The organism is Corallococcus sp. CA054B (assembly GCF_003611625.1).
Classification (GTDB): Bacteria; Myxococcota; Myxococcia; order Myxococcales; family Myxococcaceae; genus Corallococcus; species Corallococcus coralloides.
Genome location: NZ_RAVY01000002.1, coordinates 57672 through 115342 on the forward strand (window position 1 = coordinate 57672; position 57671 = coordinate 115342).

At 69.3% G+C, this 57671-nt stretch carries 31 protein-coding genes (2 of these 31 cut by a window edge); 10 read left to right on the forward strand and 21 right to left on the reverse strand.

Translation table 11 applies throughout. The annotated features are described in order from the left end of the window. Positions 1-722: the 3' portion of a glycosyltransferase family 2 protein gene (locus tag D7V80_RS00805; protein WP_158616525.1), read on the forward strand. It extends 217 nt beyond the left edge of the window; 722 of the gene's 939 nt are visible here — the last part of the coding sequence; its start codon lies off the left edge, out of view; its stop codon occupies positions 720-722. Positions 723-760: 38 nt separating this feature from the next. Continuing rightward, positions 761-2245: a GMC oxidoreductase gene (locus D7V80_RS00810; RefSeq protein WP_120586348.1), complete on the forward strand. Its 1485-nt coding sequence runs from the start codon at positions 761-763 to the stop codon at positions 2243-2245. A gap of 9 nt (positions 2246-2254) precedes the next feature. On the opposite strand, the gene D7V80_RS00815 is transcribed toward D7V80_RS00810, so the two are convergent. Beyond that, positions 2255-3553 (reverse strand): glycosyltransferase, encoded by a 1299-nt coding sequence (locus tag D7V80_RS00815; protein ID WP_120586349.1) that lies wholly within the window; start codon positions 3551-3553, stop codon positions 2255-2257. A gap of 274 nt (positions 3554-3827) precedes the next feature. Between D7V80_RS00815 and D7V80_RS00820 the strand changes: the two genes are divergently transcribed. The 3 genes from D7V80_RS00820 to D7V80_RS00830 all read left to right on the forward strand — a co-directional run bounded on the left by D7V80_RS00820 (position 3828) and on the right by D7V80_RS00830 (position 8805). Then, positions 3828-5384, forward strand: coding sequence for a patatin-like phospholipase family protein (locus D7V80_RS00820; RefSeq protein WP_199738324.1), 1557 nt, complete (start codon positions 3828-3830; stop codon positions 5382-5384). A gap of 30 nt (positions 5385-5414) precedes the next feature. Continuing rightward, on the forward strand, positions 5415-7343 hold the full coding sequence (locus D7V80_RS00825; RefSeq protein ID WP_120586350.1) for a hypothetical protein: 1929 nt from the start codon (positions 5415-5417) through the stop codon (positions 7341-7343). A 160-nt stretch (positions 7344-7503) separates the two neighbouring features. Next, the gene (locus D7V80_RS00830; protein WP_120586351.1) at positions 7504-8805 is read left to right on the forward strand and encodes a serine protease; all 1302 of its coding nucleotides are present in this window, start codon (positions 7504-7506) and stop codon (positions 8803-8805) included. Between the two features lie 126 nt (positions 8806-8931). Here the strand turns inward: D7V80_RS00830 and D7V80_RS00835 are convergent, their stop codons facing one another. From D7V80_RS00835 to D7V80_RS00860, 7 genes are all read right to left on the reverse strand, one after another. Then, positions 8932-9261, reverse strand: coding sequence for a hypothetical protein (locus D7V80_RS00835; RefSeq protein ID WP_120586352.1), 330 nt, complete (start codon positions 9259-9261; stop codon positions 8932-8934). A 103-nt stretch (positions 9262-9364) separates the two neighbouring features. Further along, a complete protein-coding gene (locus D7V80_RS00840) occupies positions 9365-10093 on the reverse strand; it encodes a hypothetical protein (RefSeq protein ID WP_120586353.1) in 729 nt (242 codons plus the stop codon). A gap of 8 nt (positions 10094-10101) precedes the next feature. Then, entirely contained in the window at positions 10102-17460 is a 7359-nt protein-coding gene (locus D7V80_RS00845; protein WP_120586354.1) for a SpvB/TcaC N-terminal domain-containing protein, read from the reverse strand. 27 nt (positions 17461-17487) lie between these two features. Continuing rightward, complete coding sequence (locus D7V80_RS00850) at positions 17488-18465, reverse strand: methyltransferase domain-containing protein (protein WP_158616526.1); 978 nt, start codon at positions 18463-18465, stop codon at positions 17488-17490. Continuing rightward, positions 18462-19478 carry a hypothetical protein gene (locus tag D7V80_RS41625; protein ID WP_158616527.1) on the reverse strand — a complete coding sequence of 339 codons (1017 nt, stop codon included), beginning with the start codon at positions 19476-19478 and terminating at the stop codon, positions 18462-18464. The genes D7V80_RS00850 and D7V80_RS41625 overlap by 4 nt, the downstream gene beginning before the upstream one ends. Continuing rightward, positions 19460-29551 (reverse strand): neuraminidase-like domain-containing protein, encoded by a 10092-nt coding sequence (locus tag D7V80_RS00855; RefSeq protein WP_147446953.1) that lies wholly within the window; start codon positions 29549-29551, stop codon positions 19460-19462. Before D7V80_RS00855 ends, D7V80_RS41625 begins: the two co-directional genes overlap by 19 nt. A 348-nt stretch (positions 29552-29899) precedes the next feature. After that, the gene (locus D7V80_RS00860) at positions 29900-31036 is read right to left on the reverse strand and encodes a CapA family protein (protein WP_120586357.1); all 1137 of its coding nucleotides are present in this window, start codon (positions 31034-31036) and stop codon (positions 29900-29902) included. A gap of 289 nt (positions 31037-31325) precedes the next feature. On the opposite strand from D7V80_RS00860, the gene D7V80_RS00865 reads away from it, so the two are divergent. Then, positions 31326-32423: a hypothetical protein gene (locus D7V80_RS00865; RefSeq protein WP_120586358.1), complete on the forward strand. Its 1098-nt coding sequence runs from the start codon at positions 31326-31328 to the stop codon at positions 32421-32423. A gap of 4 nt (positions 32424-32427) precedes the next feature. Here the strand turns inward: D7V80_RS00865 and D7V80_RS00870 are convergent, their stop codons facing one another. Beyond that, positions 32428-33681, reverse strand: coding sequence for a polysaccharide deacetylase family protein (locus D7V80_RS00870; RefSeq protein ID WP_120586359.1), 1254 nt, complete (start codon positions 33679-33681; stop codon positions 32428-32430). A 55-nt stretch (positions 33682-33736) separates the two neighbouring features. Beyond that, a complete protein-coding gene (locus D7V80_RS00875) occupies positions 33737-36178 on the reverse strand; it encodes a penicillin acylase family protein (RefSeq protein ID WP_120586360.1) in 2442 nt (813 codons plus the stop codon). Between the two features lie 124 nt (positions 36179-36302). On the opposite strand from D7V80_RS00875, the gene D7V80_RS00880 reads away from it, so the two are divergent. Further along, positions 36303-36665: a YciI family protein gene (locus D7V80_RS00880; RefSeq protein ID WP_120586361.1), complete on the forward strand. Its 363-nt coding sequence runs from the start codon at positions 36303-36305 to the stop codon at positions 36663-36665. On the opposite strand, the gene D7V80_RS42100 is transcribed toward D7V80_RS00880, so the two are convergent. The 6 genes from D7V80_RS42100 to D7V80_RS00905 form a co-directional block, all read right to left on the reverse strand. After that, complete coding sequence (locus tag D7V80_RS42100; protein WP_199738325.1) at positions 36653-36838, reverse strand: hypothetical protein; 186 nt, start codon at positions 36836-36838, stop codon at positions 36653-36655. The two genes, D7V80_RS00880 and D7V80_RS42100, sit on opposite strands and share 13 nt — an antisense overlap. After that, positions 36839-37084 (reverse strand): hypothetical protein, encoded by a 246-nt coding sequence (locus tag D7V80_RS00885; protein ID WP_199738326.1) that lies wholly within the window; start codon positions 37082-37084, stop codon positions 36839-36841. An 80-nt stretch (positions 37085-37164) separates the two neighbouring features. Beyond that, positions 37165-38322 (reverse strand): FtsX-like permease family protein, encoded by a 1158-nt coding sequence (locus D7V80_RS00890; protein WP_120586362.1) that lies wholly within the window; start codon positions 38320-38322, stop codon positions 37165-37167. A gap of 3 nt (positions 38323-38325) precedes the next feature. Next, positions 38326-39492, reverse strand: a complete 1167-nt coding sequence (locus D7V80_RS00895) for an FtsX-like permease family protein (protein WP_120586363.1) — start codon at positions 39490-39492, stop codon at positions 38326-38328. Next, positions 39489-40187, reverse strand: a complete 699-nt coding sequence (locus D7V80_RS00900) for an ABC transporter ATP-binding protein (protein ID WP_120586364.1) — start codon at positions 40185-40187, stop codon at positions 39489-39491. Before D7V80_RS00900 ends, D7V80_RS00895 begins: the two co-directional genes overlap by 4 nt. Then, a complete protein-coding gene (locus tag D7V80_RS00905) occupies positions 40184-41422 on the reverse strand; it encodes an efflux RND transporter periplasmic adaptor subunit (protein WP_120586365.1) in 1239 nt (412 codons plus the stop codon). The genes D7V80_RS00900 and D7V80_RS00905 overlap by 4 nt, the downstream gene beginning before the upstream one ends. A 179-nt stretch (positions 41423-41601) precedes the next feature. Here D7V80_RS00905 and D7V80_RS00910 point away from each other — a divergent pair, with 179 nt between their 5' ends. After that, positions 41602-44241: an ATP-binding protein gene (locus D7V80_RS00910; RefSeq protein ID WP_120586366.1), complete on the forward strand. Its 2640-nt coding sequence runs from the start codon at positions 41602-41604 to the stop codon at positions 44239-44241. Further along, positions 44238-47030 carry a hypothetical protein gene (locus D7V80_RS00915; RefSeq protein WP_120586367.1) on the forward strand — a complete coding sequence of 931 codons (2793 nt, stop codon included), beginning with the start codon at positions 44238-44240 and terminating at the stop codon, positions 47028-47030. Before D7V80_RS00910 ends, D7V80_RS00915 begins: the two co-directional genes overlap by 4 nt. Positions 47031-47033: 3 nt before the next feature. On the opposite strand, the gene D7V80_RS00920 is transcribed toward D7V80_RS00915, so the two are convergent. Next, a complete protein-coding gene (locus tag D7V80_RS00920; protein ID WP_147446954.1) occupies positions 47034-48182 on the reverse strand; it encodes a hypothetical protein in 1149 nt (382 codons plus the stop codon). A 153-nt stretch (positions 48183-48335) separates the two neighbouring features. Between D7V80_RS00920 and D7V80_RS00925 the strand changes: the two genes are divergently transcribed. Further along, entirely contained in the window at positions 48336-50369 is a 2034-nt protein-coding gene (locus D7V80_RS00925) for a membrane dipeptidase (RefSeq protein ID WP_120586369.1), read from the forward strand. 70 nt (positions 50370-50439) lie between these two features. On the opposite strand, the gene D7V80_RS00930 is transcribed toward D7V80_RS00925, so the two are convergent. The 4 genes from D7V80_RS00930 to mxcG form a co-directional block, all read right to left on the reverse strand. Continuing rightward, a complete protein-coding gene (locus D7V80_RS00930; RefSeq protein ID WP_120586370.1) occupies positions 50440-51690 on the reverse strand; it encodes a hypothetical protein in 1251 nt (416 codons plus the stop codon). 53 nt (positions 51691-51743) lie between these two features. Then, positions 51744-54254 carry a TonB-dependent siderophore myxochelin receptor MxcH gene (gene mxcH / locus D7V80_RS00935; RefSeq protein ID WP_233585054.1) on the reverse strand — a complete coding sequence of 837 codons (2511 nt, stop codon included), beginning with the start codon at positions 54252-54254 and terminating at the stop codon, positions 51744-51746. 112 nt (positions 54255-54366) lie between these two features. Next, positions 54367-55647, reverse strand: coding sequence for a 3-deoxy-7-phosphoheptulonate synthase class II (locus D7V80_RS00940; protein WP_120586372.1), 1281 nt, complete (start codon positions 55645-55647; stop codon positions 54367-54369). Continuing rightward, on the reverse strand, positions 55644-57671 hold the end of the coding sequence (gene mxcG, locus D7V80_RS00945; protein ID WP_120586373.1) for a myxochelin non-ribosomal peptide synthetase MxcG. Its footprint extends 2355 nt past the window's final position; 2028 of the gene's 4383 nt are visible here — the last part of the coding sequence; the start codon falls outside the window, past its right edge; the stop codon is at positions 55644-55646. The genes D7V80_RS00940 and mxcG overlap by 4 nt, the downstream gene beginning before the upstream one ends.

The following is a 57671-nucleotide window of genomic DNA, read 5'->3' on the forward strand; positions in this document are numbered from 1 at the left end:
GCAACGTCGCCATTAACCACGCCGAAGGGGAATGGGTCGCCATCCTGGATGGCGATGACTGGTGGAAGCCCCCGCGCCTGGAGCGCCTCCTGGCGCTGGCGGAAGGGCACCGCGCGGACATCGTCTGTGATGACCTGCTGCTGGTCCCGGAAGGGGAGCGGAATCCCTCGGTGACGTTCTTCCAGACGCAGGCCCGGCGGCTGGGGCGGATTGAACAGCCGTTCGAGGTGAACGCCCTGAAGATGGCCGTGGACGACTACGGGTTCCTGAAGCCTGTGTTCCGCAGGGCCTTCTTGAACGCGCATGCGCTCCGCTACAACCCGGCCCTGTGGGCCGGTGAGGACTTCGACTTCCTGCTCCGGTGTCTCCTCGCGTCGGGCCGGATGGTCGTGTCGCAAGAGGCGATGTATTGCTACCGGAGCCGGCCGGGTTCGTTGACCTCGGATCCCGTGCGGTGCCTGACGCGTATCATCGACATGGCCGAGGCGCTGACCGCTTCCCTGGACCCCCGGACGCAGGGCGAGGTCATCGAGGCGCTGGGCCGCTATCGCGAGTGGAAGCTCCGGGAGCGGGAGGATGCGCGGTTCCGCGCGCCGCTCCAGAAGGGAGCCTGGGGTGAGTGCATGTCATTGGCGTTGAAGAACCCCGCGAAGCTCCCGCGATACATGCCGATGGTGGGGCGGCAGCTCGTTTCACTGGCCGTTTCCAGGGCCCGTCGCTGAGTAGCTGACAAACCTTTCACAGTGCGTGGGTAGAGAACGTGAGCTGGGTCAAGCCTGGGTACGACGTGATCATCATTGGCAGTGGGCCGGGAGGGAGCACCCTGGCCCAGGGGCTGGCGCGCCGTGACTGCAACGTGCTGGTCGTCGAACAGGGCGAGTACCTGAAGCCGGACCCTGCCCGGAGCGAGCAGCAGACGACGTTCATCGCGGACTACCAGCGGCGCGGGATCCGCTACAACGTGGGAGGCGAGTCGAAGTTCTACGGCGCGGCGCTCTACCGCCTGCGCGAGAACGACTTCCGCGCCAGCCCGACGGAGCATGGTGAGTCCACGGCCTGGCCCCTCTCCTACGCCGACCTGGAGCCCTACTACGACGAGGGCGAACGGCTCTATTCGGTCCACGGCTCGCCCGAAGGGGACCCCTCCGAGCCTCCTCGCTCCAGGCCCTTTCCCCACGGGCCCATCGAGCACGAGCCCTTCATCGCGGACGTGGTGAAGCGGCTCCAGGGTTGCGGCGTTCCCGTGGGCTACATCCCCAAGGGCGTGGACCGGGGACCCAACGGCCGGTGCGTCCTGTGCTCGACCTGCGACGGCTACTTCTGCCACCGCGACGCGAAGATGGACGCGGAGGTCGCCGCGCTCCGGCCCGCGCTCAAGACGGGCAGGGTGGACCTGTGCACGGGAACGGACTGCCTCAAGGTCCTCACCACGCCGGACGGCCGCCGCGCCACCGGTGTCCTCCTGCGCCGCGGAAGCGAGGAGGTCACCGTGCACGCGGATGTCGTCGTCGTGAGCGCGGGCATCCGGGAGTCGCCGTTGCTGCTCTGGCGCTCGAGGAACGACGCCCACCCGAAGGGCATTGGAAACGCCAGGGGCGCCCTGGGGCGGTATCTGGCGGGCCACACGTGCGGCTTCATCTTTCCCTTCATGGGACTGCGCCCCATTCCGGAGCTCCACCAGAAGACCTTCGCCATCAACGCCTTCTACGGCGCGGCGGAGGGTTGGCCCTATCCCCTGGGCGTCATCCAGGCGACGGGCCAGATTCCCATCTGGCAGCATGTGTTTCCGCTCGCCGCTCCGTTCGTGAAGTTCGTCGCGCGCCGCAGCCTGGTGTGTCTGTTGATGACAGAGGCGGTGGGCACCGCGGAGTCGGGGTTCGACTTCCACGAAGAGCGGATCGCCCGCGTCCACAATCCCAGACCCAGCCGTGAGACGTACCGGAAGCTGCGGGACACCGCTGTCTCGCTCTTCCACAAGGCAGGGTTTAGCTGGGTCCATACCTCCGTGCACTTCGATGCGCCCTGGCACACGGTGGGGACCGCGCGGATGGGGGTGGATCCCGCGAGCTCGGTGCTGGATGCGGATTGCCGCGTCCATGGCATGGACAACCTGTACGTGCTGGACGCGTCCAGCCTGCCCACCGCCGGGGCGGTCAACACCACGCTCACCATCATCGCGCTGTCGCTCCGGGCCGCGGAGACCATCGCGCGGGTCCAGCGCAAGCCTCGGGTGGAAGTGGCGTGACCTTCGGGGTCAGCTCGCCCGTTTGATGGCGGGCTGGGGGCCGGGGAGCAGTTGCTCGATGGCGGCCATGTCCGCCTCCGCCTCGCGGAAGCGACCGCTCATCCTCGCGAGCGCCTGGGCATGGGAGGCGCTCCCCACCACGGAGTCCAGCAGCGAGAGCAGGGCGCGGGGCTTCAGCTGCTTCACGGCCCCCTGGACCCCGAGCCCGTGGTGCACGACGAGCCGGGTCACGTCCGGCTGGTCGTCCTTCATGGGCAGCGCCACCATGGGGACGCTGAAGTAGATGCACTCCTTCACGCTGTTGAACCCGCCATGGGTGATCATGGCCGCCGCGGTGCGCAGCAACTGGAGCTGGGGCGCCTTCTGCACGGCCACGATCCGCGCCGGCCCCCCGTCGAACTCCGCCGGGTCGAGCACGGATCCCACGGCGAGGACGAATCGCCACTGTGGCCGCAGCGCCGCCGCCTCGCGCACCGTCTTTATCACCTGACGGGCCAGGCCGGATGAGGCCAGCGTGCCCAGCGAGCAGAAGATGAGGGGCTGGCCCTCCTTCAGCCGCTCCCAGGGAAACGCCGGCTCCTGGCGTTCCAGGTCGATGGAGGGGCCCAGATGGAGCACCGGCTCGCGCCCGGCCGGCATGTCCGGCGTCGCGAACTCCCTGGGGAAGAGCACCACGTCTCGCAACAGGGGGAGCTGGAAGGGAGGGAAGTCCACGGGCTCCATCGGGCAGCCATGCTTGAGCGCAAGCCGCCGGTGGAATTCCTGGAAGCGGGGCACCAGGCCCGCGCGCGCGAGTACGACCTCGAGCCGGCGCAGCACGGGCCTGAGCGCGCTGATGAGAGGCTTGCCGTTGCTTGTCGGCAGCAGGTGCAGCAGGTGCTGGGGGAGGGTGGTGTTCAGCCTCGCCACGGGAACACCATGGCCATGGCACACGATAGGCAGATCCACCACCCGGTCATCGCAGAGGACGAGGTCCGGGCGGAGGGCGTCCAGCAGCCTGTCGTATTCACCGTCCAGGGTGGCCTGGAGCACGGCATTGCGGCGCTGGATGTGGTCGCGCGCGAGGTTGCGCAGCTCCCGGCCGCGCGCATGGGCCGCCCTCGCCGTCATCTCCGCCACCAGGCCCTTGGGGAAGAGGGACCTGAAGACGGGGAGGAGCTCGAAGCCCTCGGTCTGGAGCGAGGACTCGACATCCGGCAGGGAGCAGTAGACCACCCGGTGTCCGCGGGCCCGGAGCGTCTTCGCCAGCTTCAGCGTGGGATTGACATGCCCTGCGAGCGGAAGCGGAGCGACGAGGATTGTGGCCATACGGCCTCCAAAGTGTCCCGGCTTGAGTCCCCCGGAAAAGCGGCGTGATGCTACTGCGTGTGATGGCGTGCCGACAGTCCCCAGGGCGTCCGCTCCAGCCGCGTCCGGGCCCCAGACTGCTCAAGCGGGCGGGGGACACGCTGTTCGTTGATTACGCAGGGCAGGTCCAAGAGCAAGTCATGGCTGGAGGGGAACCGCCATGGGGACGCGTGATCAACGGGAGGAGACGGCTGGCCTGGGCATCGAAGAGCTCATGGCATTGGAAATGGAAGCCATGAAGCTGCGGTCCGACGGAAGCGCCGCGCGGAAGCCGACCGTGCGTCCGGCCGTGCCCCCGGCGCCAACGTGGATCAAGCATCCCCGGGAAGACCTCTTCGGGCTCGCGCTCTCCGGAGGTGGCATCCGCAGCGCCACCTTCAACCTGGGACTGCTACAGGCGCTGGCAAGGCTGAAGCTGCTCGACGTCTTCCATTACCTCTCGACCGTGTCGGGCGGTGGGTATGTCGGGAGCTTCTGGACGGCGTGGCGCGCGAGGGCCGGCCTTCGCGCCGACCCGTGCGCGGATCTCCGTCCGCGGAAGAAGGCCCCTTGCTTCCCGGACACGCCGTCCACGCTGGGCCTGGCGGAGCCGGATCCCGTCCACCACCTGCGCCAGTTCAGCAACTTCCTGCGCCCCCGGCCCGGGCTGCTCAACCCGGACTCGGGGAGGATGGTCTCGTCGGTGGTGAATGCCACCATCCCCTCGCTCCTGGCGGCGCTCGCGCTCCTGACGCTGGGCGTCCTGTTCTGGGAGTTGCTCGCACATTGGAGCATCGCCGGCGAGAGGGGCCTTCTGCTCCTGGCCCTGCTGACGTCCGTGAAGTTGGTGGCGGGCGAAGTGGCCTGGCGAAAGATGGAGGTGCGTGGCGACCGCGGCTCACGAACGCGCGGAGATCACGACTCGCGCTCGTTGAAGGAGGTCAACGACTTGCGCTCATTGGAGGGCTCCAGGGCCTATGTCCTGGCGGCCCTCTGCGCCGTGGGCATCACGCTCGGACTCGGATGGTACTTCGCGCGCGGCAACGCCGAAGCCCAGACGGCCATGTCCGGCCTGTTGAGCTGGCGGCGCCTGCAGACCTGGCTCCCACCTTCCGGCCCCATGCTCCAGGCCCTGTTCAGCCCCGCGGCGGTATGGGTGGCCACCGCGGGCGCGCTCGTCGTGGGGCGCTTCCTCTTCTCGCGCCTGGGGCGGAGCGCCTTGCAACCCGCTTGGACATACGCGGTCGGCCGGGCCATCAGCCGGCTGTTCCTGCTCGCGGCGCTGTGGGTGGGCATGGCGTTGTGCTGGCTGGGCGGTGCCTGGATTGGCGAGGGCTGGTTCCATGTGCAGGTCCAGTCCCTGTTCGCCTTGGGGGTGCCCACGCTCGCCGCTGCCCTCATGGCGGTGCTCACGCGCTTGCAGCAGCGCTTCACCCGCCAGCCCAGCCGACCCAGCGTGCCCGGCAAGCGGGAGCGCGTAAGGCCGGTGGCGATCCCACTGCTCTCCTCGGTCGTCGTGGTGCTGTTCCTCATTGGCGTCGTGGCCCTGGTCACCCATGCACGGACGCAAGGGCAACTCCTGCCGCTGTTCCTGCTGGCCGCCGGAATCACCGCCGCGACGCTCTTCTGCTTCGACACCACCCGGGTGGGGCTGCACCACTTCTACCGGTCGCGGCTCGCGCGCGCCTACCTGGGCGCGTCCCTTCCGGAGTCGGGAGGCGCAGAGCCCGCGAGCGAGCGCCGGGCCGATGACCTCCCGCTGACGGCGCTATCCCATGCGGATCCGGCCCGGCCCCTGCATCTCATCTGCTGAGCGGCCAATGACCTGCGGCCGGAGGACCCGATGCGCAACCTGGGGCGAGGCGCCCAGAGCGCCGTTCTCTCGGCCGTGGGCATGAGCGTGGCGCATGAAGCGGCGGCCTGGACGTGCGAGGGCACGAGCCGGCGGGAGGGTGGGGCGCCGTCGCTTGGCGCGGCCATGACCGCGTCGGGCGCGGCCTTCAACTCGAACATGGGCGGCTATTCCAAGCGGCTCGGGTCGGCCTTCACCTTCCTCATGGCCGCCTTCAACTTCCGCCTGGGGCTGTGGTGGCCCCACCCCACACGGGGCCGGGGGCGTCGCGCCGAGTGGGCCGTCGGGCTGCCCTTCTACAAGGAGATGTTCGGGATGTCGCGAGCCCAGGATCGCGACGTGCACCTCTCGGACGGAGGACACTTCGAGAACCTGGCGCTCTACGAGTTGGTGCGCCGGCACTGCCGCTACATCCTCGTCTCCGACTGCGGGAGGGATCCGGACCTGGCGTTCGACGACTTCGGCAACGCCGTGCGGCGGGTGCGCGAGGACTTCGGGGTGGACATCCGCATCGACCTGTCGCCGCTGCGCCCCGGCCCGGACGGGTGGGCGCGGCAACCGATGGTGGCCGGAGACATCCACTACCCGACGGGGGACACCGGGGTGCTGCTGATGATCCGGCCCACGCTGATGGGCAACGAGCCGGCGGACGTCGCGCAGTACAAGGCGCGCAACGCGGCCTTTCCTCATGAGTCGACCGGGGACCAGTTCTACGACGAGGCGCAGTGGGAGTCGTACCGGCGGCTGGGCGAGCACGAGGCCGAGTTGGCGTTCCAGCCCATCCTGCGGCAGCTCCATGTGAAGGCCGAGAACCCGGAGCAGGGCGCCAGTCTCTTCGCCCAGGCCCGCCGGGAGTGGCTCCCGGTTCCCGCCGGATACTCGGAGCGCTTCGCGCACTACGCGTCGCGCGCGGCGGAGATCGACACGTTGCTGCATGCGTCGGGGGCGCATCGGCTCCTGCGAGAGGTGTTCGAGGAGGAGCCATACATCGAGGACTCGGTGCCCTTCGCGCGCTCGCGGCAGGGCGGCCCGGTGAGACCCGCGCTCTCGCCCCGAACGCGCGACATCAGCCGGTCGCTCCAGGCCTGCCGGCAGGCCCTGCTCTTCATGGAGGAGGTGTTCCTCTGTGAGAAGCTCAACGAGACATACAATCATCCGGCCTACCTCGGGCTGATGAACTACTTCGCGCGCTGGACGCACGCGCCGCTCTTCCGGCTGTGGTGGCCGCTCCTGAAGACGCTGTATCCCCAGCGATTCACCCGCTTCCTCGAAACGCAGTTCGACCTGAAGTCCGGCCGGGGCGAGGGCCAGGTGAAGGAGGTGGAGGCGAACCAGCGCTCGGGGCTGGCGATGTCCGGGTGGATTCAGAAGAAGGGCTCTCCGCGCATGACGGACGGCGCGATGCTGCTCTCCTACCTGCACCCGGTCCGTTACGAGGGCCATCCGTCGCACGACATCCAGCTCGCCCTCGTCCGCGCGTGGCGCCATGGGGATGGCGCGGATGGGGTCCTGGCCTGGGACGAAGGGGACTTCTTCGTCCCGCCCGGCTTCTGGGGCAATGGGATTGGAGAGGCCTTCCTGAACGGCCTGAACCAGTGGGCCCTGGACCCGAGCGAAGGGGTGTCCCGGCTGGCGGTCCACATCCAGGAAGAGCGGCCGGCCTCCGCCGAAGAGAAGAAGCGGGAGGCGGATGCGGCCGTGCTCTATCGCTCCATGGGCTTCAGGGCGCCGGACGAGGCCGAGCAGGAGCAGCTCCGCGAATGGTGGGACTCCTCGCGGTCCGCGTCCCACGACCGTGGAGACGGGGACTGCGCCTGCCTCTGGCTGGTGCGGGACGTGAAGCCCGCCGGCTTCACGGGCTGGGGCCGAACGCTTCACGCGCAGGCGTTGCACGCCGAAGTGTCGAGCCACGCCTCCTGAGGGCGCTCCGGCACCAGGGAGTGGGCGAGGGCTGAGACTTCCGAGAGCACAGCAATTCCTTGTTAAGGGCATGTTGCGGAGAGCACCCGGTTGGCGCGAGCATGCGGTCCGCTGCTCGCCCCCTGGCGGGCGGCCCGCACCCTCAAGGAGTGTTCAGCACATGCGAATCCCCCGGACTTCCGGCCGTAGGACGCTGCTCGGAACGCTGCTGTGTACCCTTTCCCTCGTGGCCTGCGGTCCGGCGCCCGAGGCCGAGCCGACTGACAACGCTCCCCTGGGCACCGAGCAGCAGCCCGTTGTCTATGGGACCGACAACCGCACGGACGTGTACGCGCACACGAACGCCACGCTGCGCGCCCGCGCTCAGCAGTCCACCGTCGCGCTGATGAACCCTTCGGACTTCAACGCGACCAACCCCAACGACGTCACCTTCAATGCGTCCACGCTGCGCTCCGCGTACAACCTCTGCACCTCCCAGCGCTTCCTGGACGACCTGACCCCTGCCTTCTGCTCCGGCACGCTCATCGACGATGACCTGGTGCTCACGGCGGGCCACTGCATCACCAGCGCGTCGGCCTGCGCCAGCACGCGCTTCGTCTTCAACTTCTACCGCACCGCCGCCGGCTCCATGCAGACGGTGACGACCGCGGACATCTTCTCCTGCCAGGCGATTGTCGCGCGCCAGCAGGGCACGGTGGGCGGTCGCAACCTGGACTTCGCCGTCATCCGGCTGGACCGTCCGGCCACCCCGCGCTTCACGCCCGCCCCCATTCGCGCGGGCAACGCCGCGCTGCCCGTGGGCACCAACGTGACGGTCATCGGCTCGGGCAGCGGCATTCCCTTCAAGATCGACTCGGGCGGCTCGGTGCGTGACGCGCGCGCGGGCACGCTGGACTACTTCGTGGGCACCACGGACACGTTCGGCGGCAACTCGGGCTCGGGCGTGTACGAGAACAACGGCTACACGGTGGCCGGCATCCTGGTGCGCGGCGAGACCGACTACAAAGCCAACGGGAGCTGCAACGTCGTCAACACCTGCACGGAGACGGGCTGCCGCGGCGAGGACATCACCTACGTCCGGCCGGCCATCGACGAGTACTGCGGCGTGGCGACCAGCACTCGCCTGTGCGCGGGCTACCCGCCGCCCGCGACGCCGGTGACGTTCACCTTCACCGCCTCCAACACCAACAGCGCCAACCAGAACACCGTCAACCACAACGTCACCCTGGCCGCCGGGCAGACCCTCAAGTTCGGCACCTGCACGGTACCGGGCGCCTCCGGCACGGGTGACACGTACCTGCGCCTGTACAACGGAACCACCCAGGTGGCCTCGAACGACGACGCCTGCGGCACGCTGTCCTACGCGAGCTTCAAGGCCACGACGGCGGGCACCTATCAGATCCGCGTCGGCTGCTACTCCAGCGGGAGCTGCAGCGGCACGGTGGCGTACACCATCCAGTAGTCCCTGAAGGACCGAAGCGGGCGGTGGCGCTCCGTCACCGCCCGCGCCGGGCTCGTTCACTTTCACAGTGAACATCCGCGCCGGCCTCCCTCACATGCCCTGCTGCCGCGCGCCGTCGCGGACCGATTAGAGCCTGTCGAGGTACTCACGTAGCACCCGCACCACGCCGTCCTCGTTCGCGTGCGTGGGCTCCGAGAACCGCAGCTTTGAATCGACGAAGGCCACCCTGTATTCGTGTTGCTCGGTCCAGGCTACGTCCACGCGCCGCTCCGCCTGTCCCCGTGCGAGCACGAGCGACGCCATCGATACGACCGGATGCACTTCGGCGAACGCTGCGTTCTCCTTGACCAGGTGGGCCAGCTTCCTCATCGCGGCCAGCGTTGGATGGAGCACGCGATAGCGCTCCAGTCGATCGAAAGCCTTGTCGACCTTGTTCCATTCGTCAGCCATCGCCATGGCTTCGATGCCTCCTCAATCAAAATGAAGGCCCTGGAGTTTCCGGTGCAAGCCGGTTACTCCAGGGCCTTCGTCTTGGGGCTGCCAGACTCAGGACCCGCCGTCACGCCGACTTGATGGGCGTGAAGACCGGGGCACTGGGAGCGCCCGCCACACTGCCGAGTGCGGGCGTGCCACCAGGCTGGCAGAACGCGACGATGTCCGGGCCGAGCGCTCCCGTCGCGGCGGGGACATCGCAGGACGTTGGGGTGCCGGTCGCATGGGTGACCCCCGCCGCGATGCTCAGCGCGACGCGCGCGTCCGCCCCCGCGGGCATTTCGAAGATCCAGACGAGGGGCTCGTATTCGGCCCAGTGCTCCAGGAGCCTCGCGCCAGGTTCAGCGCGCTGGACGGCCGAGACCACCTTCGACGGATCGGCGGTGCCATACACCGTCACTGCCCATTGTTCGTGTGCCCCCGCGCCGCCGTCCTCCGAATCGACTGGGAGGGTGGGCGGAGGGCCGGACTCGCGGAACTGGGTGCGCAGCATCTTGAGACTCCTCGCGTCCAGTTCACGGCTCGCCGTGCTCCAGAAGTGCGTGCGGATGGGCTCGGGGGCGCCCACGAGCACCCCCGCCGCCAGATAGCCAGGCGGTGCACCGAAGAGCATCTCGCGATCGCTTGAGGCCGCGACCACTCGGCGGATCACCTCCTCAAGCGGCGTTTCACCCCGGACCGCACGACGAGCCAGCTCCGCGAGTTGATGGATTTCGTAGAGCGTCCGCGGAGGCTGTTCCGTCGCATGCAGCAAATCGGCGGTCTTCGACTTGGCAATCTGCTCGAATTTCCACATTGGCGGGCTCATCGTCCCAGGTGAGGCATGAAGATCCTACGCCATTCCCCCGTGCGCAGCTGTTGGAGCGAGCCGATCAGTTGTTGGATCTGTTCGCGCGTGGCAGCAGTACCGGCGGCCGTGGTTTCGCCCAGCATTCGACGCGCCAGTGCGATCTCGGTCGCATAGGCGGAGCGTTCAAAAGCCCATCGGACGGACGGATTGCCCAAGAGCGCCGCCTGGCCGGGGAATCCGTGAGCGGCATCGTCGAGGAGGTGCTGCAGTTCGTGTTTGAGCGCGGAAAGTGATGCGTCCGGGTCCAGATACATGGTTCCCGCTCGGCCGGGGGTGGAACTGGGCATGTATGCGAGGGCGCCGGGACGCTCTTCGATGACGGCGCCCATCTTCCGCACGGTGCTGGTGTGTTCAGCCCAGGCCTCCGGATGGGATTGGGAGCCCGGGCCAAAGAGCTCTGCCGCCGGATCCGCGCTCGCTCGGAGCGGCTCGGAGGGGCGCGCCGCGCCGAACGCGGACGTGACGCTGCGAGTGGCCTGGAAGGTGTCCAGGAATCCCGTTGCTCGACTGTTGGCGAAGACGCCTCGCGCCGCGCGAATGCCCGCGCTTCCGGCCGCCCTTTCGATCGTTCCGAGGCCACGTCCCGTGGCGCGGGCGACCGCGGCCGTGGCGCGGACGGCGTGTGAGACGCCCGGTGTCCGCGCGACCGCTGACGCAGCCTTGCCGGCCGTGCTCGCGACTCGGGCCGCGGTCGCGGCGCCGGGGACCCGAGACACCGCTCGCGCGGCCGTGCTCGCTGCCTGAACTCCGCGCGCCGTGGACGCGAACGCACCGGCGCCACCGGTGACCACGCCGAGCGCCGCCCCGATCGTCGCCGCGCGACCCAGCTCACGCCCGGTCGGGAGGCGACCCTCGCCCACGCCCGTGCGCGTCACCTCGCTGGCCACACCCCCTGCCGCGCCCGCGACCGCACCCACCACCACCCCGGTGGCGACGGTGGCGGCGGTACCGGTCAAACCGATGCTGGCGACAGCCGCTCCCACCAGCGGAGCGGCGGCCCCGGCGGTGGCGACCGTGACCACCGCGCCCACCACCACCACCGCCGCCACCACCGCGACGGTCCGGGCGCTCGGCCATTCCCACAGGCCGGTTGGATCGCTCAGCTTGATGGGATTGTTCTCGACGTAGGAATAGACGTCGGTGCCGTCGATCAGACCGGCCGGGTCGGGGCTCGTCCACCGGCCGAGCCAGGGCGCGTAGTAGCGCGCCCCGTGGTAGTAGAAGCCCGTCTCGTCATCGCGCTCTTTGCCTGTGTAGCGATAGCGCTTGTCTGGATCGCCCGAGTGGAACGAGCTGCCGCCGAACGGATAGTACTCCTCGTATGAGATGGGGACGCCGTCGAATGTGCTCTCCACCGTCGCCGTCCCGAGGTGATTGGCGAACTGCAACCGGATGCGCGTTGCGCCCGGCGACGGCGCGCTCGTCACGTCGGTCTCGACCAACGCCAGCCGCCTGTGGCCGTCGTAGACGTGGACCGTCTGGCGCTCAAGGGTCACGGTCGTCCCCGTGCGCTCGCGGTAGCGCTCGAAGTTGCCGACGTACACGCGCTCTCGCGACGTGCCGCCTGTTTCGATGACCTTGCGGACGCGCTGGCCCTGGCTGTCGTAGACGTAATACGCCCGTGCTCCACCTCCCAGGTCGACGGACGCCAGCCTGTCGTCATGGTCCCACTTCAGCGACGACAGGTGCGGCATGGCGACCAGGTTTCCGCGCTCGTCGTAGTGGTAGCGCGTTGCGTGTGTGCCCGTCGTGCCGTCTCCAGGCTGGCTGGTCCATTTCAAGCGGTTGCTGTCGGGCGCGTATTCATAGGCCCGTGTCCAGCCGCCTCCGGGTGACAGAGGCACCGAGTGCTTCACCTCATGGATGTTCCCAACCTTGTCGTAGCTGTACTTCTGGACGTAGCGCAGCAGCGTCTGCAGGTCGTTTTGGTGCGGGAGTTGCGCCAGGGGCGCCTCGGGGTAGCCATTCGACCCCAGCGCGTAGCCCACCTGTCCGGGATGCTCTCGGCCCTCCGCGCGCATGAGCCGGTAGAGAGCGTCGTACTCGAATCGCTGGGTGCCGTCGGTCGAGCCTCCGTTGAAGAACACTTGCTGCCGCGCGCTGTCGCGGACCTCGACGATGTTGTGCGCCGGATCCAGTGTGTACCGGAGGTCCTGCAGCGCCGCTCCGTCCGAGGCTCGCGAGGCGAGCACTCGCACCAGCATGGTCGAACGCTCGTCGTACTCGTACGTCGCCGTGACGCCCCCGCCACCATAAGTGACCTGGGTCCGCTGTCCTCGGGCGTTGTAATCGATGTTGTCGACGAACCGGGACGGCGAGGCGCCGCGTACGGCCACGTCGACGCGGTCCAGCAACGCGGCTTCGTTGTACGCGAACGACGCCGCCGTGCCATCTGGTGTGACGACACGCTCGACCCGGCTCATCGCGTCGTAGTCGGTGAGTGTGGTGAGGACATCCGTTTCGAGGAGCGGAGAGGCCGCGGTCAGCGCCGCCCCTGGATCCGTGAGCGCGTCCAGTGGCGCCCAGCGGGGAACCGCATGGTAGCTGACCGCGAGGCGGCGCGACGAGCGGGTGATGCGGCCCTCGAAGTCGTAAATCTCGTGGGTGGTGACCCCGGCACCATCGAAGTGATGGATCAGCCTTCCCCGGAGATTGGGCCCAGGCAGACCCTCTCCATAGAACAGCCGTTCCGCCAGGAACTCCGGCTCGGAGGGGGGCGCCACGTAGACGTGCGTGAGCCGGCGGAGGCGATCATAGCGCTTGCGGTGCGCGTAGCCCCGCCCCTCCCACGAACGGTATGGGCGGTCGATACCGTCGAACAGGTTGATGGTGACGCCGGCATCGCTGCTCTCCACGCGGATGGCGTGCCCCGACATGTCGAAGGTCTGCCGGAGCACTGTGACGCCGCGCGCGTCCACCACCTCGAGGTGGTCGCCCTGGATGTCCAGCTTGATGCGCGTGAGATACTTCCCGTCCGAACCGTTGTCCGCGATGGAGAGGAATGTCCGGCCCAGCGGATCGACCGCGTGAACGGCAGGGGTGTGAGAGTGTGCGGCGGCCAGCTCGGCGGCGCGGCGCTCCGGATCGCCTGGCGGGCGCGCGATCCGATCCGCATACCACGCGCTCTCCAGCACATTGTCGCTGGCGTCGGCGCGCGTTTCGCTCCAGGCGTCGAAGGTGACGGTGGCGAAGGTGCCGTCCGGGAAGTCGGTGCGGACCAGCCGTGACAGCGAATCGTAGTGGTAGAGGGACGTGTGGCCGGTCATGACCAGCGCCGGGTCGTCCTCGTACTCGAAGGTGGTCGAGAAGTACGGCTCGTACTGCTTGACCGGATTGCCCTTGTTGTCGAAGACGGTTCGCCCCGTTCCCACCCAGCGCGGTTCCCCGCCAGGCCCAGGCTCCGCCTGCGCTTTCTTGAGCAGCTCCCGGCCGGAGCCGTCCGAGTAGCTGTAGGACTCGAGCCAGCGCTGGTTGGCGGAGCCGTGCCGTTCGCGCGCGAAGGTGTGGACGAACGCTGGCCGTCCTTCCCGATGCCAGCGAGAGACGTCGTACTCGATGCGCGTCGTCGGGTCCGCGAGGGTGTCGCCTTCTCCCGCACCGTCGCGGCCCATCGACGCGGTGGCCACCACCATGCCCAGCGCGTCGAATGCGACGGCATTGCGGTTGCCATGGGCGTCGGTGAGGCGCCATGGGGCCCGGGTGCGGTAGTCGATCTCGGCCCGGGTGACGCTGTCGAACGCTGGATCGTCCGAGGAGTGTTGCTCCACCGCGTGGAGCCCGTACCGGTCGTAGCGGACGGAGGTGGTGTTGCCGAAGAGGTCCGTGAGCTGGACCGGCTGGTAGAACAGCGCCGGGTCGTAGACCGTCACGCTGGAGCCGGTCCAGAGGTCGCCAGCGATGCTCCGATAGCCGGCCGCGCCGGTGTACTCGCCGGCTGGAACGAGCGCGCCGAAGACGGATGCCTGGAGCGTGGCCGGCAGCGCCAGCGCATGCTGATCATAGGGCAGGGCGCGTGTCCCGGAGGCGTCCGCGCCCAGGGGACCGGACAGGTCATCCCGGTAGTAACGGTGGCGGCGGCGCTCCAAGACGCGCATCTGACCGGCGGTCGGCGTCACGTCGAAGCCCACCTCCACCGCCCCGAGCATCGCCGCGTCGACCCCCTCGAACGAGTGCAACCCGCTCCCCGCCGCCAGCGGGAGCTCGTGGCGCGAGTGCTCGGTCGGAACGCCGTGCCGGAAGTCGGTGGCGGTGCCAAGCGGTGACGCCAGCTCAATGCGCGTACAGGTGGCCAGCAGCCGACGCTGCTCGGGCTCACCCGCGCCGGCACGCGGGTACGCGAGATGCGCCGAGCGCCGCACGTGCCCAAGCAGGTCGACCTCCAGCGTGAACTCGTGCTCCACGCGCGCATCACCCAGCCTCCGCTCGGTGTGGAGGGTGAGTGTCTCGCGCGGATGGACGTCGAACACCCCGTACCGGTTCCCTCCCCTGGATTGGAGGCATCGAACCTGGAAGTTGCTCTGCGTGATGAGGTATGGGCGCGCCTCGTTCGCCGTCCCGTCCAGCCCGTACACCTCCTGGCGCAGGGGCTGGCCACGCATGGCGCGCGCCGCCTCTCGCTGCTCGTCCGGGGGCAGGCCGAGCGGCAAACGGCTGCCAGGGAGCAGCGGTGCACCTGGATCCTCGGCGTACCATTCCTTCGCGAGAGCCCACTCCAAGCGCTCACGCTCCAGCCATGCTCCCGTGTGGTACCAGGTGATGGTCCGGACAGGTGGCAGGTCGAGCGCTCCAACAGGACCGCCGTCGGAGGACAGGTGCTCCGCGTCCCACTGCTCGACGCAGGCGAACCCCCGAAACTCACGCTCGTACCCGTCGAAGTATCCATGGTGATAGGCGAAGCGGGTCACCAGCTTCGTCTTCGCGACCTGGTCGAGTTGCTCGATGCGTTCGACGACCTGGACCGGGAAGGCGAGCCGGGTGAGCCAGGGCCTGTGGGTGGCCTTGTCCGCCAGATAGAACTTCGTCGACGGCGCGTAGGAGATGTGCGTCTCGGACCCGAGGTTGTTGACGACGCGGAGCAGCAGGTGCGGCTTCTGGCCTCCCATCAGGTCGACATAGGCCAACGGGCGAGCCTGGCTCCCTGGCAGCGGCGACGACCAGACGAGACACGCGGTCCCCGTTCCCAGCAGGTCCACCACCGACAGACTGCCGAGTGGGTCCACTGCTGGCAGCGACTCCAGCCGGGTCGGTTCGGAGAGCGTGTTGCCTGCCTGGTTGAAATACAGGCGGACGCCGTCCCGGCCGGCATAGACGAAGTCGCTCGTCCCGGAGCCGTCGATGTCCGCGAAGCGGATGCGCCGGGGGTCGAACTGATCGGGCGCATCAAGCCTGGGGCAGCCGCCGAGCGTGACCTTCCGCCCGAACCGGCCGTGACCGAGGTTCGGCCAATAGCAGACCTCGCTGTTCCGGACGCGGACGAGGTCCACCATTCCATCCCCGCTCATGTCCGCGAGATGGATGCTCTCCGTCCCGTCCGCGAAGACGACGGTCGGACCCCGCCGTTCTGCCGTGGCCTTTCGGATGCGCGCCTCGGGCTCGAAGCCGTCCTTCGCCAGGGAGCGGTACCAGACGAACGCATCCTGCTCGGTGATGAGGACATCCGCGTGTCCATCGCCATCCAGGTCGATGAAGCGCAGGTTCGGATCGTTCCAGTCGATACGGGGCAGAGCGCGCAGCGCCATGAACGGCGCCCAGCCATCCTCGGGGGTCCGCGAGAAATAGCCAGGCAGCGGCAGCGTGTACTGGACCAGCTCCAGCCGGCCGTCTCCATCCAGGTCGGTAAGCTGCTGCGTACCGGTGGCCAGCTCCGCGGGTGACGGCAGCGAGCGCAACAGCCTGGGCGGGGCGAGCCGGCCGTCTCCCAGGTTCGCCTTGTACAGCCAGGCCTTTGGGGTAGGGATCAGCGCGCCCGGAAGTCCTTCGCCATCCAGGTCCACCCACTGGGCGCCCGCGCCCGGGATGCCTCCGGGGAGGCCCTCCAGGCTGGCGGGGTCCACCGTCCGGAGTTCCTCATGAACGGCCGGCCTGGCGTAACCCAGTTCGAGCGGCGGCAGGGTTGCCCGTTCGTATTGCGCCCCATCCGCGGACAGGCGGTAGCCCGCCTGGGTCGCGCGCTCCAGATAGGTGACAGAGGGGCCTTCCCCATAGTCGAAGTCGGTGGAGCGCACGAGGCAGGGCGTGGTCCCCAGCTCCTCGAAGCGGTGGAACACGAGGACGCGACGGCACAGCCGATACGTCCTCACCTCGAACGTGGCACGGAAGCTGGAGAAGGCGTCTTGTCGGGCCGGCCACGGTCTCGCCTCGGCGGGGGTCGGCGACGCGGCGTCATGCTCGCCGTAGTCGAGGACGACCTCGAAGAGCCAGTCCTCATCGCGGGTGGGCGCGGGAGCATTCCGGTCCATCACCGGGGCGCGGTTTCCGTACTGGATGCGCTTCAGGTAGCGCTGGGCCGTGGCGAGGAACCGGCGCGACCCGTCCGCCGAGATCTCGAAGCGGCTCGCTTCGCTGAGCAGGCCCGTGTCGACTCCGGAAGCATCCTCCGCCTTGTAGAGATACCGGGCGATGTTGCCGCGGTCGTCCCGCGTCTCCTCCAGCAGCCAGGCGAAGACCCGCGCCGGGTGCTCCGGATCCGCCACGCGGGCGTTCGGGCTCCTGCCGTAGATGTTGAGGACGTTGTCGTGCGTCGTCACGCGCCAGTGCGCGTCGCCCGTGTGCCTGTGGGTCCACCGCTCGATGCGCGCGTACAAGCCCTCGCTCCGGGGCCGGTAGCGCCGCACTGTGTGCTCGCCGGATTCGAGGGTGTCGGGGGCCGTGCCTCCGCCGGACGTGAAGGCGGGGACCAACTCCTCCGCGCCCGAGAGCAGGAAGTCATCAGAGACTTCTCCGTCGAAGTAGCGTGGGAGCCCCTTGTCCGTCTTCCGGACGATCGACGGTGCCGAGAGCTGCCAACCCAGCCCGAAGGGCCCGTTGCCAGCGCCTGAGTCGTAGCGAAGGGAGAGGGCCAGCTCGAAGCCGGCCCGGCCCGCGGAGGTGGCGAGCGGGATGCTCAGCGAGCCGGTGCCCGTGACCGGGTTGGTGGAGAACTTCTCGCCGATGCCGCGGACCGCGCCACCGCCTTTGGGGAGGGTAAGCGCGGGCAGGAGGGAGGCGGCCGTCGACTCGCCGGACGCTTCGGGAACACCTGGGCCGGGCGTGGGGCGCTGACTGGCCGACGGTTTCCCATGCACCGCTTCGGTAGGCTTTTCGTCGTTTGTCATCGCACAGTCCGAACGACGGCTATGGGTTCAAGAACGGGAGAACACGGCCATCTGTGTGGGGGGACCGAGCTTTGAATCGTCGGGGCCGATTCCCGCCCATTGGGCCTCGTAGTTGGCGCGGTGCGCGACGTCGCCCATCCACGCGTGGAACTCGGCGCGCGTCCATTCGAACCGGTGATCCGGGTGGCGGAAGTACCGGCCGGGCCCGGAGTGCCACTTCACGTTGTATTCGGCGTTGGGCGTGGTGATGACGAGCGTGGCCGGCCGCACGTAGTTGAAGAGCACGTGCTCGAACGCGGCGCGCTGCGGCGGATCCATGTGCTCGATCACCTCCACGGCCGCCGCGGCGTCATGGCCGAGCAGTCGCGGATCCCGGTGCGTCACGATGCCGAGGAAAACCTGCACGCGTCCTTGCTGCTCCAAAGTGAGGTGCTGTGACAGCCGGCGGCGTGCCGCGACCAGTGACTCATCCGACAGGTCGACGCCCGTGAGCTGTTCGTAGCGCGACTCCCGTGCGAGGAGTGACAGCAGGGCACCGCTGCCGCAGCCGAGATCCAGCACCCACCGCGCGCCCGACTCCCGGAGCACCCGGCTCACCGCGTCCAGTCGCTGCTGCTGCAGGCCGGCCCGGGGATCGGCCGGGAGAGAAACGGGATCCCGTCGCGAGGCCCCAGCCAGGCGGGGCGGTCCTCCTTCCGCCGCGGAACCGCGCGCCATCAACTGGCGCGAGGCCATGAACCCGGCGCGGACATGGGGGTCGAGGAACTGGCTGTCGACGACGTCGGAGTGGAAGCCGGCCAGGCGCTCGACGTCCCGAGCCGCCTCATGAAGCCGGGCTGAGGGAAGCCCTTCCACGGCGAGATCCAGGTCGGACCGGCGATCTTGCTGCTCCCCACGACCGAGCGACCCGAAGACCCACACGCGCGAAGCCCCTCTCTGATACAGCAGCGCAGCGGCCCTCCGGGCGATCTCCATCCGCTGCTCATCGAATGCGGAATGCGTCATCGGGTCACTCCCGCGGGACACAGGTAGACGTTGAGGAGGGGTGGGGTGCAGGGCGCCACGCGCACGCTGACGACGGCGATCTCCCCAGGCGAGGACGCACCTTCGGGACGGACGGCCTCCATCCAGCGACGGAAGGCACGCCATGCGTCGGGACGTCCGGCGAGGACCTGCTCGACCGCTGCGTGACGCGTGGCGGGAGAAGGGGCCAGTGCGCCGGGCAACAGCTCCAGCTTGAGCTCCCACCCGGCGGGCTTCCGGCGCACACCGACGATGGCGGAGTCCGGTGGCAGCACCAGCCTTCCCTCCGTCAGCAGGGTCACGGTCTGGAGGAAGGCGGGCAGCGACCCGGTGATGCCCGCTTCCGCCGCAAGTCCTTCCAGGCCACGCAGGCGCAATCCCTGGCGGCACAGCAGATAGAGGCGCTCGACGACGCCCCCCCTCCCCAGGGTGGTCGAGTGCAGGTGCGGCTCGACTCCTGGTAGCAGCGCGGAGACCCTGATCGCTTCCTCTCGCACGCGTGAGGGAAGTGACTCGAAGGGACCCGTCTCGCGATACAGCTTGAGTTCCGCGAGCCCGGTGGCATCGAGCGCGGCACCGAAGAACGCGCCAAAGCGAGCGGCCTCTCCCGGGACATGGCCTCGCCACTGCTCGGACGCGGCGTCGAACGCCATGGCCAGCGCATGCGGAAAGGCTCGCTGGGCCTGGGCTCGCAGTGCCTGTTTCACGTGGGCAAGCCGCTCGCGTGGCGCGAGCAGGGGGCCGAAGGGCTCTACGTCGAGCCGGAGTTGATGCGGCGCGCTCTCCGAGAACGACACCTCCAGGGGCAGCGCGCCCGGCACGAGCGCGTTCCCGCCGTAGCGGGGGTCTCCCGCCGGCAGCGCGAACGTCCGCTCGAACAGTTCGCCCAGGTACGCCGAGGGCGCCCGCGCGCCGAGTCGATGGGCCGCCCCGTCCGTCCAGGCCTGGAGCGCGGGCCACGCGGCTCCCTCAGGGGCTAGAACGTGTAGTGGCATAGCAGCCCGAAATCGCGAACCAGCTCCGGGTTGATGCGCTTCACGGTGCCTCCCGGCGTCACCACGTCCATGAGCAGGGGCTCTGGGACGGTGGTGGCGTCCAGCGTCCACGCCTGCGGGGCGCCGTCCGGGATGAGCACCCCCGTGCCGAAGCTGATGGAGTCGAAAGGCACGCTCCCCATGCGGGCCTTGCCGCGTCCGGGCTCCACCTGCTGCGGAGGCGCGGAGCCGGGCGGCTTCAGCGCGAGGATCAGGTGATTGACGTCGTCATACGTGGACCCTGGCTTCAGGCTCAGGAAGAGCTTCAGTCCGTCGATCTTGAGCGCCCGATCCTGCAACGCGCTGGGGAAGAGGTCTCGCGAGAGCGGGAGCGACAAACGTTGGGCCGCGGTCTGTCTGTCCGGCGGATACAGGAACGCGTGCCACTCATCGGGGAACTCATGGCGCGCGCTGAAGAGCCGGTAGAGCCCCTTGCGGCCTTCCTCGAGCTCCATCTGCCGGAGTGCGTTGTCCAGTTGGGCCAGGGCCACCTGCTTGAGCGGCTCGCCGCCGTCGCGGGCCGTGTAGCGCACGTGCAGGACCACGTCCGTCATGGTGCGGTAGTCGAACTGCCGGAACTGGGTGGGCAGCTCCAGTCGCCACGAGCTGATGGCCCCGGCGCCTTCGAACGGCAGGTAGCGCTCATCGCGGTGATTCAGCTCGAAGAGACCGCTGTCCTCCCGGCCGGAGCTGGTGACGACCGACTGGATGCCTCCGCTGTTGTAGACGAACCGCGTGTCGTCGGGGCCTGACCACGCGTGGGCCGGAGTGGTGCGCGTCTCCTTGCGGATCCGGTTTCCCAGCAGCGTGAGCTTGCAGGAGATGCTGGCGTAGGGGCCGACCACTGCGGGGATGGTGAGGCTCACCGACTTGATCCGGCGCATGTAGTGCCCGGGATGATCGACGTCGAAGATTGCCTCGGGGAGCTGGACGAAGCAGCTGCCCGTCTCCTGGAGCGAGACGAGCGCCTCCGGGTGGAGCGCCGCGAGCGAAATGTGCTTGGTGATCTCGTATTCGCGCCGATTCTGGTCGAGATAGGCGTTCTCCATCCGCTTCAGGTCCTGGAAGAGGCGCTCGCCCGCCAGCAATCCCTTCCGCAGGCTGTCCCAGTAGCCGAATTTGATGAAGCTCGACTCCTGGAGCCCCAGCTCGAAGCGGAAGGCCCGCTCGGTGCGCTTCGCCACCTCGTAGGCGAGCTGGTACGCCTGGAAGTAGATCGAGGACACCTGCCCCACGGTCCAGTCGAACAGCTCGTGGTTCGTGTACTTCGTGCGCATGAAGTCCACGATGCTCCGTGACTGCTCCATCTGCTTGCGGTGGCTGTCCAGCTCCGACTGCGTGACCTGCTCGCGCAGGAGCGCCGAGGCGATCTGCTGATCGATATGCAGGATCTCCTTCGCCGCGAGGTTGCTCTGCAGGGACCAGTCGCTCTCGCGCATCATGAACTGGGCCAGCCGGGCCGCGCGGCTGCCGCCGTAGGCGGAAGCCGAGGAGTCGCTGCGGTGACGGTTCGCGACAGCCCCCATGGCCGCGACCAGGTTCGAGCCTCCGAACGAGACGCCCGGACCCACGCCCCAGGGCTTCACGTCGAGGGCAAGGTTTGGAATCGCCGCGAGGATGCTGCCCACGAACTCCCAGTCCGCCGCGGTGCCCTGCTGATCGTGGGACACCTTGAGCTGATCCAGCTCTTGCTTCTCGTGCAGGGTGAGCTTGGTGCCTTCCAGGCTGATGGTGGCCAGGTCGGGCGGCGCCTGCTCCGGGATGGCCGCTCCCTCGGCGGGTGCCACGGGGCTCGTGACGCCCAGCATCCGCTGGTAGTACTTCCAGCGCTCGACGGCGGTCTCTCGCGAGGCGCGCAGCGCGACAACTGCCTGCGTAGCCTCTGCGTGCTGCTGTTGCCGGGTCGACTCCACCAGCGCCAGGAGCGCTGCCTCCTGGGTCGCACGTTGGAGCGCCAGCTCTTCCGCGTCCCGCTTCTCCAGTGCCGTCAGTAGCGCCGAGCCCAGCGACTTGAGCTCCACCGCGAGCTCGGTGGCCTTCTGGCTGAGCAAGGTGAAGCGGTAGTGCGGCATGGCCGTGTCCAGGTCGCTCAGCGCGCTCGACAGGTCGACGCCAGCGGCGGCGGCCCGCACCAGCAGCCCGGGATCGATGCGAGGCTCGAAGAGCGGCAGTTCCCGGACCACGCCTTCGATGTTCATGCAGTGCCGGATCTTGAAGAGCCGGTCGGAGACGGTGTCCCAGTAGCCGAGCAGCTTGTCGTTCGGAGGCACGCAGAAATACAGCAGCTTGGGCAGCGGAGGCGGCGTCCCCGCCGGGACGACGACGGTGTCGGGGCGTGGCGCCGGGACGATCTGCTCCAGCTCCACCAGCTTGTTGGAGAGGCTCGTGAGCGCCGGGTCCAGCGAGTTGTACGTCTGCACCTGGGGCAGCGCGCGCGGCGGGATGCTCGTCGGCCTGCGCCCGAGGATTTCCGCGGCGAGCACGTAGAGCTGGGTGGCCTCGTTGATCGACTCGATGGTGTCCTGTCTGAAGAGCTGATCACCCCAGGCGATGAGGTTGTCCAGATACTTCATCACCACCGACTTCTGGTACGCGGCCTGCCGGAGCCGTGCGATCGCATGCGGGTCGAACGGGTGGCTGCGCCACTCGGAGACCTGTTGATCGAGCTCGGGATCCGAAAGCCCCTTGGCCAGCAGCGTGAGCAGGTTGTCGATGCGCTGCTTCGCGTAGTCCGCCTGGGTCTGCTCGTAGAAGGGCTTGGGACGCCAGTACTTCTGGGGGACCACGGTGTCGGCCGTGTTGGTCGGATCGAAAATGAAGTGGAACCAGCGTTGTGCTTCTTCGAACCGCTGGTTCTGCGACAACCGCGAGGCGATGAGCAGCGGCGCGTGGAAGAACAGCTCCCAGTTGTATTGGGAGTACGCACCGAGCCGCGTGAAGTCGACGTCCTCGACCGGGTACTGGTCCTCCGTGACGGGATCTCCCCGGCTGACCAGCACGGTTGGCGAGTAGCGTGCCTTGAAGGTCTTCGCGGACTGGAGCTGGAGCTTGCGCCGCAGCAGTCCGTCCATGCCCCGCCAGTTGAGCTGCGAGATGAAGTTGCAGACGTACGGGTGATAGAAGGTCCAGAACCTGTAGCGGACCTCCACGGGCGCCAGCGGAGCCACGAGCGTCTTCTCGAACAGGCGCGAGTCCTTGATGTAGTTGGCGAGCGTGAAGCGCTTGCGGTCGCCCCGGTCGAGCACCAGGGTGACCTCCTGTCGGCGAAGGGACGTCTTCACCGGGGGCGCCGGGGTGGCCTGGGCCTCGCGAGCCTCCAGGGACTTGCCGGTCTGGATCCGCCGGGCGCCGGTGCGTGGACCCACACCCGCGGCCAGGAGCTTGCGCTGCTCCGCGCGGGCGCGCGCCTTCTCGACGAGCTTCAGCCGCCGGACGGGGACGGGGTCGATCCGCTGCCTGACATCCAGCGGGCGCGCGAGGCGCCGGGGCTCGTAGTAGAGCGCGCGCACGGTGTCGATGGCCGTGGGGGCCACCCGGGACGCGTCCGCCGCCCACGCGGTCGAATTGACCTGCTGGGGCGTGACGAAGAACGTCTTGACGTCATCCTGGAAGAAGAAGGATCCGTGGCCATTGATCGAGTTGTCATCGTAGGCGTACGCGAGGCTGTAGAGGCCGAGCATCCTGCTCAGCGCGGCTTCCTCGTTCTTCCCGTCCGGGGTGCGCGGCAGGTAGAGCGGTGAGCTGTTCGCCGAGGAGAACTGCATGCCGTCGACCTTCGTTCCCCGGGGAGGGAATACGCCGTAGACCTCCTTGGAGAAGATATCAATGCGTCCATTGCAGCCGGTGAAGCGGAAGCCCTTGATGACGGCGTAGTGGATCGTCGTCGTCCCGGTGGGCCCTCCGTAATAGGTGGGGGAGGTGGGAATCGTCCTCGTCAGCTCGGGATTCTCGTACTCGTACCAGATGCGCAGCGCGGCGCCGTCGAGCTCGGCGCGGAAGGTGTGCTTGCTCCTTCCGCCATCCGTCAGCCGTGCGTCCGGGACGATGTTGGAGCGGATCTTCTCCGCGGTGAGCTTCTTCGCCGTCCAGCGATCATGTCTGCGTTCGGTCCAGGCAAGCTGGATCTCGAAGTACTTCGTCGGCGCCGAGGGATGGGTGGTGTTGGTGTCGGGGGACTCGGTGAGCTCCGAGATGATCGGCCAGAACAGATGGATGCGGGAGTTCCAGACCACGGGGATGACCTGCGCTCCGCCGATGTCGCCCTCGATGCGCTCCCAGTGGGTCCATCGTCCGGCGCCAATGCGCTTCCGGTAGAAGTAGGCGGGGGTGCCGCCCCGTGTGCGCCCGAAGACGTGCAGGATCTCCGGCTGGAGCCCCTCCAGCGCGGGCTCTGGATACAGGCCCACGATCTCCAGCCGTGCGACCTCGTCGAGCTTCTCCAGGTAGCCGAGGAACGCGTCATCCGCGGTCTCTGAATTGATGTCCCCCTGGAGGAGCGAGCTCTCCAGTTGCTCGAAGAGCGGCGTCTTGTCGTCCCGAAGCTCGGGCTCCAGCCAGTTCTCTGGATAGAGGAAGACCCTCCGGTTGGCCTCCCACACGCGGTAGCTCTTCATCCACTGCCACTGGAGCCAGCCTGCGTCGGAGAGCTGATCCGCGACGACACCCCGGCCCGTCTCCAGCCCCATCAGGCAGCGCTGCACGAAGAGCTGTACGGAGCTGTTGGCCTGCTTGATTCGCGATGTGAGGAAGCAGGGCGACATCTCCACGTCGATGAGGAAGTGGGTGTAGAGGCTGTTGGCGCTGTCCCACGTATGTCCCAGCGCGGCGTTGGGGCGGGGGACCAGGTAGGCCACCAGCGCGGAGCGCTGGCGCTCGCGCAGGACGTCCCGCAGCTTCCGGGCCACCTCCGGCCATTCCGTCTCCGAGTACCGTGCCTTCACCACGTTGAGGACGGCGCGCGCGTTGTCGGGCGTGAGCTCGGGCATGCTCCATTCCCGGCTGCGGTCGGCGGGGACCTCCAGTTGCTGAAGGATCTTCATGAAGTCCTCCAGCCGCGACAGGCCGACCTCGTCCTTGTAGTCGTTGGGGAACGACGGGGCGACCAAGGGGGAGGCGACGAGCAGCTCGCTCCTGGGCCAGCCGGTCCGTGTGCTTACCTCCTGGAGGAACTCGTCCAGCGTGGGGGCGGGCGTGGTCCGCCGCGCGAGGGTGAAGAGAGCGGACAACGCGGCTTCGCCTCGCGGGAGCCGGTCGCGGAGCTGGCACAGCGCGATGAGCCGGAGCCAGCTCGCGAAGAGCACCGGCGTGGGCGTGGTGACGAGCGTGATGGGCAGTGCGTCAGGCTGGAGCCAGCCCGCCGTGACCTGCGCGTCATGGGCCCACGCCACCGGCCGTCGCACGACCGTGGGGCCGAAGTCGGAGAACCACGTGAGCTGCGAGGTCGTCATCTTCAGTCGGGTGACGAGCAGCGCCGCCTTTTGCAACCGGGTGAAGGTCTTGAAGAGGTTGGGAAAGGATGCGGGCTTCAGCGGGACGTTGGGATTGCTTTCCGCGTACGCGGGCGCGAGGAAGTCGGCGATGGCCTTCTGTCCGGCGACGGTCAGCGAGGGGAGTTGCCGGATGAGCAGCTCGGTGGTGGCGCGGGGCTCCAGGGACAGCGCGCCCGACAGCCGCTGGACGACCGCCCCGGTGCTCAGGGTCGTGCGCAGGTAGGTGTGCAGCTTCCCCAGGATGAGGGCGAAGCGCTGCTCGGGCGTCTGCGCCGTGTCGAAGAGCTGCGCGATGTCCGCGTTGGTGACGAAGACGCTGTCCGCCGGGGGCACGTAGCCGTTCGGCGCGGCATGGAGCGCGTCGATGGCGGTCTGGTACGTGGCGTTCGCCGAGAGCCCGCGAAGGAGCGCGCGCTCGGTGTTGGTCATCATGCCGGCGAAGCGAAGCTGGCCGGCTGGGGCGTCATGGTAGATGCGGCTGCCCAGCTCCCGGGGGAACGCCATGCCGGTCGGCAGGTTCGCCAGCGCGGTCGAGAAGGTGGGCAGCGTGAAAGCCTTCATCTTCGCCGCGATCAACGCGCGGGGCTGGTTGAAGAGGAGGCCCACCGCGCTCCGGTAGGCGGCGTCGTTGGACGCGTTCTGGAGGTCCGTTTGCTCGGCCAGGGTGAGGGGCCCCAGGACGCGCAGCTTCGCTCCAGTGACGTCATAGGACGCCCGTCCCTGGAGGGACGCCGGGAAGGTGAGGCCCGCCGGCAGCGTCGCCAGGGGCACTTCGTGGAGCACCTGGCCGTTGAGGGTGTTGATCACCTCGTCGATGGTCTCCGCGGGCCACTGGAGCTGGGCCAGCCTGCCTCGCGTGAGGACGCCCGTCGGGTCCGCGCGGAGCGAGGTCTCGTCCTGGATCTTGAGGAGGTCTTCCCGGAGGGTGCCCAGCGTCGCGGCACTCTCCTCGTCCGCAGGGGCCAGTCCAGAGGCCTGGGTGAATCGGTGTCGCAGCAGGTAGTCGAGCTCCTCGACGCTGAACCCGGACGCGCGCACGTTCGCGACGAGGTCCGCGAACAGGAGCATGTCCACCGTCTGCGCGGGATTGAAGGGATTGATGACCGCCAGTGCCATCAGCGCCAGCATGTCGGGGATCGCCACGCCCAGGCCCTTCGCGAGCTGGGTGTAGCGGTACAGCTTGGAGAGGTTGGAGAGGTTGAGCTTGTCGTCCGTGACGACGTCGGTGGTGAGCGCGAGCAGGTCGGCGGCGCTGAGGCCCAGCGCGGCGAGGATGACAGGGGCCTGATTGGAGAGGCGGGCGCTGGCGGGATCCTCGGTGACGATGGCCAGCTCCGTGCCGAGGAGGCGGAAGGCCGGCTCCGCAGGCTTGCTCAGCGCCGGGTTCAGGAACACGCGCCTGTACAGCGACGCATCTCCCTCGATGTCGAGGGTGGACCAGAACGTCAGCACCGCTTCGACGGGCAGCTCCAGTTGCTGGGTCAGCCGCTGGACGTGCGAGAGCTTGATGAACAGCGCGTCGTCGATGCGGGCGTTCACGTCGGCGATGCCGCCGCTGAAGATGCCGATGGCGCGATCCAGGTCCCGCATGCTCCAGCCGAGCCGGCGCCACAGCCGCACGAAGCGATGCAGGCGGTCGGGCACCTCGGAGGTCAGTCCCTTCAGGACCAGCTTCGCGGTGTCACACGTCGTCAGGTCGGAGGCATCCGCGGACTCGATACTGAGTGTGAGGCCCGCCTGGATGAACTTGAGCTGGAGCAGGCTGATGAGCTCCTCATACTCCAGCGCCGCCCGGTCGAGCACCACCCGCACCTGGGCCAGTGCCTCCAGCCAGCCCAGGGACTTCACGACGGGGGCTGCCGGGGCGGCCGGGTCGAAGACGCTCACTGCGTTGCCCGTCTCCTTCAGCCCCCATGCGTCCCAGGTGTCCACCGCGCTCGCCTGGGTGCCAGCGCTCCCCACCGGACTCATCAGCCACCGGGCGCGGACGCCCGCCACGGGAGCCTGGAGCTGCACGAAGGCGGTACGCGCGGGGTCGCGGGTCCACGCTCCGGCGGTCACGGTGTACAGGCCGTTCTGCGCGGGCTGAGCCTGGGCCGTCAGCAGGACGACGTCGCCCGCCACGAGCGCCACGGTGCCCACCGTCTGCGTTCCCGACAGCGACGCGAGCGGGCTGGTGACGACGAGCCGCACCGGCCGTCCTCGCGAGAGGAGCTGACGTTCGACGGGGAGCAGCCCCTGGGACTCGGACGCGATGTCCAGGTGGGTGAGGGCGGTCAGCGGATCCGGGATGCGGACGGTCCGCATCAGGTCATGGCGCTTCACGCCCAGGTGGGCCAGGTAGTGCCGGGTCTCCTCCCACGCGAGGTCCAGCGGGAGCGTCCAGGGAAACACCGCCGAGCGGAGCTTGTCGTACGCGGCCTCGTTGCGGTGCTGGGGCGTGGCGCGCAGCTCCGCCGACGTCCCACTGCTCTGGTAGGCCACCGGGCCCACCTGGAGCAGCCCCGTGGCCGTGTCCTTGCGGATGGGCCAGAGCTGCGCATGGTCGGTGATGAACCAGCGGGACGCGGCCTGCACCACCACGACGAGGTGGTTGGCGCCAAGCTGCACGCCATTCTGTGAGAAGGCCGCGCGGACCGCCGCCGACAGCGTGCGGCTGTCGAGGTCCGCTTGAAGGGACGCCGCCAGCGTGAACGTGGGGGGCGGCGAGACGGCGTTCTCCAGCAACTCGTTGACGAGGTCGACGTAGGGAAGCGTGAGCTGCGTGTTGTCACACGTCAGCTCGATCTCCCCGAGGTCGGGCCGCCGCTCGAGCAGAATGTCGCGCGCGTTCGTCGCGACCGTCGTGCCTCCAGGAAGCGTGCGGGTCTGCTTGCGCTCCTTCAGGAAGGCGAGCGCCTCGGTGTAGTAGGCGGCGGCGCCGTAGACGGAGCGGCAGTGTTCGCACTGGCACAGGTCCAGCGTGCCGAACAGCGACTCCAGGTTGGGAAGGCCCACGGGCGTCGCAGGGGCCAGCGCCGCCAGCTCCACGCGGTTGAACTCCTGGCCGTGGTTGGCCAGCAGGTGGAGTGCGGAAGCGGAGACCTGGGAGGCCACGTCGTGGGTGTGCCGCGCCAGGGCTTGGGTCCCGAAGGCGCCCTTGAAGCGCGCGGAGAAGTCATTGCGGTCGACCTGGGAGATGGCGAGCGCCGAGTCCAGTCCGGCATCGAGGAGCGACTTCATCCCGTCATAGCGGGGCGTCAGCTTGAACACCCGCTGCATGCCCTGGACGTGCGCCTTCACGCGCTCCGGGTTCTTGACGCTCTTCATCAGCGTGGGCGCTCCGGTGAGAGCCTGGGACACGTCTCCTCCACGCAGGTCGAACCCGGTACCTCGCTCCGTGACATGGGTGAAGAACGCGCGGACGTCCTCGTCCAGGGTCTTGTCCTCCCGAGCGCGCCAGGCCACGGTCTCCGTCGGCAGCGTGTCATCGAGGATGCGGCGGATGGTGTCAGCGTAGACCAGCGTCCTTACGCGCAGGTCGCTCCCCGGGATCGAGGCGGGGATCCGATGCTCTTCGGGCACCTCGAGCCCGCCGATGATCTTCAGCCACTGCTTCTGCCCGAAACGGGCCAGCTCCTGGAAGGACTTGAATGCCCCGTCCGCGTGCAGTCGCAGCAGCTCCCGTACGAGCGGAGGGTGGTTGTTGGTCAGCGCGCCGAGCTGGAGTGTCAGCTGCAACTCCGGCACGCGGGACTTGAGCTTCGAGTTCGCTTCCAGGTCCTTCCAGAACTCCGTCACCGGGCCCTTGTGGTCCAGGTACCTGGAGACGAAGTCCTCCCGTTGCTGCTGCTCGGGAAGCGTGGTGGCAAGGAGATCTCCGAACCCCGGCGTCTCGTCCTTGGGACTCAGGCTGGCGGCATTTTGCACGGCGGCCTGGTGGAGCTGCGCCTGGACCGCGTCCGTCTCGAGCTTGAGCTTGCCTGGGATGAGCCGCCGGGACGCGGCCTGCTGCACCATACGGCGAAGTGTGTCCGGCCCCTGGGCAAGCAGCGCCGAGAGGTTCGTCCCCATGCCCTTGCGCACCAGGCCGTAGAAGAGCTCCGGGGACGCAAGTTTTGTCCTAGCCGCCAGCTTGTGCGCCACCACCAGCGCCGCCACCTTCTTGGGCGGCATTCCCGTGTGTCCCGCCAGGTACGAGAGGTCCTTGCGGTCGGTGTCCTCGGCGAGCTCCGCGAGCGAGGCCCCCTGAAGCAGTGGTTTCAGCTCGGACATGAGCTGCTCGTACTCGGACCACATCGTTTCCGGCCCGCCCCTGACCAGGAGGCGGACCTTCTCCACCGTCTGCGCCTTGAAGATGATCCTCGACTCGGCCACGGGCTCCGCGACCCGGATGGGCTCGCCGGGAGTCAGGGGGGCGTAGGCACGGACGACGAGATCCGCCTGCATCTTGTTCCGGCGGCGGAGTTGATCAATGGAGTACCAGAGCTCGAAGTTTCCGTGCTCGTTGGTCAGGCTCTCCGCGAGCAGCCCCTCGTCGCGAAGGCCCTTGTCGAAGGCGCGCACGGTTGCGCCCGAAATGGCGAGGCCTTGGCGAAATGTGAGATTGCCACGCACCAGGAATTGGAACTCCGGGAGGCCTTCTCCACTTGGAGGCGTCTGGTCCATGGCATTCTCCACGCACTTTCATGCATAGACTTGTGATGTGGCAAAAGCTTGCCGCCAATTGCCTGGCATCTGCAATGCTGTGTTTGGTGGGACTGTGAGGTTGGAATCAAAGTGCAGGCACCATCGGGAGACGCGGCAGGTCAGAGCTGGGGCGCCATGCATCTGACGCGTGAAGTGCTTGAACTTCGCGCGGCGGGGGAACAGCAATCCTTTGCAGGCTGTCGTTGCGTCAGTCGCAACAGAGACTCAATCCCACTGGAGAACGAGAGCGCTTTCCCCATCCAAACCCAGTCGCGTCCGGGACGACAGCCGGCGTGTCTCGCGGTCCATGACGCCGCACAGCCACTCGGCGTCCCTCCGGTAGGCGTAGTGGGGCCGCAGTTGGCGCAGCTGCATCGGGTGCATGCGCAGGCTGACGAGCTGGCCGTTCGTTGGATCCACTGACGCCAGGTACATCAGGGCCAGGTCCGGCCGGTAGTCCGCGTGGCCGTGGATGCCCTCGTAGTCGTTCAGGAAGTCGCCGCAGCCGTAGAGGATGAGCTTCTCCTGGTGGACCTCGACGCCGCGAGGATGGTGCGAGGAGTGGCCATGGACGACGTCCACGCCAGCCTCGTCGATGAGGGCATGGGCGAAGTCCCGCTGCGCCCGGGGCACCGTGTAGCCCCAGTTTTCGCCCCAGTGGATGGAGGCGATGACGACGTCGCCTTCACGCTTGAGGGCCGCCACCCGTTTGCCCAGGTGCCTCGCCGTGGTGGGGGACAGGTCGGGCAGCAGGTCCACGCCCGGCCTGTCTCTTCCCGCTGCCCACGATGGCGGAATGCCGCTGCTGACATCTCCGCACGAAAACACCACGACTCGCCGCCCGGCCCCCAAGGACAGGAGCGCGGGCTGCTGGGCCTCCTCCAGGTCCTCACCCATCCCTGAGGTGGCGATTCCCAGACGGTGGAGGGTGGTCAGCGTTTGCGACAGCCCCGGGTAGCCCCAGTCCAGCACGTGGTTGTTCGCCATCGCGCAGCAACTGATTCGGGCCGCCGTGAGACCGGCGGCGTTCTCCGGGTGCATGCGGTAGTGGATGCCCTTGTCGGGCCACCACTGCTCGCTCGTGGTGATGCTCGTCTCCAGGTTGATGATCCGGACGTCGGGCGCGGCCTGCTCCAGCGCGGCGAGCGCGTCTCCCCAGATGTCTCCGAAGCCGACGGGCTTGCGGATGGGGCCATTGCGCTCTTCGGCGAGCGCGACGTAGTCCCGGGCATCGCGCACGTAGGCTTCGTGGATGCCGGGTGGAGCAGGGTGGGGCAGGACCTGATCAATGCCCCTGCCTGTCATCACGTCGCCGCAGAGGAAGAGGGAAACCAGCCTCTTGGACTGGTGGTCAGGAGTCATCGTTGACGAAGTACGCGGTGAAGGGCTCCTGGTACTCCTCGTAGCTGGGCATGGCGTGCTCCCCCTTGAAGGAAGATGCGGTCCACCACCGGCAGCTGGCAGGCCTCGAGGCGCCATCCAGCCGCTGACGCGCCAGGTCGAGCTTGCTGCCTGGAACATTTGAATGAATAGGGAAGTGGAAACTCTGGGTCGCCGAATGCCGACAATGCCTCGGGGCAGGCGGGTGAGATGGCACCATCCCGCCGTGTAGGATTCATGCCCTGAAGCACCTTCAACCGGAGGCAGGCCCTTGATCAGCTCCCTCATCCGCCAGGTCGTCAGCACGGTCCAGGCCGCGGTCACGAAGCCTCCGGTGGTCCCGGCTCCCCCCACGCCTCCGCCCTCCGCCGCGCCGTACTTCCAGGACGGTCTGGACGCGGCGAAGGCCAGCCCCGTGAACCTCAGCGGCTACGGGAACACGCCTGCGGCCACGGCTCCCGCGAGCGTGGATTCTCCCCAGACGAAGGCGAGCAAGGGGGAGAAGGTCGGCCCGGAGTTCATCCACCTGGACGCCGGGTGGACTCCCCAGGGACAGGGCTACGACGCCGGGCGCGGTGAAGTGCTCACGACCTATTACAACGACGACCACCGGGTGCTCCTGTCCGTGCAGGACAAGGACTCGGGGAAGGAGACGCATCAGGCCGTGCTCGGTGGACCGCCGCCCGCGGGCCCTCCCAGCCATGGTGGCGGAGTCTCCACGGATGGCGACCACGTCTACGTCTCCGACACGGATCACATCTACGTCTACACGCGCGAGGAGATTGAAGCCGCGCAGAACGAGTGCCGTGAGGCCATGCCCTCGCAGGTCATGGATGTCCCGAAGCCTGAAGGCTTGACGGATCCGGCCACGGGCATCGGCCTTGTCTCCGCCGGCAGCTTCATGACCGTGAAGGACGGCTACGCGTACATCGGCGGCTACAGCAAGGACGGCGATGGCAAGGCAGGCGCTGTCTGGCGGTACAAGCTCGACGAGAAGACCGGCGAGCTCATCGAGGACTCTCGTGAGGGCCCCATCCGTGCTCCGGACCGCGCGCAGGGGATGACCGTGGTGGACGGAGGCATCATCTTCACCACGGGCGACAAGAAGCTCGTCTACCAGCCCTTCACGTCCACCGAGGACACCTTCTCGGCGGACATCGACCAGCGGGTGGACATCGGCAACGGGCTCATCGACCCCTACGCCCAGGGCGTGAACATCATCGATGGCGAGATCTGGGTCACCTACGAGAGCGGCTCGCACAAGTACCGCGACAACGTGGACGAGCCCCGTGAGCACATCCAGCGCATCCCGCTGGAGGATCTGGACCTCGCGGCCGGATGCCTCACGGCGGAACAGCTCGAAGGCTGAGGTCCTACGCGGACACGCTCGCCTCCATGTCGGCGAGCGTGAAGTCGTCCATCGTCAGCGTGCCGACCTGGTCGATGGACAGGCCCACGCTGAGGGCCTTCGCCGCGGAGGGCGTCGCGGGGGTGGTCCATTCCGCGAAGGTGTAGCTGCTGCGCGGGGGCAGCAGCGGCCCCTGGGACCAGTAGGTCCAGGCGCCCGCGCTGTTGCGGTAGTACGCCTTGAACCGCACCTGCGTGGTGGCCTTGTACCAGGCGGTGATCCGGTAGTGATGCCCTGTCACCGGCGTGGGCGTGCAGTTGCTGTCGTCCTGCCGGGTGATGAGCTTCCGGTCTCCGTCGGTGATTTGCGTGATGCGCACCTGCTGCGCCCAGCTGCCGCCGTGCGCGTCCGACGTCCGTGTCCATGTGAAGGTGTTGCTCCCGAAGCCGCCGCGTTGCCAGCAGTCCGGCGTCCCGTCGCCGTTGCTGTCCGCTTCGAGCGAGGGGTTCTTCAAGAGCTGCGCGGGGGGCCAGCTCACCGGGGGCTTGAGCACGCCGCCGATGATGGCGTCCATCGTGGCCACGGTGGTACCTCGCGAGGCGCGGGTGGCCAGCCAGTCGATGAACGCCGTCAGGTTGGCGGGCGAGATGGAATAGGTCTGCGGTGGGTCGCACGGCCCGCAGATGTGGTGGAAGACGATGGGCACCCAGCCGCCGCCTGAGTCCTCGGCGCGCAGCACGTAGTTCTTCAGGTCCGTGAGTGTGGTGGTGGCCTGCACGGAGCCGTGGGTCCGGATGGCGTACGGGTCCGTGGGAGGCACGGGCTCGGCGGCCGGGCTGCTTCCGGTGGAGGTGGTTCGCAGGCCGCCGCTTTCCCTCGCGGAGTTGTAGTTGCAGTCGATGACGATCTGCCGCGTGGTCGCGTCCTTGTCTCCGAAGGGATAGGCGAAGGACGTCACGCGGAAGCCCGCGTTCAGCAGGGCGACCCGGTCGTTGCAGATCTCCCTGCGCTGCGCGTCCGCCGACAGCTCCGTGAGGTGCGGATGCGTCAGCGTGTGGCCACCAATCTCATGGCCCTTGTCCCGGAGCGCGCGCACCTGGGCGAGCGTGAGGCGGCCGGACTGTCCCAGCCGGCTGCTGTTGATGAAGAACGTCCCCCGCATGCCTCGGGCCTCCATGGCCGAAGCCCCGATGAGCTGGGAGGCCAGGCAGTCGTCGAAGTTCAGCGAGACGACCACCTGGCCGGGCAGGAGGGCGGTGGCTCGGGTCGTGTGTTCCATGGTGGGTGCTCCCCCTTGTGCACGAAGGCTTCACCCACAACCTGTGCACGCGCCGCTACTCGAGCTTCGACGTGGCGCCGATGCGCAGCTCCAGCGTCGTGAGCGCCGGATCCGCGAGGATGTCCGCCTTGTTGAACAGCACGGGCCGGAATTGTTTGCCGGAGAAGAGGTCCGCCTGGTCCGCGAAGTGCGGGGAGGCCGGGTCGGTGGACTCCGCGTAGGACAGGATGGCGTTCGCCCTGGGCCCTTCCGGCGTGAACTCCATCACCATGAGGAAGCTGGTCCCGAAGTCGACCAGGTAGCCTTCCGGCGTGAGCCCCGTGCCAGGGGAGAGCAGCGGGCCCTTCGGCTGGGACTGCGGCAGCAGCGTCGCGTTCGCGCCAGAATAGCCGACGACGTTGGTGACGCCCTCGAAGGCCGCGCCGCCGTGCAGCGGCACCTTGCGGTCGCCCTTCCACGCGAACTGCACGTCCCCCAGCTTCGCTCCCACCGCGATGCCCGCCTTGCCCAGGAGCGCCACGGCCTCCGCCAGCTTCTGGTTCACCGGATCCACGCCGGACTCAGGCGCCGGGACCAGGCCCGCCGGCGTCACCGCCGCCCGGGCCGGATCGAAGGGCTGCGCGAAGAGGGCGCCCCGGTCCACGAGGTCGGAGCGGCTGAATCCGTTGAGGAACTCGCGCCAGACGATGGCGCCCGCGCGGTCCAGCTCCAGCCGGCCATCCCACGCGGAGATCAGCTGGCACGCCTCCGCGATGTCCACCGGCGCGCCGTCGACGACCACGGGCTCCGCGCCCTGGCAGCGCTGCACCACGGCCGCGCGCAGCTGCTCCGCCACCCAGGTGCGGTTGCTCAGGATGGCCTGCTCGGCCTCCTCACGCGTGAAGCGCCCGTCGCTCCCGGCCGCCGCGGTGTCGCCCTGCTCGGTGATGAGGGTGAGGTTCATGTGCGAGCGCGTGCTCATGCGCCCGCGCGTCCCGAAGATTTCGTAGAGGAAGGGCAGGTCGAGCAGCGGCTGGGCGGGGTTGGTGAACGTCGCCGGATCATTCGCGTTCATCACGAAGTCCGTGCGGCGCAGCTGCGGCATGACCGTCGTCGGCACCAGGCCGTGCGACTCGCTGTCCAGTCCCACCCATTCATCACGGGACGTGCTGCCGTCCAGGAGGACGAGCCCCAGTGACGCGAACACCGGCGCGTCCGGAGTGGACTCGAGCGAGTCGCGATACGCCGCGACAGTGGCGGGGCTCAGGTAGGGGACCCGGGACGCGTCCACGTAGCGCGTATCTCCATCCGCGCTCGCGAGCAGCGTGTTCACCCAGGGCGCTCCGCGCACGGTGCGCTCCACGTCCGCGGCTTCGTCGAGGTCGCGGGCCGTGTTCAAGCGCACCCAGTGCTCCGCGAAGCGCGGGTTGTCCTCCGTCGCATCGCGCGTCGTGTACGCGGTCTCGCCCGTCCAGTCCGCGCCGGGGCCGGCCAGGATGGGGCCGTAGTGGCTGCGCCAGAACGTGCGCGTCTCCTGGGTCATGCCGCCGTCATCGCCCCGCACGGTGACGGTGACGGTCCGCGACGTCATGCGGCGGGTCGTTCCGTCATAGACGTACGCCGTGGGGTCGCCCGGCACGAGCTTGAGCCGGTACAACGTCAGGTGGCTCGACGCCGTCACGGTGTGCGTCCACGCGAGGTCCCGGTTGAAGCCGATGTTGATCGCCGGCACGCCCAGCAGCGACACGCCGTACACGTCGAGCTTGCCGGGGATCGTCTGGTGGCTCTCGTGGAAGCGGAGGCTGCCCTCCCAGGGGAAGTGTGGATTGGCCACAAGCATGCCCCGGCCACTGGCGGTCTTCTCGCGGCCCAGCGCCCAGCCGTTGCTGCCCAGCTCGTCCTTGCGCGGCGACAGCGCGAGCGGCCTCGACTGGAGCCGCTCGCCTCCCGTCTCCGCGCCCGGTGGTTGCGCGTTGCCCACGTAGCCCAGCAGCGGGATCAGCGTGTCGAACAGCGACAGGTCCAGGTGGTACGCCAGCAGGTCGTACGCGCTGATGGGCTTCACCCACGCGGCGTCCCGGCACGGCTCGGGACGTTCATCCGCTGGCACGTCCGCGAGGTACTGGTTGTAGCCAGCGGCATAGCCCTGCACGAGGTCGCGCAGCTCCTGCGACTGCTCCGCGAAGCGGGCCTCGGCGCGGGCGCGCAGCGCGAGCCCCAGGTAGGTGAAGTCGCTCTCGAGGAAGGCGTCCTGCGGGCCCCGGCCCAGGTAGCGAGCACGCTCGCCACGGACCTTGAGGAACTGATCCGCGAGGATGCAGACCGCGTCCTGCGCCTGCGCATAGCCAATGCCCGCGCCCAGGCTGCGATAGCCATCCGCCTGGATGTGCGGGACGCCGTAGGACGTGCGGTGGAGGGTGGCCTTGAGCGCGGAGGGCGCGGGTGGATCGTCGTTCCGGCAGCCGCTGAACGCCGTCAGGGTCAGGCACAGGGAGAGGGCGATTCGGGATGTGCGCATGGGTCGTCAGCCTCGCAGACAGGGCTGACAAGGATATCCGTTCTAAGCCCGGTATCCCCGACCACAAGGGTGGTGGCGACCGCGTGGGACCGGTGGCATAGGCTGCGCCCAAAAGGAGCGGGCCATGTCGTACATGCTGGTGGTGAAGCAGGTGGGGAACAGCAAGGCGTTCACGGAGGAGGAGAAGCGGGTGTCGGCGAACCGGATGGAGCGGATGCTGCGCTTCGGGGCGTCGCTCCAGGAGCGAGGCATCCTCGTGGCGGCGGACTCCCTGCGTTCGGACGAGGAGGGTGTCCGGGTAGTGCGGCGCGACGGGAAGCTGAGCTTCATCGACGGGCCGTTCACGGAGTCCAAGGAGATCATCGGCGGCTTCTTCCTCATCAACGTGGAGACGCGCGAGGAGGCGGTGGAGTGGGCCACGCAGTGCCCCGCGGCGGAGTGGTCCACCGTCGAGGTGCGCCAGTGCGGTCCCTGCTACGACCCGTGAGCGGCGCGGCCGCGCACGCCGTGTCCTACGGCGGCGCGGCCGCGGCACAGCCTCACGTAGCGCCGGGAGATGCGCTCCTCGTAACGGGCGAGCAGGTTCTCGGAGGTGAGCTGGCGGATGACGGGCCTGCCCCATGCGCGGGCGATGCCGTAGGCGCACGCGCCGCCCAGCATTCAGCCCAGCCAGAGCTGGAGCGCGCAGACCGCCTTCCCCCAGGCCTGGAGCGCCACCGGCAGCAGCAGCGCGCTGGAGAAGAAGGCCCGCATCGCCGACAGGGCGGAGAGGACGACGAACAGCCCCGCGCCCCAGACGGGATGCGTGGAGATGATGGGCGCCGCCGCGTCGACGGCCCGGCCCAGCAGGGACTGGAACGCCTCCGAGGACGCGAGCAGCGCGAGGCCGGCGAGCAGCATCACCATCAGCAGCGCCCGGCCCCACGCGGCGGGGAGCCCGTGATGCGCGTCCCGCGGCTGGGGGAGGTGTTCATGGGCCCAGGCCTTCAGGCGCGCAGCGCGTCCAGGATGGACAGGCGCGCGGCGCGCAGCGCGGGCAAGAGCCCACCCAGGAGCCCCATCGCCGTGCCGAACAGCAGCGCGCCCAGCAGGATGGCGGGGGTGGGGGAGAAGCCGAAGCTCACCGCCGCGAACGTCTGGAAGTTGAGCGTGCGGATGTGGATCCACCGCGTGCCCAGCGCCCCCAGCGCGCCCAGCACGCCCCCGGCCGCGCCCAGCATGGCGGACTCCACCACCACGCTGGCCAGCACGCTGCGCCGCCGGAAGCCCACCGCGCGCAGCATTCCCAGCTCCGCGACGCGCGTCGCCACCTGGGCGTACATGGTGATCATCGCCCCCAACACCGCGCCCACGCTGAAGACGAAGGACACGAAGAGGCCCAGCACGCGGATGAAGGCGGCCAGCCCGCTGGCCTGGTCCGCCCAGTACTCGGGCTCCGGCCGGGCCTCCAGCGTGAAGCGCGGGTTGGCCTCCACGCGCTTCACGAAGGCCTCCACCTCCGCGGGCGAGCGCAGCCGCACCACCGCGGAGTTGTAGTCCTCGCGCCCGAAGGCCGTGCCCAGGCGCATGGCGTCCGCCCACACCTCGGACTCGAAGGCGCCACCCCGGGCGGCGAAGACGCCCACCACCGGCCAGCGCTGCCGGGCGAACCGCAGCTCCCCCCCCAGCGTGGCGTCTGGCGAGGTCCCGACGAGCGAGCGGCCCAGCACCACCTCGTTGGTGCCCGGCCGGGGCCTGCGCCCGGAGACGAGCTGGACCTCCGGCCGCGCCTCGAAGCTCTCCGCGCTGATGCCGCGCGCCGACGTGTTCATCGCCTGCGTGCGTCCGCTGGGCAGCGTCAGCAGCACCACCCGCTCTCCGGCCACCAGCGGCTGGCCGTCCGGCCCGGACGCCACCTGGGGATCCGTGGAGAGGATGCGCACCGCGTCCCGCTCCACGCCGCTGACCAGCTCGCTGGTGGCCCCCTTGCGCAGCACGACGACGTTGGACGCGTCTCCACCCGAGGCCAGCGCGGACTCGATGCCGTTGGCCAGCATCAGCACCGCGGAGAAGACGAAGACGACGAGCCCCAGCCCCACCACCGTGAGGCCGGTGGACAGCCGGCGCGCCCACAGGCTGCGGACGTTGTAGAAGAGCGGCACCATCGCTCAGGCCACCTTCCTCAGGCCTTCCGCCACGGGCAGCCGCACCGCGCGCAGCGCCGGCCCCACGCCCGCCAGCAGGGACACCGCTACCGCCGCGAGCGCGGAGACCCAGAGCGTGTGCCCGCGCGTGAGGTGGTCCGGCATGGGACCGAACCGCGAGGCGATGAGCTTCGCGAAGATTCCCACCAGCACCGGCGCGGCCGCCACGCCCAGCGCCGCCGAGCACAGGCCGATGAAGGAGGACTCGGCCAGCACCAGCGCCACCACGGCGCGCGGGCGGAAGCCCAGAGCGCGCAGGGTGGCGATGTCCCGGGTGCGCTCGCGCACGCCCATGGCCAGCGTGTTGCCGATGACGAGCAGGATGATGAGCAGGATGACGCTGGACACCACCCGCACCGCGGTGACGATGGCCGAGGACATGGCCACGAAGCCCTGCTGGAAGGCCTTCTCGCTCTCCGTCTTCGTCGGGTAGGGGCTGTTGTCGAACAGGCGGTCGATGGCCGCCGCCACCTCGGCCGAGCGCGACGGGTCGTCTACGCGCACCGCGTAGATGCCGGCCTTGTCCTTCATGTTCGCGGTCAGCCGGTCGCTCTCGTTGAGGCAGCGGTAGCCGAACACCAGCGTGCTGGTGTCCACGCCGGGCCGCGCGCCGCGGTAGATGCCGTGCACGTTGAACGTCCAGTCGCCAGGGTAGAGCTGCCCCTTGAGCGTCACCCGGTCCCCCGCCTTCCAGCCGAAGCGCCGGGCCAGCTGCTCCCCCACGAGCGCGCCGCACGGGTCGCCGCGGAAGGCGGCGAGCTGCGAGGGGGGAACGACGAACTCCGGGAAGACGTCCAGGAAGGTGTGTGCGTCGACGGCGAAGTTGGCGAAGAAGTCCTTCTGCGTGTCGCCCAGCTTGCCGCCGAACCACTCCTGGTGCGTGACGGCGGTGACCCCCGGCAGCGCGGCGATGCGCGCGTAATAGGACAGCGGCAGCGGCTGGGTGAAGGACACCTTGTTGCGGACGATGAGCCGGTCCACCTGCGCCGCCCGCGCGTTGTAATAGAAGAGGTCGACGACGGTGCTCAGGAAGATGAAGGCCGTCACGCCCACCGCGCCCGCGAGGACGGTGAGCGTCAGCCTCAGCGGGTTTCGCATCAGGTCGCGGCTCGCGAATCCCACGTAGTTCACTGGAGCACCCCCTTGTCCAGGTGGTGCACGCGGCCCGCGCGCTCGGCGGCCTGCGGGTCGTGCGTCACCATGACGAGCGTCTTGTGCAGCTCCCGGTGGAGCACGCCGAAGAGATCCAGCACGGCCTCCGCCGCCTTGCGGTCCAGGTCCCCCGTGGGCTCGTCCGCGATGATGAGGTCCGGGTCGGTGACGATGGCGCGGGCAATGGCCACGCGCTGCTGCTCGCCGCCGGACATCTGTGGCGGGCGGTGGCTCTCGCGGTGGCCCAGCCGCACGAGCTCCAGCGCCGCGGCCACGTGCCGGCGCCGCTCCCCGCGCGTCAGCGGCGTGAGCAACAGGGGCAGCTCCACGTTCTCCGCCGCCGTGAGCACGGGGATGAGGTTGTAGAGCTGGAACACGAACCCCACGTGGGCGGCGCGCCAGTCGCTGAGCTCCCGGTCATCCAACTCCGACAGGTCCCGGCCGGCCACCTCGACGACACCGGTGGTGGGCCGGTCCAACCCGGAGACGAGGTTGAGCAGCGTGGACTTGCCGGAGCCGGACGGGCCCATGAACGCCTCGAAGGCGCCAGTGCCGATGGTCAGGTCCACCGAGGCCAGCACGGGCACCTCCACCGTGCCGCGCCGGTAGGTCTTGGACACGCCCCTCAGGCGCACCATGGGGGGCGGGGCCTCGGGTCGCGCGTCCTGGATCATCCGCTGCCCGCCTCCACCTTCACGCGCCGGCCGTCGCGAAGGCGCTTCGGGTCCGGGGCCACCACCACCTGCGTGCCCGCCCCTGGGCCCTGTGTCAGGGACACCTCGTCTCCCACGCGCTCGCCCACGCGCACCGGCTGGCGCGTGAGCCGCCCGTCCTTCACCACCCACACGGCCGCGCCCTTCGCGTCGCGCACCACCGCGCTGGCGGGCACGCGCGGGGGCTGTCCGTGCGCGGCCAGCTCCCCGGGAGGCAGCGGCTGGCGGAGGAAGGACACCTTGGCGCCCATGTCCGGCAGTGCACCCTGGGGGACGGACTGGAAGTGCACCAGCACGGTGGCGGTGGCCTTGGAGCGGTCGATGGCGGGGCGCACCGTGGTCGCCGTTCCAGGGAAGGCGCGCTCCGGCATGGCGTCCAGGAAGATGAGCGCGGGCTGGCCGATGTGGATGCGCGAGAGCTGCTCCTCGCTGACCTCGGCCTCGACCTCGAGGGCGTGCAGGTCCACCAGCTCCACGATGCCGCCCAGGTTGGTGCCGGTGAGGGCGGCCGGCGCGAGCACCGCGCCCTCGTTCGCGAGCTTCTTCGACACGGTGCCGTCGAACGGCGCGCGCACCACGGTGTGCATGAGCTGGAGGCGGGCCGCCTCGCTCGCCCGGCGGGCGGCGGCGAGCTGCGCCCGGGCCAGGTTGAGGGACTCCTGCGTGGCGCGGCCCGCGGTCTCCACGTCCAGGAGCTGAGCCCGGGGGATGACGCCCTGCCGGGCGAGGTTGCGCGTGCGCTGCGTGGTGCGCTGCGCGTTGACGGCCTGGGCTTCGGAGGAGGCGAGCTGGGCCTCGGAGGCCCGCACCGAAGCCTTGGCGCGATCCAGCACCACGCGGGCATCCCGGTCATCCAGCCGGGCAAGCACCTGGCCCTGCCGCACGGGCTCTCCTTCCTCCACGGCGACCTCCACGAGTTGGCCCGCGACGAGCGGCGCGATGACCGAGCGGCGCCGCGAGTCGACGTAGCCGGAGGCGGACAGCTCCGTCTGCTGCTCGCCGGGGAGCGGCTCACGCACCTCGGCCACGCGCACGGTGGGCGCTCGGCGTGCCACCGCGGCAGCCACCAGGACGAGCACCGCCACCAGGAGCCCCGCGGCGATGAGCCAGCGCGGTCTGCGCCGGCGCTTCACGGGGGCGGCGGAGCGGTCGATGCGCAGGGCGCTCAACGCGGTCTGGGACTGTGAGTCGGCCATGGCACCTCCGGGCCAGGACCCCGGGCCCTCGAGGATGAGGGTAGGGAGGCGGAGGGCGGTGTGCCACGAGCGGGGCGCCGCTCGCCGGACTTCGCGCCCGCGCTGCTTCCACCTCGCGACATCCCGCCTGACTTCAGGGTGATTCGCATGGCGGGGTCGCCCGCCCATCCTCCGAGGCCATGGCCACGACACCGCAAGATGCCCCGGAGGCGGGTCAGCCGTACCTGCCCACGCCCCAGGCGGAGGCGCAGGCCTTCGCGTGGGACGACCTGCTGACTCCCACCCGTCAGGGACTCCGGGAGCTCTTCGCCTGGCTGGAGGCGGCCTGCGCGGGTGGCGCGGACGAGTCCAACACCGAGCATCTCTCCACCAGCCTCCTCGTCTCCGGCGCCCGGGGCTCCGGCAAGACGACCCTCCTGCTCAGCGCCGTGGAGGCGCTGCGGGACTGGAAGAAGTTCGTCGGCAATGCGAGCGGCCCGGAGGTGGCCGCGTTGTCGCGCACCCTGGGCCGGCTGGAACGGCGCATCCTGTGGCTGGAGCCGCTCGACCTGGAGCCCGTCTCCTCCCAGGCCAACCTGTTGGCCACGCTGCTGGTCCGCATACGGGCCGCGCTGGACAAGCCCCGGCATGCGAAGGGGGCTTGCGGTGAATCCGCCCGGTGGTCGACCTCCATCCTGGAGGAGGGGGCGGAGGAGACGTGGGGGAAGCTGGATCATCTCATCCGCGACGCGTCGTTCATGTGGGAGGACATTCCTTCCACCACGGATGCCCGCGTGCGCGCCGAGCAGCAGATCCGCACGTCGGAGATCTACGCCACCTTTCAATCGCGCTTCGCCGAAGCCATGAAGGACGTGGCGTGCACGCTGTCCATGCCTCGCTTCGGCGCATCCGGCGGCAACCAGGTGGTGCTCGTGCTGCCCATCGACAACGTGGACCGCAGCATCGAGCACCTCTACAACATCGTGAAGCTCACGCGCATGGTGGCCAGCCGCCACCTGTGGTTCGTCCTGGCCGCCGGCCACCAGGAGTTTCAGCGCTTCATGGAGCGCTCCTTCCAGAAGGAGCTCATCGTCTCCGGCCAGGCCGGCATCGGCTTGCGCGGTCAGGAGGAGACGCTCGCCATCGCCCGGCGCCAGGCGGCCACCACGCTGCGCCGGGCGTTTCCCCCCAGCTATCGCATCGCCCTGGAGCCGGTGACGGCCCACGAGGCCTGGCGATTCCCCGTGGATGGACGGGGGGAGACGTTACAGACGTTGGGCTCCCTCCTGGGGCGCCTGCGTCTTCCCATCAGCAAGCAGAAGGAATCGCGGGGGCTGAACACCTTCGCCGACCTCTTCGACCTGGCACGCCAGCTCACGCCCGAGGTGTCGAGCTTCTACCGCGAAGCGCTCCGCATCGAAGGCGCGGAGGCCCCCGCCTCCGAGGCGAGTCCGGACGAACCACTCCCCAATTACATGGGGAGGATCGCGCTCACGCTGCCCGCGAGGACCCTGCAGGACCTCTGGCACGCCGTCCGGCGCGAGGTGCTGAGCTCCTCGGCGGGGACCGGCCCGGACGCCGATCCGGAGCAGGGCGAGCCCGTGGTCCGCATCGCCGCGGCGATGCTCCGCAACGCCATTGACGAGAGCGAGCTTCCGGCCTGGGCCAGCGAGCAGCTGCACCACCGCATCCTCCGGCTGGACGACCAGGGACGCGTCTGCCTGGACCTGACCGGCAAGCCCATCCGCCGCTCCAAGCGCACCAGCCTTCATGGTGTGTTGCAGGGGCTTCCGCGCGCTCCCGGTGGGAACGGGATGGGGGCAGATGCCCGGGTGCTGGGCACGGAGATACACCTGCGCCGCTTCCACGAGGTGGTGCTGGTGCTGGAGGACCTGGAAACACCTGGCCGTAAAGCCCCGCTGCCCTCGAACGTCGCGGGCTGGTTCATGCTCCTGCACGATGTCCTCATGCTCTTCGAGCGGCCCCGCGTGCTGAGCGCGGACCTGACCGCGCTCGAGATGAGCCCGGAGATGGTCGCCACCGTGCACGAACTCTGGGCGGGCCGCGCTCACGGAGAGCCCTTCGTCCAGGCCGGGTTCTGGTGGACGCCTCCCGCGTGGAGCACCTTCATCGAGTTCGGCGTCCTCACCGCGCAGTGGCGCGCGTTCCTCGAGCGGATCTCCGATGGGTTCCTCACCATCGATGACAAGCGGGATACCGCGCTGCGCGCCCGCTTCATCCAGGCCGCGTGGGTGGAGAACATCTGCTCCGTCTCCGGCGGGAAGCTGGGCAAATGGGACTGGAATGAATCCCAGGGCGTCTTGTCCGTGCTGAAGGCGCCTGTGCTGGCGGACGCGCTGGTGCACTATGAGCAGAAGGTGCGCGCCGAAGTGGCGGAACTCGTCGCGCGGATCCGCAAGGATAGCGCCGGAAATGACCGGCTTTGGACGGCGCAGGTCTGGCTTCGCGACGTGCTACCCCTTCAGGTCCAGCCAGAGTTCGCGCTCGCTCCGGACGCGCGCCATCTGCTGCGCCAGTCGCCCGGCGTCAGCGATCCGGAAGGAGGCTGGGACACCCTGATGCAGGACTGGCGCGCCCAGGCACCCCGGCTGGACGCGCTCCGGAAGCAGCGGGTGCGCGAGGCGCTGAACTGCTCCAGCGCGGCGGAGTCGCTGCGTCAGGCGCTCGGCGCGGGTGGCGGGCGCGCGCCGGAGACGTACTATGGCTGGCTCGACGCCATGGTGGACGCCTGGTTCGCTGTAATGGACCACGACGGTGATCCCCTGGCGGATGTGGTGCTGGGCATGTCTCCCCTCATGTCCCCGGACGGGATCGCGTGAGCCGCGAGGGCGCGCGCCCACCGCAGGGCAACCTGGCTCCCCGCCGCATCCCGGAGGCCTACGTGCGCGCGGAGGTGGCCAGCTTTCCGCTGACGAGCCTTGGCTCGTTCCGCTCGGCGCTGACGGAGCTGGTGCCGTCGCTGGACAGTGCGGCCGGCGCGCCCACGCAGGCGCTCTGGCGCGACTGCGAGAAGAGCCTGTCCGAGCACGCCAGCGGCTGGTCGCTGGACCGGATCATCGCCGTGCGCGACGCGTTCTGGTTTCCCTCGCGAGGGCACGCAAGCCTCCGGCGGGCGCCGCGCGAGGGCGTGTCGATGCTCCACTACCTGCGGCACCTGGCGGGCACCCACCTGGAGCGCCGGCCCGGCGTCACCGTCATCTTCCAGGGCACGGGCGCGGAGGCGGTGGAGGCGCTGACGCACTACCGCTGGCTCACCTTCGCGATGCCGGAGGACCTGCTGCTGGCGGCACTTCCGGTGGAGCCGCCTCCCACGCGTGTGGACATCGAACCGCCGCTGCTGGTGCGCAGCCTGTTGGATCGCGGCGTGGCGGAGGTCCATCACCACGTCGGCGCGGGCATGGATTTCACGCTGCTGTGGGCTTCGCTGCTGTCCGCCGTGGGCGACCCGGAGCTGGATCCCCGGTCGCTGATGGGGCCCGGGCTTCCCTTCGATGACGCGGAGGTGATGCTGCGCTGGCTGCTGGCGGCGGCGGTGACCCGCTGTGTCCTCGGGGAGGTCCTGCTGCGGGAAGAGACGCCTCCGCTCCTGGAGTTCGTGCACGGCCTCGCGCAGTCCCAAGCATGGCTGCCGCAACGGCGGCGCGTGCTCTCACGGACGCTGGAGGCGCTCTCGCGGGGACGGCGGGAAGTCCTTCCGGAGCTGGATGAGCTGCGCGGCCTCTACGAGGACCTCCACCCGATGGCGGCCCGCAACGTGTCTGAGCCGCCCGAGACGCTCGACGAGGTGTGGCGGCGGTGTGACCCCGTCGCCCTGCGGCTGCGTCTGAGCACTGCCAACGCAGGCGAGCGCTGGCTGGTGCGCGCGGGCCTCACGCACCTGGGCAACCTGGAGCACGCGGGCCTTCACGACGTGCACTTCGACCGCCTCTTCTGGCAGGTCCAGCGCGTGCGGTGCCTCAGCTACCGCGCCTACGTGCAGCGGCCCATGACCGCGGGCCTCCAGTGGTTCATCCGCTTCTATGGCCGTCCCGGCGCGCTGAAGCGTCCCCTTCGCGCCGTGCGCACGGAGGTGTCCTACGCGGTGGCGGGCGGGGGGCAACCCATCGCCGCGCTGGAGGTCCGCACGAGCCTCTCGGACGATCCCATCAACATCGCGGAGGAGCTGGCCTCCCTCGCGCGCTCATGGCGGGGGGTGCTGGTCCGCACGGGGGAGCAAGCCATGGGTGGACGTCCGCCGGAGTTCGGCGTGGTCCTGCACCTGCTCAAGGCCCGGGACCCGAGCCGGCACTGGACGAAGGGCCAGCCCCCCGCTCACGGCATGGGCACGTACGCGGAGCCGGTGCCCGAGGGGCGTGTGCAACTGGGCGGCCGGTTCTCGGACTACTTCGCGCTGCAGTCGGTGCAGGTGGAGGCGCTGGTGGACCTGCTGCGGGCGGTGCCGCTGTCGCTCTGGTTGGTGCGCGGCCTGGACGTGGCGTCGGACGAGCTGAGCGTGCCCACGTGGGTCCTGGCGCCGCTCTACCGCTACGTGCGCTGGGGCGCGGCACGCGCCGCGACGAAGCGCGAGGCTCGGGCGGCTCCGCCGCTCCGGCTGACCTCGCACGTGGGCGAGGACTACCGGCACCTCATGGAAGGGTTGCGCCGCATCTACGAGAGCTTGCACTACCTGCTGGACCGCACGGGAGGACGGCTGGGCCACGCCACCGCGCTGGGCGTGGAGCCCGGCAGGTGGGCCGAGTCCGTGGGCGTGGTGATGATGCCGGTCGAGGACCGGCTGTGGGACCTGGTCTTCGAGTGGCGGCTCTACAGCGACTACCGGCTGCCACCCGCGCTGGCCGCGGAGGCGCCGCCCGGACGGCCGCAACGCGTGGAGAACATGCTGCGCGAGCTGTCCGAAGCGGTCTTCGGTTTCGGTGACTGTGTCGCGCCGCACGTGCTGGCCGAGGCGCACCACGTGCTGCACAACCTCTGGTGCCCGCCCCTGTCGCGCGAGGAGGGCGGCGTGGGGCTGGATGCCTTCAGCCGGACCTTCTACCGGCTGGACTGGAGCCGGGTGCTCAACGCGAAGGAGGTGCAGCGAGTGCTCAGGGCGTATCGGGAGGAAGAGGGCGTGTTCAGGCGGGGACAGCAACTGGTGGACATCCCACTGGACGCGTCGGAGGTGGACGCGCTCCGGTCGGTGCAGGACGGGATGCGCCGGTACGTGAGCGCGCGGGGAACCGTCGTGGAGGTGAACCCGTCCAGCAACCTGCTCATCGGCAACCTGCTGGACCTGCGCAACCATCCCATCCTGCGGCTCAATCCCCCGCTCGCGGAGGACGGCGCACCGCCGCCGGTGCCCATCGCGGTGGGCGCGGACGATCCCGTCACGTTCTCCACCTTCCTCCTGCGCGAATACTCCCTGCTGCACGAGGCGGCGCGCAGCGCGGGCTATTCCGAGCGGGTGGTGCACGAGTGGCTGTCCAACATCCGCCGGACGAGCATGGACGCGCGCTTCACCGCCCCCTGGCGCCCCAGCGCCCTGCACATGGTGGACGAGCTGCTGGACGCGCTGGCCCGCTTCGCCCGGAGGGCCGTGCCCCGCCACGAAGCCCCCGCGCCCGCTTGAGCGTCACCGCTGCGATGGCGCCGGCGTTCGCGGCTGCTGAGGGGCGGCGGGGCTGGACGGAGGCAGCACCTTCTCCGACTGGCCGAGGAGCCGGCCCAGCACCTTGTCCATGATGGAGCCCAGGAGCTTGTCGGCGGACCAGCCCGCGACGACCGCCAGCGCCATGAGCGTGAAGAACACGGCCTGTTCGTCGCTCACGACGATGTGGAAGAGGGCGGGGCTGGGATCCACTCCGGTGCTCCCCGTGCGCGTGTCCACGGACAGCAGCATGCGGGACTGCTCCAGGAACAGGAGCATCAGCGCCGCGAACGCGCCGATGACGGGCTTCACCATCAGGTGGTAGGCGAAGAAGCGGCTCGTCGCTCCCGTGGCGACGACGAAGCGCTCCTTGGACAGCATGTTGGAGATGATGGCCCCGGACGCCCCCGCGAAACCCACCAGCAGCAGGCCCCGGGGAATCAACTCACTCGGCCAGGTCTGGATCAGCTCCCGTGAGAGCAGCAGGAAGGAGATGACGAAGACCGCCAGGAGCAGCAGCGTGCTGAAGATCTGCAGCGTGACATTGATGGAGAGCTGCCAGAACGTCTTGTCCACCTGCTGGTTGACGGAGTCGAGCGCCCCGCGAAGCACGCTGCGGCAGTAGCGGTCCTGCTCCGCGTCGAGGGGCGGGTGAGCGGCGGCTCCGCTCTCGGACTCGTCCAGGCGGGTGAGCCCGTGCACGCACCGGGGCAGGGGACCGCTCGTCCTGTCCGCGCCGAGCCAGAGGCGGGCCCGCGAGTCCGTCACCCGGCGCTCGAACTGCTGTTGGATCTCCAGCGCCCGGGGCACCAGCATGGACGCGGGCATCACCATCAGCAGCAGCCCGTCCACTTCATGGATGAGCTCCCAGTAGGAGAAGGACCAGCGCCCCATGGGCTTGTCCAGGCACCACCGGGCGGCATCCAGCTTCTCCTGGCATTGCGCCAGGATGGTCTCGTCCTCGTCGGTGAGGTCCTTGCGGTGCCGGCACAGCGCGAGGAGCGAGGCGTTGCTCTCCACCCTGTTCCAGAGCAGCTGGGTGGCCGAGCCAAACCCCCGCCGCCGCCGCCGGAAGCCCACGCGCTTCAGCAGCTCCGGCAATGGAAGGTCTGGAAGCGTGTCGGTGGCCGCCATGAAGCACACATGGCCACGGCGCGAGCAGGAGACAACCCGCCGTGCCGCGCAGCGCGTCAATGTCATGCGTCACCACGCTTAGGCTGTGAGATTTGATTAGCTGGAACAGGTGCTGATACGCCCGGTGCCCCTCCACCCGGAAAGGTGCACCGCATGTCGCGTCGCTCCCGAATTGTCTCAAGATTTCTGTCTTCACCGCTGCTCGCGGCCACGTCGCTCGCGCTGGCCTGCGGGCCTGTCTCCGACGAGCCGCCCGCGCCCGTGGAAGCGCCCGCGGAGGTGGCCCAGCCGCTCGCGGTGGGCGGCTTCGCGGAGATGCACCACCACATGTTCGCGGAAGAAGCCTTCGGCGGCGGGTGGTTCCACGGCGGTCACACCGGCACGCTGGCGAGCTGTGACGGCGGCATGCCGGAGAGCGACCACGCGCGCGTCCGCATGGACCTGCGCGACATGCTCAACCTCTGTCCCAACTCCGGCAGCGTGAACCTGGGCGGCATCCCCATCCTGTCCGACGTGTTCGGCGTGGGCGGCGCGGTGGCGTCGGAGGTCATCGGCCAGGTGGAGGGCACCGAGGGCGACACCGGCCTGCACCTGGGCCGCATGGAGACGCCCACCCAGTGGCCGCGTTGGGACACCATCGCGCACCAGCAGGCGTGGGAGGGCTGGCTGAACAAGGCCCGCCAGGGCGGCATGTCCCTGGTCATGGTGTCGCTCGTCAGCAACGAGTTCCTCTGCAAGGCGCTGCCGTACCAGAACCTCAAGCGGCCCTGTGACGAGATGATGGACGTGGACGTCCAGCTCCAGATGGCCCGCGACTTCGACGCGCGCACGGACTGGGCGGAGATCGCCCTGTCGCCCGCGCACGCCCGGCAGATCATCTCGCAGGGCAAGCTCGCCATGGTGCTCTCCATCGAGTCCAGCAAGCTCTTCGGCACCAAGGACTGGCGCGCGGAGCTGAACCGCGTCCATTCGCTGGGTGTGCGCTCGCTGCAGCCGGTGCACCAGCTGGACAACCGCTTTGGCGGCGCGGCCCCGCACAACGCCATCTTCCAGGTGGCCCAGTTCCTGGAGAACTGTCACATCGACACGGACTGCGGCCTCACCGGCAACGGCTTCACGTTGGGCTTCGACGTGGACGCCAACTGCAAGAACACCAAGGGCCTCACCGCGGACGGCAAGGCGCTGGTCCAGGAGATGATGAACAAGGGGATGCTCATCGACATGGCCCACATGTCCGAGAAGAGCGTCCAGGACGCCTATGCCCTGTCCCAGGCGCGGACGTACTACCCGCTCTACATCTCCCACGGCCACTTCCGCGAGGTGATGAACCCGGACCTGGCCGCCAACGAGAAGACGACGCCGTCGTGGGTCATCCGCTACGTGCGCCAGACGGGCGGCATGTTCGGCCTGCGCACCGCGCACGACGAGACGCGCAACTACAACCGCACGCCGGTGGCCAACAACTGCCAGGGCTCCACGCGCTCGCTCGCGCAGGCGTACGAGTTCGGCCGCCAGGGCCTCAAGGTCAACATGGGCTTCGGCGCGGACCTGAACGGCTTCATCCAGCAGACGCGCCCGCGCTTCGGTGACTTCGGCGCGTGCTCCGCGGGCTTCCGCGCGGAGGCCGACGCCCAGGAAGAGCAGCAGCGCGTCTCCGGCCCGCCGCCGCTGGGCACCGACTTCGACGTGTACGGCCTGGCCCACGTGGGCCTGCTGCCGGACGTGGTGAGGGACCTGAAGCAGCTGGGCGTCAACACCACGGGCCTGGAGGGCTCCTCGGAGAACTTCATCCGGATGTGGGAGCGCGCCAGCGGCACCCGCACCGGCATGGCGGACGCGGCCAACGACATCGACACCGGCGGCGTCGACCCCTACGTCGCAAAGGCCACCCGTGAGGCGTCGTATCCGAAGATCTGCGGCAAGGCCTACGCCCCCAGCACCAAGCTGGTGTCGGAGACGTGCCGCTTCGACCAGGAGTGCAAGTCCAACCTGTGCAGCGCGTGGGACGACTGCGGTGACATCCCGGGCGTCTGCACCTGCTCCGCGGACTCGCACTGCGCCTCCAACCAGTTCTGCGGCTGGGGCACCAACGACGGCAAGTGTGTGAACAAGCGCCCCAAGGGCTCGCTGTGTTCCTCCGGCCGCGAGTGCCAGTCCGGCAAGTGCTCCTGGCTGATGTGCACCTGAGTTCCCCGCAATGAAACGGCCCCCGGGACTTCGAGTCCCGGGGGCCGGATGCTCCAGGAGGCTCGGAGGGCTAGCGCAGCTGCAGGAAGGAGAACGACAGGCCCTGGTGCGTCGCCACCAGGTTGCCGCTCAGGTCCGTCAGCTCGCGGTAGTTCGTGGTGCCGCTGTTGTTGGTGAACTCGCTGAACACCGTGCGGCCGTTCAGCTCGTACAGGAAGGAGCTGCCCGTGCTGGCCGGCAGCGTGTCCACCAGCGTCGCGTTGGTGCCGGCGGCCGGGTCGAGCTTCCACCACTTCCAGGCCACGGCGCTCGCCAGGGTGCGCGCGACCGTGTCCGGCGCGACCGGGTAGGCGGTCTCATCCAGCACGCGCAGGTAGCCCGTGCCGTTGGGGCCCGCGAGCAGCGAACCCGTGGCGCCGCCGTTCGTCAGCGTGCCCAGCTCCTTGAAGAAGTCCTTGTCGTAGGTGTTCGTCACCGGGTCGAACTTCAGCAGGCAGGGGGTGGGCACGCTGGGGTTGGTGCCGGACACGCGCTTCTCCGCGGCGCCGTACGCCTCCGTCGCCAGGTAGACCTTGCCGTCCGTGCCCACGATGCCGTCGCGCACGTAGCCGCAGCGATCATCCTTCACCACCATCGCGGTGTCGTTCGTGGTGTCCACCACGATGATGCCCGCCTGCTTGGTGACGGCGGCGCCCGCGCGCCAGCCCAGCGGCATCAGCACCTTGTTGGCCACGTGGATCGGGTTGGAGGCGAAGGTCGTCGAGCTCCCGGCGATGGTCATCTCCGGCAGCGAGATGCTGTTCGTCAGCGTCATGTCCTTCGGGTTCCAGATGATGACCTGCGAGTTGCGGCCGTCGAAGTAGTAGGCCTTGGTCTCGGAGACGAACTGGAACTGGTTCTGGTACTCGCCAATGGAGGTGACACCCTTGCCCGCGAAGGTGACCTCACCGGCCTTCTCCAGCGTGTTGCCGGCCGTCAGGTTGTAGCGGGTGACGGTGGCGCCTGCGCTGCTGGAGATGAAGATGGAGCCCGTCTTCGCGATGCCGGAGCCCAGCGCGCGGCCGTTGATCTGCGTGGCGTTGGTCGTGGACAGCGGCATGGCCGGATCCAGCGTCTCCGTCAGGACGATGTAGCTGGTGGAGTTGCCCTCGACGCTGACCTGCGCGACGAACGCGTACATCGGAGTCGTCGTGCCACCGTCGGTGTCCGTGCCGGCGTCCGGGGTCTTGTCGTCGTCGTCGCTGCAGGCCGCCGCGGTGAAGGCGAGCGAGAGCGTCAGGAGCAGACGCGCGGAGGCGCGGAAGAAGGGTGAAGGCTTCAAAGGACTTCCCTTTCAAGTGGGGTGGGGTGCGGCGAAAGACAGGAAGGCGGTGTTCAGCGCTCCAGCGTGAACTTGGCGGCGATGAGCCGCCCGGGGCGCTGGACCCCGTAGAAGTCGTAGGTCTGGGCGTTGGTGACGTTCTGGAAGTCCAACGTCCAGCTCAGCCGGGTCGTCATGTCGCGGATGACGTAGGTGAGCGCCAGCCCGTGCGTGAGCTGTGAATCGATGCCCAGCTTCTCGTCGTTGCCCAGCGCCTCCCAGGAGAGGAGGAAGTCGTCCACGTAGCGCGTGCGCCAGGTGACGAGCAGCTCGTCCTGGAACTTGAGCAGGCCAGACACCCGGACCTGCGCGCTGCCGTTGGCGGTCAGGTAGGGACGGTTGGGGATGCGCTGGTCCTTGAACTCGGCGTAGTTGCCCTCGCCAGAGGTGTTGCGCAGATCCTGATACGTGGCGTTGCCGTCCAGGCTCAGGTAGCGGCCCGGCGACGTCCACCCCACGGAGCCCATCGCGCCCAGCGAGCGGGAGCCGTAGACGTTCTGGTACGTGAAGGAGCTGCCCTGGCCAATCAGGATGATGAGCTGATCCGTCAGCCGGGCGAAGCCGCCCACGTTGGCGCGGAAGCTGCCGGCGCGGCCTTCCTGGCCCGCGTAGCCCAGCCCCAGGTTGAAGTTGTGGCTGGTCTCCGGCTGGAGCTCCAGGTTGGCGTCGATGAGGTTCCCATCACCGAAGAGCTCATCCGGGCGGGGCAGCCGCGTGGCCCACTCGTAGGAGGCCTTGGCGCTGAGCTCGGGGGTGATGCGGAAGCGCAGGCTGTCGCCCAAACCCAGCTCGTGCGCGGTGCGGCCCTGGTCCAGGAACTCCGCGCTGGCCAGCAGCTTCTGCGCCCGCACGTCCTGGAGGTAGTCCTTCACGAAGGCGATGTTCTGGAGCCGCCCGTCGATGGCGTCGAGCTGGTACTCCAGGCCCGTCACCAGTGACGTCACGCCGCGGGGCGCGGAGAGCGGATCCGGTTGGTTGTTCGCCTGGAGCCGGCGGTCCTCGCCCGTCCGCGCCACGAAGCTGGGCGACACCGCGAGCCGCAGCGTGTGCGCGCCGCCGGGCACGGGCGTCCAGGCGGCGTTGAGCCGCGCGAACGCGGTGTGCTGGTTGACGTAGCGCTCCGTGCCGCCTTCGGTGATCTCCCCGCGCTGGGGCAGCGTGAGGAAGCAGCGGCCATACCAGTCATAGGCGCACGAGCCGATGTCCAGGAACCGGTTGCGGCGGAACGTGTACCCGCCCACCGCGTCCACGCTCACGCCCGGGTCGTAGTTCCGCGAGTAGCGCAGCGTGCCGCCCGCGGAGCCGTCGGCGGTGGTCACCTCGCCGTAGGCGGACTCCATGTTGACGTCGTTCTGGATGTCGCGGCCGGCGGCGTTGAAGAAGCCGCGCACCAGCAGGCGCCGCGCCCAGGGCTTGTCCACGAAGCCCGCCTCCACGCTGGCCCCGCCAGCGCGGTAGCCGTCGTGGAAGCGCGGCACCTTCACGGGCACGGGCTTGCCCAGGTCGTTGGGCACCTCCACGTTGACGGGGTAGTCGTTGCGCGCGTCGTCGTAGAAGCCGTGCGCGCGCACCATCAGGCCGGTGGACTCCTGGTAGTGGCGGCCGCTCGCGGTGACGCGGTGGGTGTTGAAGGAGGCCAGCTCGTAGGAGCCCGCCACGGCCGAGCCGCGCACGTCCTGGTCGGTGACGAGCTCCACCGCGCCGCCCAGCACGTCCGCGCCGAAGCGGATGGGCACCACGCCCGTGTAGACCTCCATCTGCTGCACCAGGTTCACCGGCACGTTCGCCAGGCCCGGGCCGTAGCCCGCGAACTCCAGCGGAACGCCGTCGATGAAGAAGCGCACCTGATCATCCGACAGCCCCGCGATGGAGATGCGCGCGCTGCTGCCCAGGCCGCCCGTGCGGCGCACGTCCACGCCCTCCGTGCGCGCCAGCGCGGTGCCCAGGTCGGCGGACTCCATGCTGGCCTGCTCCAGCTCGATGACGTGCACGGCCTCCGCGGACTTGCGGCGGCGCTCGGCGCGCGTCTCGCCCACGGCGGTGACCTCGACGTCCTCCTGGTACTCGGCCGGGGCCTCGTCCTGGGACGCCGCGGCCTTGGGCGCGCTGGACAGTGCGGGCGGCGGCGTGGCGGCCACGGCCTTGGAGCGGCCGGGCAGCTGGAAGACATAGGTGTACGTGACGCGCGCGGGGGCGGGGACGCCGTTGCGCTTCGCGGGCGTGAAGCGGAACTGGAGCGCGGCGGTGCGCGCGGCTTCATCGAAGCCGTGGCCCACGGGCTCCATCACCTCCGCCTGCGTCACCACGCCCTGCGTGTCCACGCGCAGGCGCAGGCGGACGTTCGCCTCCAGCTGGGCGCGCTCCGCCTCTTCGGGGTAGGGCGCCTCCACGGTGTGGATCAACTTCGGCAGCTCGATGACGGGCTCCGCCGGAGCGGCCGCGGGAGCTGCTTCGGGTGCCGTGGGCGGCGAACCCGCCTGGGCCAGGCCACCGAAACAGATGGAAGACAGCAGGGCCGCGCCCACCCGGGACCGCCACCTGCGCTTCGCTTCGATCGCGATTATGAAAATGGTTCTCATTTTCAACGGCGCGACGTTTAGCCGCACGAAGTCTGAGCTGTCAAGGCTCCATGGCAAATCAGGCCGCGCGGTCCTGAGGGGTGCGCACGGTGGTGTGCAGGCCGTCCGCGACGCGGAACGCGAGCTGGAGCGACTGGTCCGCGTTGAGGCGCGGATCGCAGTGCGTGTGGTAGCGGTCGGAGAGGTCGTCCTCGGACACGTCGAGCGGGCCGCCCAGGCACTCGGTGACGTCCTGGCCGGTCATCTCCAGGTGGAGGCCTCCGGGATGCACGCCCTCCGCGGCGGCGACCTGGAGGAAGCCCATCACCTCCGAGAGGATCCGCTCCAGCGAGCGCGTCTTGTAGCCGTTGCTGGCCTTGTGCGTGTTGCCGTGCATCGGGTCGATGGACCACACCACGGGGCTGCCGTGGCGCCGGGTGGCGGCCATCAGCCGGGGCAGGCGCGCGGAGACCTGATCCGAACCGAAGCGCCCGATGAGCGTGAGCTTGCCGGGGAGGCCCTGGGGGTTGAGCGTGTCGATGAGGCGGACCAGGTCGTCCGGCTCCAGCGTGGGGCCGCACTTGAGCCCGATGGGGTTCTGGATGCCGCGCATGAACTCCACGTGGCCGCCGTCCAACTGGCGGGTGCGCTCGCCAATCCAGAGCATGTGCGCGGACGTGTCGTACCAGCCGCCCGTGGACTCATCGACGCGCGTCATCGCCTGCTCGACGTTGAGGAGCAGGGCCTCGTGGCTGGTGAAGAAGTCCACCGGGCGCACGGCGCCCTCGGACTCCGGCCGGTGGCCCAGGAGGCGGGTCAGGTCCGTGTAGCCCTCGCGCGCGAAGGCCCGCACCAGTTGCATCGTCTCCGCGGACTGGTGGTACGCGCGCAGCAGGCGCTGGGGATCCGGCGTGCGCTCGCGCGCGTCGAAGTCCATGCCGTTGATGATGTCGCCGCGGTAGCTGGGCAGCGTGACGCCGTTGACGGTCTCCGTGGCGTTGGAGCGCGGCTTGGCGAACTGGCCGGCGATGCGGCCCACCTTCACCACCGGGCAGCCGCCCGCGAACGTGAGCACGCCAGCCATCTGGAGCAGGAGCTGGAAGGTGACGCGCACGTTCTCCGCGGAGAACTCCTTGAAGCTCTCCGCGCAGTCGCCGCCCTGGAGCAGGAAGGCCTTGCCCTCGGCCACCTGTCCCAGGGCTTCCCGCAGACGGCGGGTCTCTTCGGCGTGCACCAGCGGCGGCAGGCGCGCCAGCTCCGCCTCCACGCGCGCGAGGGCGGACGGGTCGGGGTAGTCGTCGGGAATGTATCGGACCGGCTTCGCCCGCCAGGAGGAGGGGGACCAGGAGGTATTCGTCACGGGAGCGCCGTCACTTTCGGGGGCAGGATTCCCTGCGCGACGCAGGAGTCGAGGTAGCGATAGAGGAGGTTCCGGTCCGTGGGAGGGCAGCGGACGTCGGTGCCCTCCAGCGCGGCCAGCAGCCGTTCACAGCGGATGGGGCCCAGGCCGAAGGCCGGCGTGGAGTCCCCGCTGCGCAAGTCGAAGAACGCGAGCGTGGCGTCGTGGCCGCCGGAGCCCTTCGCGACGCGGTCGCGCCACTCCGGCACGTGGCACAGATCCAACGGGTAGCCGTAGTCGCGCACCCAGCCGAACAGCTCCGACAGGCGCACCTCCGCGGCGGGCGTCACGTTGAACACCGCGCCCGGATGCGACGCGCGCGAGAGCTGGACGATGGCGCTGGCCACGAAGTCCACCGGCGTCCAGACCTCGCCCACGTCCAGCAGCGGCAGGGCACGGACGGGCAGGCCCGCGAGCACGATGCGCCACACCAGGTCCTGCGTGTTCACGAGTGCGGTGTCCGGAGCGCCCACCACGCGGCCCAGGCGGTAGACCGTCGCGGGCAGGCCGCGCTCGGAGGCCTGTTGCACCAGCCGCTCCGCGATCCACTTGCTCTGCTGGTAGCCGTCGCGCAGGCCGGGGTGCGCGGGGACGAAGGCCTCCGGCACGTCCGGGGACAGGTTCGCCTGGGGCGCCACCGCCAGCGTGGACACGTAGTGGAAGGGCTTGGGGCGGACGGCGGCGGCCAGCTTGAGCAGCTCGCGAGTCCCGCGCACGTTGACGCCCTGGAGGCTGCCGTACTCGCGCACCACGCTGACGACCGCGGCGTTGTGGATGACGGCGTCGCACTCGGCGGCGAGCCCGTGGAAGCGCGTGGAGTCCAGGCCCAGCAGCGGCTGGGAGAGGTCCGCCGGCAGCGCGAGCACCCGCGCCTCCAGTCCCGCCAGGGGCAGCTTCTGGCCGGTCAGCGCCGAGCGCAGCCGGTCCATCGCCTGCGCCTCGTCCTTCGCGCGCACGGGGCAGATGATGCGCGCGTCCGTCCGGGTCAGGAGCTGGTGGAGCAGGTGCGCGCCGACGAAGCCGGTGGCGCCAGTGAGCAGGACCTGGCGGTAGCCCTGGCGCGGAAGCTCGCGCGCCCAGGCCTCGCCCGTCGTGGAGGGGACGACGTCCTCGTCCAGCTCCGCGTCCGCGAGCATCGCGGACGTGAGGCCGCCTGCCTCCGCGCCGCCCGTGCTTCCGCCCTGGAGCGCCTGCGCGAGGCCAGACACGGTGGGGTGCTTGAAGACGGTGGCCACGGGCACGTCGCGGCCCACGGCGATCCCCAGCCGGTTGGCGACCTGGATGCTCTGGAGGGACTGGCCGCCCAGCTCGAAGAAGTCGTCCTGGAGCGACGTGGCGGCGCGGCCCAGCACCTGCTCCCAGACCTCCAGCACCGTGCGCTCCATGGGTGTCGCGGAGGCGAGCAGCGCGGCGCTCTCGTCCGCGGGCATCGCGTTCTGGAGGGCCTTGCGGTCGATCTTCCCGGTGCTGGTGCGGGGCAGCCGCTCCGCGAAGGCGAAGGCGCCGGGCACCATGGGCGCGGGGAGCGCCGCGAGCAGGTGCTTGCGCAGCTCCGCGGGTGAGGGCTCCGGTGACGCCACCAGGTGCGCGCACAGCCGGCGAGACCCGCCCGGCAGCACCTGACCGACGACGGCGGCCTCCCGGATACCCGGATACTTCAACAGCACGGTTTCGACTTCGCCCGGGTCGATGCGGTGGCCGCTGATCTTGAACTCGTCGTCCACGCGGCCCACGAACACCAGCTGGCCGTCCTCGCGCACGCGTACCTTGTCGCCGGTGCGGTAGGCGCGGGGCGTTCCCTCCACCGCGTCCAGGCGGGTGAAGCGGGCGGCGTCCAGCTCCGGGCGGCTCAGGTAGCCGCGAGCGAGCGCGCCGCCCATCAGGCACAGCTCGCCCTCCTTGCCGGGGGCGGCCAGTCGTCCCTGCGGCGTGACGACCGCGGCGACGACGCCGGGCAGCGGGCGGCCGATGGGGACCTCGTCACC

Coding starts and splice junctions, on each gene's coding strand:
- D7V80_RS42100 (WP_199738325.1), bottom strand. CDS start 36,838: ATGCTGGGCGGCGCGTGCGCCTACGGCATCGCCCGCGCATGGGGCAGG.
- D7V80_RS00825 (WP_120586350.1), top strand. CDS start 5,415: ATGCGCAACCTGGGGCGAGGCGCCCAGAGCGCCGTTCTCTCGGCCGTG.
- D7V80_RS00875 (WP_120586360.1), bottom strand. CDS start 36,178: ATGCGCACATCCCGAATCGCCCTCTCCCTGTGCCTGACCCTGACGGCG.
- D7V80_RS00900 (WP_120586364.1), bottom strand. CDS start 40,187: ATGATCCAGGACGCGCGACCCGAGGCCCCGCCCCCCATGGTGCGCCTG.
- D7V80_RS00815 (WP_120586349.1), bottom strand. CDS start 3,553: ATGGCCACAATCCTCGTCGCTCCGCTTCCGCTCGCAGGGCATGTCAAT.
- D7V80_RS00870 (WP_120586359.1), bottom strand. CDS start 33,681: ATGGAACACACGACCCGAGCCACCGCCCTCCTGCCCGGCCAGGTGGTC.
- D7V80_RS00890 (WP_120586362.1), bottom strand. CDS start 38,322: ATGGTGCCGCTCTTCTACAACGTCCGCAGCCTGTGGGCGCGCCGGCTG.
- D7V80_RS00820 (WP_199738324.1), top strand. CDS start 3,828: ATGAAGCTGCGGTCCGACGGAAGCGCCGCGCGGAAGCCGACCGTGCGT.
- D7V80_RS00925 (WP_120586369.1), top strand. CDS start 48,336: ATGTCGCGTCGCTCCCGAATTGTCTCAAGATTTCTGTCTTCACCGCTG.
- D7V80_RS00885 (WP_199738326.1), bottom strand. CDS start 37,084: ATGGTGATGCTGCTCGCCGGCCTCGCGCTGCTCGCGTCCTCGGAGGCG.
- D7V80_RS00920 (WP_147446954.1), bottom strand. CDS start 48,182: ATGGCGGCCACCGACACGCTTCCAGACCTTCCATTGCCGGAGCTGCTG.
- D7V80_RS00835 (WP_120586352.1), bottom strand. CDS start 9,261: ATGGCGATGGCTGACGAATGGAACAAGGTCGACAAGGCTTTCGATCGA.
- D7V80_RS00860 (WP_120586357.1), bottom strand. CDS start 31,036: ATGACTCCTGACCACCAGTCCAAGAGGCTGGTTTCCCTCTTCCTCTGC.
- D7V80_RS00905 (WP_120586365.1), bottom strand. CDS start 41,422: ATGGCCGACTCACAGTCCCAGACCGCGTTGAGCGCCCTGCGCATCGAC.
- D7V80_RS41625 (WP_158616527.1), bottom strand. CDS start 19,478: ATGCCACTACACGTTCTAGCCCCTGAGGGAGCCGCGTGGCCCGCGCTC.
- D7V80_RS00840 (WP_120586353.1), bottom strand. CDS start 10,093: ATGTGGAAATTCGAGCAGATTGCCAAGTCGAAGACCGCCGATTTGCTG.
- D7V80_RS00845 (WP_120586354.1), bottom strand. CDS start 17,460: ATGACAAACGACGAAAAGCCTACCGAAGCGGTGCATGGGAAACCGTCG.
- D7V80_RS00850 (WP_158616526.1), bottom strand. CDS start 18,465: ATGACGCATTCCGCATTCGATGAGCAGCGGATGGAGATCGCCCGGAGG.
- D7V80_RS00830 (WP_120586351.1), top strand. CDS start 7,504: ATGCGAATCCCCCGGACTTCCGGCCGTAGGACGCTGCTCGGAACGCTG.
- D7V80_RS00880 (WP_120586361.1), top strand. CDS start 36,303: ATGTCGTACATGCTGGTGGTGAAGCAGGTGGGGAACAGCAAGGCGTTC.
- D7V80_RS00910 (WP_120586366.1), top strand. CDS start 41,602: ATGGCCACGACACCGCAAGATGCCCCGGAGGCGGGTCAGCCGTACCTG.